This is a genomic window from Streptomyces microflavus, from assembly GCF_014650075.1.
Lineage (GTDB): Bacteria > Actinomycetota > Actinomycetes > Streptomycetales > Streptomycetaceae > Streptomyces > Streptomyces microflavus.
This window is the reverse complement of record NZ_BMUG01000012.1, coordinates 1-57,051: the sequence shown is the minus strand read 5'-3', so window position 1 is coordinate 57,051 and position 57,051 is coordinate 1. Positions and strand designations below refer to the sequence as shown.

Below are 57,051 nucleotides of genomic sequence, written 5' to 3'. Positions count from 1 at the left end.
GCCGTGGAGGCGGACGTCCATCTCGTCGGCACCCTGCTCTCCCTCAACAAGGCCATGCCCGAGACGACGAAGGAGACCGCGCGGGCCGTCGTCCGCAAGGTCGTCGACGACCTGGAGAAGCGTCTGGAGAGCCGCACCCGGGGCACGCTCACCGGGGCCCTGGACCGTTCGGCGCGGATCAGCCGGCCGCGCCACCGGGACATCGACTGGGACCGCACCATCCGGGCCAACCTGAAGAACTACCTGACCATCCCCGGAGCGGACGGCGAGGAGGCCACGGGCACGGTCGTGCCGGAGCGCCTCATCGGCTACGGCCGCGCGTCGCAGTCGGTGAAGAAGGACGTCATCCTCTGCATCGACCAGTCGGGCTCGATGGCCGCCTCCGTCGTCTACGCCTCGGTCTTCGGCGCGGTGCTCGCCTCCATGCGCACCCTCGCGACCCGTCTCGTCGTCTTCGACACGGCGGTCGTCGACCTCACCGACCAGCTCGACGACCCGGTCGACGTCCTCTTCGGCACCCAGCTCGGCGGCGGCACCGACATCAACCGGGCGCTCGCCTACTGCCAGTCGAAGATCACCCGTCCTGCGGACACGGTCGTCGTCCTCATCAGCGATCTCTACGAGGGCGGCATCCGCGACGAGATGCTCAAGCGGGTCGCGGCGATGAAGGCGTCCGGTGTGCAGTTCGTGACCCTGCTCGCCCTCTCCGACGAGGGGGCACCCGCGTACGACCACGAGCACGCGGCGGCGCTCGGCGCGCTGGGCGCACCCGCGTTCGCCTGTACGCCGGACCTCTTCCCGGACATCATGGCCGCCGCGATCGAGAAGCGGCCCCTGCCCATACCGGACAAGGAGGCCCAGCCCTGACACCGGAGACCCGGTCGCGGACGCGCCGCGGCACGGGCCGCACAGGCCCCCGTCCGGCACCCTCTGTGACCGTTATCACCGCTCAGGTGTGATCTGCGATTTAGGGTCACACGGAGTGCGGGGATAACCTGCCGGATGGACATGCCGCGTACTCGGACACCGTGTACGCCTCCCTTGTGACAGCGCAGTCACGTTGCCCATCGCGGCACGCCCACGCAGAAGAACGAACCGCGATACCACTTAAAAGGGACGGACGCGCGTGGACCTGTTCGAGTACCAGGCGAGGGACCTCTTCGCCAAGCACGGTGTACCGGTGCTGGCCGGTGAAGTCATCGACACGCCTGAGGCAGCCCGCGAGGCGACCGAGAAGCTGGGCGGCAAGTCTGTCGTCAAGGCACAGGTGAAGGTCGGCGGCCGCGGCAAGGCCGGCGGCGTCAAGCTGGCGGCCGACCCCGACGAGGCGGTCGCCCGGGCGACCGACATTCTCGGCATGGACATCAAGGGCCACACGGTCCACAAGGTGATGATCGCCGAGCTGTCCCCGGAGATCGAGGCGGAGTACTACGTCTCGTACCTCCTCGACCGCACCAACCGCACCTTCCTGGCCATGGCCTCGGTGCAGGGCGGCATGGACATCGAGGAGGTCGCGGAGAAGACCCCCGAGGCCCTCGCGAAGGTCCCGGTCAACGCCGTGGACGGCGTCGACATCGTCAAGGCCCGCGAGATCGTGGCCCAGGCGAAGTTCCCGGCCGACGTGGCCGAGGGTGTCGCCGAGGCCCTGGTGACCCTGTGGGACACCTTCGTCGCCGAGGACGCCCTCCTCGTCGAGGTCAACCCGCTGGTCAAGACCAAGGACGGCCGGATCCTGGCCCTGGACGGCAAGGTCTCGCTCGACGAGAACGCCGACTTCCGCCAGCCGGGCCACGAGGCTCTTGAGGACAAGGCCGCAGCCAACCCGCTCGAGGCTGCCGCCAAGGCCAAGAACCTCAACTACGTCAAGCTCGACGGCGAGGTCGGCATCATCGGTAACGGTGCCGGTCTGGTCATGTCGACCCTGGACGTCGTCGCGTACGCCGGTGAGAACCACGGCAACGTGAAGCCCGCCAACTTCCTCGACATCGGTGGCGGCGCCTCCGCAGAGGTCATGGCGAACGGCCTGGAGATCATCCTCGGCGACCCGGACGTCAAGTCCGTCTTCGTCAACGTCTTCGGTGGCATCACCGCCTGTGACGAGGTCGCCAACGGCATCGTGCAGGCGCTGGCGCTCCTGGAGTCCAAGGGCGAGAAGGTCGAGAAGCCGCTGGTCGTGCGTCTCGACGGCAACAACGCGGAGCTGGGTCGCAAGATCCTCTCCGACGCCAACCACCCGCTCGTGCAGCGCGTGGACACCATGGACGGCGCGGCCGACAAGGCCGCCGAGCTCGCCGCGGCTGCGAAGTAAGGAAGAGGGACTCAGACCACCATGGCTATCTTCCTCACCAAGGACAGCAAGGTCATCGTCCAGGGGATGACCGGCGCGACGGGCATGAAGCACACCAAGCTCATGCTCGCCGACGGCACCAACATCGTCGGCGGCGTGAACCCGCGCAAGGCCGGCACGTCCGTCGACTTCGACGGCACCGAGGTACCGGTCTTCGGCTCCGTCGCCGAGGCGATCGAGAAGACCGGCGCGAACGTGTCCGTCCTCTTCGTGCCGCCGGCCTTCTCGAAGGCCGCCGTCGTCGAGGCGATCGACGCCGAGATCCCGCTCGCCGTCGTGATCACCGAGGGCATCGCCGTTCACGACTCGGCCGCCTTCTGGGCGTACGCCGGCGCGAAGGGCAACAAGACCCGGATCATCGGCCCGAACTGCCCGGGTCTCATCACCCCCGGCCAGTCCAACGCCGGCATCATCCCGGGCGACATCACCAAGCCCGGCCGCATCGGTCTCGTGTCCAAGTCCGGCACGCTGACCTACCAGATGATGTACGAGCTCCGTGACATCGGCTTCTCCTCCGCCGTCGGCATCGGTGGCGACCCGGTCATCGGTACGACGCACATCGACGCCCTCGCGGCGTTCGAGGCGGACCCCGACACCGACCTCATCGTGATGATCGGCGAGATCGGCGGCGACGCCGAGGAGCGTGCCGCCGACTTCATCGCGAAGAACGTCACGAAGCCGGTCGTCGGTTACGTCGCGGGCTTCACCGCCCCCGAGGGCAAGACCATGGGCCACGCGGGCGCCATCGTCTCCGGCTCCTCCGGCACCGCCCAGGCGAAGAAGGAGGCCCTCGAGGCCGCCGGCGTGAAGGTCGGCAAGACGCCGACCGAGACCGCCAAGCTGGCGCGCGAGATCCTCGGCGCCTGACTCGGTCAGCCCGAGCACGCTTGAACGGCGCGGGCCCGCACCCCTGAACAGGGGGTGCGGGCCCGCGCCGTTTCCTGTTCCCGGCCGACCGGCGAGCTGACCAGCGGGCCGACCGGGCCGACCGGGCTCAGGGGATGCGTGGCACCAGCCGTTCCGGGCCGTGCGCCAACTGCTCCTTCAGGACCTTCTGGAGCTTCAGGTCCTGCGGGGTCAGCTTCTGCGGCCCACCGCGCGGCGGTACGCCCCCCACCCGTTCGGGGGGCGAGACCGGCTGCTCGTAGTGGGTGGGCGCCGTGTGCAGGGTGAGGGCGGTCGCGCCGATGAGCAGGGCGACGAAGGCGATGGCGGCCCGGGTCCAGAGCCTCGCCTTGTCCTCGCTGCCGGTGCGCACGGTGCGGGCGGGTGACGGGGCCGGAACGTGCTCGGCGCGGGCGAGGCCGCCGAGCCGGTCCTGCAGCAGCTCCGACTGCTCGGCGGGCGAGGCGGCGGCCGCCAGCTCGGGCAGCCGCTCGGCGACGGCGGCCCGGGCCACCTCCAGCCGTCCCGCCGCCGCCGGAGTGGACGCCTCCGTCTCGGCCGCGGTCTCCGGCAGGTCCAGGCCGACCCCGTCGTAGAGGAGCAGGGTGCGCCGGTAGGCCGGGGGCAGATCGAGCAGCGCCTCGAACAGGGCCCGCCGGGCCGGTTCGGAGGGCGGGGCGTCGGGATGCCGGTGGACGCGGCGCAGCCGGTGCCAGGGGGACATCGCGTACTCGTACGCCGCCGCGCGCACCCAGCCGACCGGGTCACGGTCCACGGCCACCTCGGGCCAGCGGTGCCAGGCCAGTTGGAACGCCCGCTCGACGGACTCCCGGGCCAGACTGCGACGGCCGGTCAGCAGATACGTCTGCCGTACGAGGCCGGGGGCGGAGTGGGCGTACAGCGCGTCGAACGCCTCGTCGGGGGAGAGCCGGGGGACAGCGGGTTCCGCCTCGGGGGGCGGGGGAGCGCTTGCCGGTACGGGGGGCGCCGACGCGCTCGCGGGCACGGGCGAGCGCGTCGGTGCGGGCTCGGGCGTGGGCGAACCCGTCGGCACGGGCTCGCGCGCGGACGTGGGCGCCACCGCCGCCGGTGCCACTGCCGTCGGTGCCGGTGCCGGTGCCGGTGCTGGTGCTGGTGCCACTGACACTGGTTCCGCCGCCGGTGCCGGCCGCTCCGGGCGCTCCTTCCGCCGTACGGCCTTGGGCCTGGTGGCGGGGACCGGCTCCGGATCGGGCGCGATGAGCTTGGCGTACAGCGCGCGCTTGCGTCCGCGCGGGCTCGTGCGCCCCGTCTCCCAGGAGCGCACGGTGGCGCGCGTGACGCCCACGGCCTCCGCGACCTGCTCCTCGCTCAGCGACTTCGCCTCGCGCAGTCTGCGGCGCTCCTTGGGGGAGGGCAGCGGCGGCGCAGCGGCCTCATCGGTGGTGCTCCGGGTCATGGGTGACCCCCGGCAGCGCTGCGCTGGGAGAAAAAGTACATAAACGTATATTGAGCGACACAGCGGCTGTTCGCGCGTTACGCGAAATAAGCGCGTGTCGTTGGGAGCATGGGCGGCGTGACCCAAATGACCGAACGCAGCCCGATGTTGCCGGCCGAGCGGGCCAGGACCCTCGCCCTGGCCTCCGCCTTCCTGCGGGGTGGAGTCGCCGCCGGTCTGGGTCTCGGCTCGCTGGCCGTGCTGGTGACCGTGCTCTGGATCAGCTCCCCGTACCCCGACAGCGGACCCGGCGGTGCGCTGCGCACGGCGGCCGCGGTCTGGCTGCTCGCGCACGGCGCCGAACTCGTGCGGCCCGACACCCTCAGCGGCGTGCCGGCCCCGGTCGGCGTGGTTCCGCTGCTCCTGGTGGCGGGTCCCGTCTGGCTGGTCCACCGGGCGGCGCGTGATGCGGCGGAGCCGGAGGAGGGGCGGCCGAGGCCCTCGCAGGCCGGCGCCTTCTGTGCGGTGACCGCGGGATACCTGCTGGTCGCGGCGGGGGCGGCCGCCTACGCCCGGGACGGGTCGCTGCGCGTGGTCCCGGACACGCTGGCGTTTCCGGTGGCGCTGGTGGTGGCCGGTGCGGCGGCGGCCGGGGTGTGGACGGCGGCCGGCCGGCCGCTCGGGCCGCTGCCGTCCTGGTCGCCCCTGGTGCTCCAGGAGGCCCTCGCGCGGACCCTCTTCCGCAACCGGGCCGAGGCCGCGTGCCGGGCGGCGGCGGTGGGGGCGGCGGTGCTGTCCGGCGGGGGCGCGCTCCTGGTGGCGGTGGCCCTGGGGCGGAACGCGGCGGCGGCGCAGGAGTCCTTCCTGATGCTCTCCGGTGACTGGTCGGGGCGGTTCGCGGTGCTCCTGCTCGGTGCGGCGCTGGTGCCGAACGCCGCGCTGTGGGGTGCCGCGTACGGGCTCGGCCCCGGTTTCGCGCTCGGTACGGGGGCCACGGCCACCCCGCTCGGCCTCACCGGGACCCCGGCCGTGCCGGACTTCCCGCTGCTGGCGGCGGTACCGGCCGAGGGCCCGGCCGCCCCGCTGAACTGGGCGGCCCTCGCGGTGCCGGTCGTGGCCGCGCTGGCGGTCGCCTGGTGCACCGTACGCAGGGCGGCCCCCGCCGACGCCCCGCGCGCGCAGGCCTGGAGCCCGCGCGAGACGGTGCTGGTGACGGGGCTCGCCGCACTGGGGTGTGGAGCCGGTACGGCGCTGCTCACGGCGGTGGCGGGCGGCCCGCTGGGGTCGGGGGCGCTCAGCGCGTTCGGGCCCGTGTGGTGGCTGACGGGGCCGGCGGCTCTGGTGTGGACGGCGGCCGTCGGCGTACCGGCGGCCCTGCTCCTGCGCGTGTGGCGGCTGCGCGAACCGGGCTGGGCCTGGCGCAGGGACCTGCCGGCGGAGGAGGCCGGGGAGAAGGCGGCGGAGCCCGCCGGACGGAAGCACGTCCCCGCGCCCGAGAAGACGGCGAACGCGGCAGAGGAAGAGGCGGAGGAAGAGACCACCGATCGGCCGCCGCGTCGCTGGTGGGCGCCGTGGCGCAAGGGCGGGCCCGGTGAGGGCGCCGCTCAGGCGGGCCCGGCCCCGGCGGCTTCGGCCGAGGAGGCGGCCCCGGCGGGCGGTGCGGCCACGGACGACGCGGGCTTCGAGCCGTACGACTTCCTGCCGACCGACCCCTGGCACGAGAAAGAGGTGAGGGAGGCCCGGTGGGCCTCCCTCAAGCAGAGCTCGGGCGGACTGATGGCCGACTTCCCCGCCCGTGTCCCGGCCGCCCCGCGCGCCGAGGAACCGCCCGCTGAGGCCGCCGACCGGAAGGGCCGGGAGGACGGGGGTCCTACTCCTTGACGCCGAAGAGCGGTTCCAGCGGCTTCGGCAGCTGGTCGTTGCAGGCCACCGCGCCGGTCTTGGTCAGGGCGTCGTTCACGCAGGTGTAGTAGTCGCGGTAGACGAGCTGCACCGTGTACGTCGTGATCACGATGATCAGGGCCAGCAGGGCGGTCACCAGACCGCTGATCGCCGCCGTGGTCTGGGGGCGGCGGTCGGTGGACTGGGGCGTGGTGGCCACGGGCGGTCCGCCCCCGTCACCCGGGGGCGGAGCTTCGGCGCCGGTGACGGCGCCGACGGTCGTACGGTCCGTCGCGGCCGGGCTCTTGGGCTGGGCGCGCAGCGAGCTGACGGCCCAGTACACGGAGAGCGCGCCCAGCAGCAGGGCGATCTCCGTGAAGTCGAAGAGCGCGAAGAAGACGGACCAGATTCCGCCGAGCAGCGCATAACGGGCGCGCCGCTGGACGGGGTCGGTCGGGTCCCAGCGCATCCCGCCGGGGCCGCCGTCGGGTCCGCCCTTGCCGCCCGGGCCGTTCTGGCCGGAGCGGCCGCCGAAGCCGCCGCCACCCCGGCCGGGCTGCTTGTTGCTCCACTGGCTGCCCCAGGACGGGCGGCCACCGGAACCCTCGTCCCCGTCCCCGTCCCCACCGGATCCGGAACCGGAGGCGGACGAGCCCGAGGGGTGGCGCGGCTGCCACGGCTGGTCGGGCCGGTCGGCCGGCGGCGGGGCGAACGGATTGTCGTCGGCCGGCTTCGCGGGAGCCTCCGGCGACGAGGGGGAACCGGTGGCACCCGAAGAACCGGAGGAACCGGAGGGGCCGGTGGCGGGCGAGGAACCCGAGGAGGAGTCCGGCGAAGAGGACTGGCGTTCCCGCGTCAGCAGAGCGGCCCGCGCGGGCAACGGGAGGCGGAAGGCGGTGCGACGGCGTCGGTCCGGCATGTGGTGAACGTCTTCCCCATCTCGTCATGTCCGTCCGAAGGACGGTTCGTCCGCCCGGTGGACGGTTCGCTGTCCCCTGACGCTACCTCCCGGTCCCGCCCCCGTCCCGTGGGGGCCGCCGGGTGTGCCGGTATCGTTGCTGACGGTCGGCCCGTTCGTAGGGTTCCCCGTATCGGGCGAAGCGATTCTTTCGTACGACCCTACAAAGAGCTTCCCCGCACCTGTGTCACCACGCGAGAAAGGGCCCAGACGTGGCCTCCCCGCCCCCCTCCGCCCCTCCCGCCCGGCTGGTCGTGCTGGTCTCCGGATCCGGTACGAACCTCCAGGCCCTGCTCGACGCCATCGGCGACGACCCGGCGGCCTACGGGGCGCAGATCGTCGCCGTCGGCGCGGATCGCGAAGGCACCGGCGGGGCGGAGCGCGCCGAGCGGGCCTCGATCCCCACGTTCGTGTGCAGGCTCAAGGACCACGCGACGCGTGCGGAGTGGGACGCGGCGCTCACCGCGGCCGTGGCCGAGCACCGCCCCGACCTCGTCGTCTCCGCCGGTTTCATGAAGATCGTGGGCCCCGCGTTCCTCGCCGCCTTCGGTGGCCGGACCGTCAACACCCATCCCGCCCTGCTGCCCAGCTTCCCCGGCGCCCACGGAGTGCGTGACGCACTCGCGTACGGCGTCAAGGTCACGGGCTGCACCGTCCACTTCGTCGACGACGGTGTCGACACCGGTCCGATCATCGCGCAGGGCGTGGTCGAGGTGACCGAGGAGGACACCCCGGAGGGCGAAGCCGCCCTTCATGAACGCATCAAGGAAGTCGAGCGCACACTGCTCGTCGAGGCCGTGGGGCGGATCGCCCGTGACGGTCATCGCATTGAGGGACGAAAGGTTCATCTCGGTCATGTCGGTGAATAAGCCCATCCGCCGCGCCCTGGTCAGTGTCTACGACAAGACGGGGCTCGAAGACCTCGCCCGCGGTCTGCACGAGGCGGGCGTCGAGCTCGTCTCCACCGGCTCCACCGCCGGGAGGATCGCCGCCGCCGGAGTACCGGTCACCAAGGTCGAGGAGCTCACCGGCTTCCCCGAGTGCCTGGACGGCCGCGTCAAGACGCTGCACCCCCGCGTCCACGCCGGCATCCTCGCCGACCTCCGCCTGGACGCCCACCGCGAGCAGCTCGCCGAGCTCGGGGTCGAGCCCTTCGACCTGGTGGTCGTGAACCTCTACCCGTTCAAGGAGACCGTCGCATCCGGCGCCTCCGACGACGAGTGCGTCGAGCAGATCGACATCGGCGGCCCCTCCATGGTCCGCGCCGCCGCCAAGAACCACCCCTCGGTCGCCGTGGTGACCAGCCCAGAGCGGTACGGGGACGTCCTCGCGGCAGTGAAGGCGGGCGGCTTCGACCTCACCGCCCGCAAGCGGCTGGCCGCCGAGGCGTTCCAGCACACCGCCGCCTACGACGTGGCCGTGGCCTCCTGGTTCGTGGACGGCTACGCGCCCGCCGACGACTCGGGCCTCCCGGAGTTCGTGGGCGACGCCCTCACCCGTAAGAACGTCCTGCGCTACGGCGAGAACCCGCACCAGCCCGCCGCCCTCTACACCTCGGGCACCGGCGGTCTGGCCGAGGCGGAGCAGCTGCACGGCAAGGAGATGTCGTACAACAACTACACGGACACCGACGCCGCGCGCCGGGCCGCGTACGACCACGCCGAGCCGTGCGTCGCGATCATCAAGCACGCCAACCCGTGCGGCATCGCGATCGCCGACGATGTCGCCGAGGCGCACCGCAAGGCCCACGCCTGCGACCCGCTCTCGGCGTTCGGCGGGGTCATCGCCGTCAACCGCCCGGTGACGGTCGAGCTGGCCGAGCAGGTCGCGGAGATCTTCACCGAGGTCATCGTCGCCCCGGCCTACGAGGACGGCGCGGTCGAGGTGCTCGCCCGCAAGAAGAACATCCGCGTGCTGCGCGCCCCCGGCGCCCCGGCCACCACGGTCGAGGTCAAGGCCATCGACGGCGGGGCGCTGCTCCAGGTCACCGACCGCCTCCAGGCCGAGGGCGACGACCCGGCCAACTGGACGCTCGCCACCGGCGACGCGCTCTCCGAGGCGGAGCTGAAGGAGCTGGCCTTCGCCTGGAAGGCGTCCCGCGCGGTCAAGTCCAACGCGATCCTGCTCGCCAAGGACGGCGCATCGGTCGGCGTCGGCATGGGCCAGGTCAACCGGGTCGACTCCGCGAAGCTCGCCGTCGAGCGGGCGGGCGAGGAGCGTGCGGCCGGTTCGTACGCCGCGTCCGACGCCTTCTTCCCGTTCCCCGACGGCCTGGAGATCCTCACCGCCGCCGGCATCAAGGCGGTCGCCCAGCCCGGCGGCTCGGTCCGCGACGAGCTGGTCATCGAGGCCGCGAAGAAGGCGGGCGTCACCATGTACTTCACCGGGACGCGCCACTTCTTCCACTGACCGGCACCCGTACGACCCGTGGCCGCACCCGGTGAAGGGGTGCGGCCACGGCCGTGTCCGTCGTACGGAATCTCCTCGCCGCTCTGTTCTAATGAACGGCCGTATCCGATGAGCGGCCGTATCCGAAGAACAGCAGGAATCCCTAGCGGGGGCAGTCACCGTGCTTGAGCTGAACAAGAGTGGAACGGACCGGCCGGGACCGGGGCGGCTGCCCGCCCAGGGCGCCGGGCCCGACGCCCGCCCGGCGGACGGTTCCCCGGCCCCGGACGCCGCCACCGCCGCCGAACGCGTGCCCCTGCGCCCGTACGTGATCGTCGCCGCGATCCTCTGCGGGCTCTACTTCCTCTACTCCTACCTCCAGTACAGCCGGTTCGGCTCGCCCTCCTGGGACCTCGGGATCTTCGAGCAGGAGGTACGGGCGTACGCGGACCTCAGGGCCCCGGTCGTCGACATCAAGGGCCCCGGCTATCTGATCCTCGGCGACCACTTCTCCCCGATCGTCGCGCTGCTGGCCCCGCTGTACTGGCTCTGGCCCTCGGCCGAGGCCCTGCTCTTCGCCCAGGCCGCGCTCTTCGCGCTGGGCGCGGTCGTCGTCGGCCGGACCACCCAGCAGCTCCTCGGCGGCCGCTCAGGGCTCTGCGTCACCGTCGCGTACGGGCTCTCCTGGGGCATCCAGGAGGCGGTGAAGGCCGACTTCCACGAGATCGCCTTCGCCGTCCCGCTGCTCGCCCTCGTCTGCCGGGCGCTGCTCCTGAAGCGGTGGACGGCCGCGCTCCTCTGGTCGCTGCCGCTGGTCCTGGTCAAGGAGGACCTCGGCGCCACCGTCGCGGTCGTCGGCTTCCTGCTTTTTGTCTACGGGCGCCGCCTCCAGGGCGCGCTGCTCGCCGCGTTCGGAGTGGCCGCCTTCGTGGTCACCCTCATGGTCCTCATCCCGGCGGCCAGCAGCGCGGGCACGTACGACTACTGGCAGAAGATCGACAAGAAGGGCGAGCAGGACGTCTCGATGGTGGACTCCCTCCTCGGCGTCCTGAACTCCTCCGTCAAGATCGAGATGCTGGTCTTCCTGGTCGGCATCACCGCGTTCATGGCGCTGCGTTCGCCGCTGACGCTGCTGATCGTCCCCACGCTCGGCTGGCGGCTGCTCTCGCAGGACAGCAACCACTGGGGCATGGTCTGGCACTACAGCGCGATCCTGATGCCCGTGCTCTTCCTGGCGATGGCCGACGGCGTCCGCCGCAGCCGCGGATCGCACCGACCCTGGCTCGCCTCGTACGCGAAGGTCGCCGTCCCCGTCTCCGTCGCGATCGCCGTGGCGATGACCCAGCACCTGCCGCTGCGCGACCTGCTGCGCCCGGACACGTACAGCACCGACGCGCGCACCGACATGGCCCGCGCGGCGCTGAAGGCGATCCCGGCCGGGGCGCGGGTCGAGACGGACATCACCCTCATGGCCCACCTCACCTCCGACCGGACCGTCTACTGGATCGGGGGCGCGCCGGGCACCGCCCCGGACATCGTCGCCATCAACCTGGACTTCGGCTGGTCACGCCCGATCCAGGACCCGGTGGCGTACGCCGAGCAGCTCCACCCCGAGGCGCGCTACCAGCTCAAGCACCGGGGCGGCAGCTTCGTGGTGATGGAGCGTACGACGCCGGAGCCGGCCGGGATCCCGGGCGTACGGGGGGAGTGAGCCCGGCCCCGGGCCCGTACGCGCGAAGGCCGCACCCGGTGGACGGGTGCGGCCTTCGAAGCGAGCGCCGAGCGGCTCGGGTCACTTGGAGCGGATGACCACCGACGAGCAGACCTTGTCCGCGAACGTCTGCTTCTTCTCGTCCCACAGCGGCCACAGCCACCCGATGTAGCAGGCGATGCTGTCCAGGAAGTGGGCCAGGCGGCGCACGAAGGCCATGCCGAAGCCCAGCGGGCGGCCGTCGGCCTCGCGCAGCACGCGGATGCCCACGGCCTTCTTGCCGATCGTCTGGCCGGTGGTGCCCTCCTGGTACAGCTGCCAGAGGGAGAGGCCGATCAACAGGAGAAGGCCGATCAGGACGATGAAGCCACCCGCCGCGTCCCCCATGGCGCCGCCGATACCGGCGAAGAGGAGGTACGGGGCGCCGATGATCAGGCCGTCGATGATCAGCCCGCCCGCCCGAAGGCCCCAGTGCGCCAGCTCCGGCATACCTCCGCCGTAACCGGGCTGCCCCTGCGGGTAGCCGCCGCCGTAGGGCTGGCCGGGCTGCTGCGGATAGCCCGGAGTCTGCTGCGGGTACCCCGGCTGCTGCTGCGGATAGCCGTACCCCTGCTGCGGGACGCCCTGCGGAGCCTGCTGCGGATACCCGTAACCGGGCTGTCCCTGCGGCGGTCCCTGGGGAGGCTGGCCGGGCTGCTGCCCGTACGGGTTGTTGGGGTCGCCGAAGCTCATATGGGGTGTTCCTTCAACTGGCGTGTGGGGACGGATGGCCACACGGAGGAAGGACGACGTTCAGCGGCCCGCCCCCCGTACAACCGCGGCCTTCATCGTTATAAGCGCGACCCGCGTTTGTCCAGTCCGGGGCGGAGGACGTTGTGCAAGTGCAATCTCGGCCACAGGCCAGGCACAGGCAATTGGTATGCGGGCGGGGTCATCCGCGAGGATGGGTCCATGACTGCCCAGATTCTCGATGGCAAGGCCACCGCTGCCGCGATCAAATCCGATCTGACCGTCCGTGTGGCGGCCCTCAAGGCGCAGGGGATCACTCCCGGCCTCGGAACCCTGCTCGTCGGGGACGACCCGGGCAGCCGCTGGTACGTGAACGGCAAGCACCGCGACTGTGCCGAGGTCGGCATCGGCTCCATCCAGCGCGAACTCCCCGACACCGCCACCCAGGAGGAGATCGAGGAGGTTGTACGGGAGCTCAACGCCGACCCGGAGTGCACGGGGTACATCGTGCAGCTGCCGCTGCCCAAGGGCATCGACACCAACCGGGTCCTGGAGCTGATGGACCCGGAGAAGGACGCCGACGGGCTGCACCCGATGAGCCTCGGCCGCCTCGTCCTCAACGAGACCGGCCCGCTGCCCTGCACCCCGCAGGGCGTCGTCCAGCTGCTCCGCGCGCACGGTGTGGAGATCGACGGGGCGCACGTCGTGGTCGTCGGACGCGGTGTCACCATCGGCCGGTCGATCCCGCTGCTGCTGACCCGCAAGTCGGAGAACGCCACGGTGACCCAGTGCCACACCGGCACCCGGGACCTCTCTTCGCACCTGCGCCAGGCCGACATCATCGTCGCCGCCGCCGGGGTGCAGCACCTGATCAAGCCCGAGGACGTCAAGCCGGGCGCGGCCGTGCTCGACGTCGGCGTCAGCCGGGACGAGAACGGCAAGATCGTCGGCGATGTGCACCCGGGGGTCCGCGAGGTGGCGGCCTGGGTCGCCCCGAACCCCGGCGGCGTCGGCCCGATGACCCGCGCCCAGCTGCTGGTCAACGTGGTCGAGGCGGCCGAGCGGACCGCGGCCGAGGCCGCCGACGCGGCTGCCGCGGGCTGACGGCCGGATCCGGAGGGAACGCCATGGGTGCTGGTACGAGTCCGGCCGACCCCGCCTCGGCGGGCCGGGAAGCCGACGGGCCGGATTCCGCCGCGGAGGGCGGCTCCACGGCGACCGGGAACACGGAGGCGGACGGCGGGGCCGAGGCCGGACGGCCGGTGAGCGGGTCCGAGGCCGGAGAGCCGGCCAGCGGTGCCACCTCCGCCGAGCCGGGCGGTGAGGCGGCGGCGCCCCGCAGGTCCCGGCGGTTCCCGCTCTTCACGCGGGACACCGCCCGCCCCGAGGGCGGCGGCCGGGCCGCCCCGGGCGACGCGCCCGCCCCGGCCCGGCAGTGGCCCCTGCTCACCGTGCTCTGCACGGCGGGCGCCGGCCTGCTGATCGTGGCCCTGGACCCGTTCGCCGAGGCGTTCCGCATCGGCACCATCCTGATCGGCGCGGCGCTGATCGCCGGAGCGGTGCTGCGCTGGGTGGTGCCGTCGGTGGGCATGCTCGCGGTGCGGTCCCGCTTCACCGACCTGGTGACGTACGGGCTGATGGGCACCCTCATCGTGCTGCTCGCGCTGGTCGCGCAGCCGAAGCCGTGGCTGGACGTCCCGATCCTGGAGGACGCGGTCCGCTTCACGATCCGTTAGAGCGGCCCAGGCCCTGCCGGTCCGTGAGAGCGGTCAGGTTCGGCCGGTCCGTGGGAACGGCAGGCCCCGGGGCCCGGGCGGGCACTCGTCAGGAGGTGCCCGCCCGGGGCGCCCGTCCCCACCCCCGAGGAGGGACGGACGGCACGGTTCGGGGCCTGCGGGGTGCCAGCCCCGAGATGCGGCGGAGTGAGCGGCCTTGCCCCGTCCCGGCTCAAGCGTCATGGACACGGAAGGCCGCTACAAGGTTCCCCCGGGGCCTGTGGCACGGAAGTGACCATTCCGGCACGGTGTGATCGCCGCGCAACGATGGCAGACTGGCACGGCGCAACGGACGAACAGCTGACCGGTCCGGGGGACGCACCGGCCGGCGGGACCGGCCGCAGCGGGGGCACAGGAAGCACGTCCGGGGATGCACCGGGGGATGACAAGGGGGGAACGACGCCATGCCTCGTTGGAAGGCACTGCCCGAAGAACTCGACCCGCAGATCAGGGAGTTCGCGAGCCAGCTGCGCAGGCTCGTGGACCGCAGCGGGCTGAACATCAACGCGGTGGCCGACCGCACGGGGTTCAGCAAGACGTCCTGGGAGCGGTATCTCAACGGCCGGCTGCTCCCCCCGCGCCGCGCCGTCGTGGCCCTCGCCGATGTGACGAGCACCCCGCAGCACCACCTCACGACCATGTGGGAGCTGGCCGAGCGGGCCTGGAGCCGGGCCGAGATGCGCCACGACATGACGATCGAGGCCATCCGCATCACCCAGGCGCGCGAGGCGCTCGGCGCGAGCGACCCGGCGGCGGGCGGCAGGAGCGGCGGCCCCGGCCGGGCCGCCGGCGGCCGGCACAGCGCGGCCGGTTCCGCCCCGCGCGGCTCCACCGCGACCGGACCGGACGGCTACGGACCCGACGGCCACGGGCTGGACGGTTACGGCTCCGACGGCTACGGGGCCGACCGGCAGGGACCGGACGGCGAACGCCGCGGCGGCCAAGGGGCCGACGCCCACGACGCGTACGGCACCGATGCCCACCGCACCGACGGACGCGCCCCCTTCGTCCCCGCACAGCGCGGCACCGTCCCCCCGGTCCCGCAGCAGCGGCAGGGCGGGCGGCGGGCCGACGCGAAGCGGAGCGGCGGCGCCGAGGGGCGGCCATCCGGCGGCCGCAGCAAGGCGATCATGCTCGCCGTCGGCGCGGCCGGAGCCCTGGTCGTCATCGTCGGCGCCGTGATGCTCGCGCCCAGCGGCGACGAGCCCGCCAAGGCCACCCCGCCCCCGGCGGCCACCCCCACACCCGCCCCCTCGACCGAGGCGCCCGCCCCCGAACTGCCCGTCGGCGTCGAGTGCCAGGGCGCCGACTGCGCCGGCCAGAACCCCGACGAGATGGGATGCGGCGGCGACTACGCCCGTACGGTCTCCACCGCCCAGGTCGGCGGTGCCCGGGTCGAGGTCCGGTACAGCGAGGTCTGCTCCGCCGCCTGGGCCCGGCTCACCGAGGCGGGGGTCGGCGACACCGTGACGATCACCGGCGGCGCGGCGGCGGACGACCAGAACGGCGCGGTCGCGGTCACGGAGGCGTACACGCCGATGGTCGCGGTGAAGAAGGCTGCCGACGCCAAGGCCTGCGCGACGCTCACCTCGGGCACGGAGGGGTGCACCGCATAAGGGCTCTCCCGCGCGGCACCAGGTAGGGCTGTCCCGTGTGACCCGCAGGTAGCGGGCGCCCCGCGTGCGGTGTGTGACCGGCTGTGTGCGGTGCCACAGGGGGCCGGGCGGCCCGCCCCCTCCGGGTCCGATAGCCTGGCCGCCGGATATCTCTTCACGTCAAGATTGCTCGGGCGCGAAGGGATCTCCCGCACCAGGGTCCGGCACCAGGGGCCGGGACCCCCACCGCCAGCTGTCTACGGAGACCGCCATGACCCGCACTCCCGTGAATGTCACCGTGACCGGCGCTGCCGGCCAGATCGGCTACGCGCTGCTCTTCCGCATCGCCTCCGGCCACCTGCTCGGCCCGGACGTGCCGGTCAACCTGCGCCTCCTGGAGATCCCGCAGGGCCTCAAGGCCGCCGAGGGCACCGCGATGGAGCTCGACGACTGCGCCTTCCCGCTGCTGCGGGGCATCGAGATCACCGACGACCCGAACGTCGGCTTCGCCGGAGCGAACGTGGCCCTGCTCGTCGGCGCCCGCCCGCGTACCAAGGGCATGGAGCGCGGCGACCTGCTCGCCGCCAACGGCGGCATCTTCAAGCCGCAGGGCAAGGCCATCAACGACAACGCCGCGGACGACATCAAGGTCCTCGTCGTCGGCAACCCGGCCAACACCAACGCGCTCATCGCGCAGGCAGCCGCCCCGGACGTACCGGCCGAGCGCTTCACCGCGATGACCCGTCTGGACCACAACCGCGCGATCTCGCAGCTGGCCGCCAAGACCGGTGCCGCCGTCTCCGACATCAAGAAGCTGACGATCTGGGGCAACCACTCGGCCACCCAGTACCCGGACATCTTCCACGCGGAGATCGCCGGCAAGAACGCCGCCGAGGTCGTCAACGACGAGGTATGGCTGGGCGACACCTTCATCCCGACCGTCGCCAAGCGCGGCGCCGCGATCATCGAGGCCCGTGGCGCGTCCTCGGCCGCCTCGGCCGCCAACGCCGCCATCGACCACGTGTACACCTGGGTCAACGGCACCGCCGAGGGCGACTGGACCTCGATGGGTATCCCGTCGGACGGCTCCTACGGCGTTCCCGAGGGCATCATCTCCTCCTTCCCGGTCACCACGAAGGACGGGAAGTACGAGATCGTCCAGGGCCTGGACATCAACGAGTTCTCCCGTACGCGCATCGACGCGTCGGTCAAGGAGCTCACCGAGGAGCGCGACGCGGTCCGCGAGCTCGGCCTCATCTGATCCGCACCCGCGGCAGACGAAGCGCCCCCACCGGCCACGCCGACGGGGGCGCTTCGGCGTTTTTCCGCCCGGTTTCCGCCAGGCCTCCCGCCCGGATCGAGATGGCCGACAATCGACTCCCGGGGCAGCCCCCGCCTCGCTTACATTGGCCCCTTTCGATCTTCGGCCCCGCAGGACCGTGGCCGGCGCGACGCATCAGGGGAAAGAGGAGCCGGTGACCGGGAGTGCCGTGCCGCGGCCGTCGCAGGGCCAGGACGATCTGCTCGGGAAACCGCCCGTGCACCCCTCCGTCAGCGAGGCGAGCAGGCTGCTGTGCGCCGGGGTCCATCTGCACGACGGCTACCGGGACGCGGTCATCGACCAGCTGTACGTCCAGGAGCAGTGCGTCGTCGCCCCGTCGACGGGCTTCGACGCCGCCCGGGTCCTCGCCCACGCCCTGCGCGCCCGCCGCACCGAACTGGCGTGGGCGGCGGGCATCCTGGCGGCCTGGCTGCTCGGCGCCGTCCTGACCGGGGGCGTCATCGGGGCGCTGTTCTTCCCGTGCGTCCTGCTCGCCCTCGCGCCCTGGATCCGGGGCTCCGCGCCCAACCCCCCGGTGTACCGGCGGGCCGCCGCGTTCCTCATGCGCTGGTACGGGCGGCTCTTCCTGCTCCTCGTCGGGCTCTGGGTGCTGGCCTCGGCCTTCGGCCTGTTCGGCGGTGAATCCGACCCGGACGAGTTCTCCGGCTCGTACGGCCCGGGGGCCTCCGGGTCCGACGGCTTCTCCGACACCCTGCCGGACGCCTCCGACCTGGGCTTCGCCCTGATCACCGGCAGTCTCTCCGGAGGGTCCGCCACGGGGGCCGCCTGGGCGGTCCTCTTCTTCCTCGCCGTCATCGCGGGCCTGGTCGGCCTCCAGCGCGGCCAGTTCGCCCGGGTGATGACCGACGAGCTGTCCCGGAAGAACTTCCCCGACCTCGCGGCCGACCAGGCCGAGCACGCGGCGGGCGACCGCTTCCGGCGGCTCCAGCAGCGCATCCGGCTGGAGCAGCACGCCCCCGTCATCCTGTACGGCGAGCGGAACCCGTTCTGCGGAATGGGCACGCCCTACGGCACGTGGAACCTCACCGTCGAGCTCCGGCCCAGCAAGGAGGGCCCCGCCGAGCCACTCGACAACGCCCGGATCCTGCGCCGGATCGTGCCGCTGCTGGAGGGCCTGCGGGTGCCCTCCTCGCACGGTTCCGCCGAGGGCGCGGCCGCCGTCCGGGACCGGCTGCGCGAACTGGTGGTCGACGAGTGCGTCTTCCTGCCGGTGGCCGGCCTGCCCCGGCGCGAGAGCGCCCCGTACGGTCCCGGGGCGTTCGAGGAACACCGCGGCCGCGCCGTCGAGGAGGGCGGCGAGGGTCGGCGGCACTTCCTGCGCATCCGGGTCGGCGGCTGGAACGAGGAGGTCGTCGTCACGGTCTTCGTCCGGGTCCACACCCAGGGCGGGATGCTGATGCTGGAGGTGGCCCCGCACGTCCTGATGCCGGTGCACCCGCTGTTCCGCGACGCCGACCGGGCCGCCCACCGGCACCGCAACAACAACTGGTTCGGCAAGGCGGTCTGGGCGCTGACCCGCACCCCGGCCTCGCTGGCGCGCTCCGTCGTCACCCTGGGCCGAGGCGTGGCGAGCGGCTGGAAGCTGCTCACCGCCGGGAACAGCGGTGCGCTGGCCGAGGGGCCCGCGTTCTCCGTCCGGGAGCTGGGCGCCGACGAAGAGGCCTCGCTCTTCCAGGACATGGACATCAACCGGTATCTGAAGAGCATCGAGGACCGGGTGAACGCCGGAGTCCGGCTCGCCCTGCGCGAAGCCGGCTACGAGACCGACGAGTTCGAGCAGAAGATCGTCAACATCGGTGCGGGCGGTGTGTTCATCGAGTCCGCGAAGGACAGCGCGATCGGCATCGGCGACCACAACGACATCAGGCGCTCCGGCCCGACGGCCCCGGCCGGCCCGGCCGCCCCCGGCGCGAAGAAGGGCCCGGCCGGCGGGAAGGCCCCCGGCGCCACGAAGAGCCCCGGCCCCGGGAGCGGCCCCGCCGCGGCCCCGGGCCCCCAGCGGAAAGCAGGAGAGAAATGACCTCCGGACCGACCTCCGGACCGACCTCCGGCCCGACCCCCGACGGCCGGCAGCCGCAGCGCACCGTGCACATCGGTTCGGTGACCGGCAGCGCCTTCGCCGTCGGCGACCACAACACCGTCACCCAGCACCAGCACGCCGGACCCGCCGACGAGTCCCAGGCCGAACTGCTGCGGGCTGTGCAGGAACTCCGCGCCGACCTCGCCCGGTTCGTCGCCTCCGACACCACGGAGGTGCTGGACGCCGAACTGGTCTCGGTGGCGGACGAGATCGAGACGGCGGGCGGAGCCGCGCCGGGCCGCCTGGCCCGCCTCCAGGAGGCCCTGACCGCCGCCGGGGCGCTCACCGGAACCCTGGCGTCCGGTGTCGCGGTGGCCGAGGCGCTGCGCGCCCTGCTGGGAGGCTGACCGATGACCGGGGGCGGCGGGGTGCGCTGGAACGACGAGACCCAGAGCTGGGAGACCGGGCCGCGGCGCGCCTACACCCCGCCGCCGCCCCCGCCGCCCTCCGCCGCCCCGGTGGTGCCGCCCATGCCGCAGGGGTCCCCGGCCGCGTCGCCGGAGGACACCGCCGCGTCGCCGGTGGTCCCCACGGTCCCCGACCCGTACGTGGAGACCGGGCCCTATGTCGTGCAGGGGCCGCCGGGCCCGTACAACAACATCACCGGGACCCACGGGCCGGCGACCGCTTCCCGGACGGTGCGGGAGCGGATCACCCCGCTGACCGCCGGGCTCGCCGTGGCCGTGCTCGCGGCCGGTGCGGCGGCGCTCTGGTTCACGGTCGGCGGAGGTGGTGATGACGGCGGCCGGGACGACGCCCGGGGCCGTACGGCGAGCGCCCCGGCCGAGGAGGCCACCGACCCGGCCGCCCCGGACGGCGACCCGGACACCGGCTTTCCCGACGGCACCGGGGACGACGCGTCCGAACCCTCCGGCGCCACCGGCACCGGGTCCCCGGACGCCGGGGATCCGCCGCCCGGCTTCGTCACCCAGGACGACGAGGAGGGTTTCCGGATCGCGGTGCCCGAGGAGTGGGGCGTCCGCACGCGGGACACCGGCGGGGTGTTCTACAAGCCCTTCGGCTCCAGCGAACTGCTCCAGGTCTTCCGGGTGTCCGAGCCCGGCATCACCGCCCTGGAGGCGGTGCGCGCGGCCTCGGAGGACCGCAGTGTGAGCCCCGGCTTCGAGGAGGTCCGCATCGGCGCCGTCGACAACCCGCTCGGTGGCGAGGCCGCCGAGCTGGTGTACGCGTACGACAGCGAGGACTCCGGCGGCCGCCGCCAGGTCGCCGAGCGGGTCTTCACCGCGTCGGACGGCCGCCTCTACGCGGTGCTGGTGGCCGCCCCCGACGAGCAGTGGCCGCGCCACGAGGAGATCCTCTCCACCGCCGTGACGCACTTCGACCCGTACGACAGCCCCTTCTGACCGAGCGGCCGGAGCCCTTCCGGCCGGAGCCCTTCCGGCCGGAGCGGTCGGTGCTCCGGAGCGGTCAGTGCTTGAGGTCGCCGGGAGTGTAGTGGCCGGGGACCTGGCGGGTGGCGACCCCGAAGCGGTTCCAGGCGTTGATCACCGTGATCGCGGCGATCAGCTGGGCCAGTTCGGCGCCCTCGAAGTGTTCGGCGGCCCGCGCGTACACCTCGTCCGGGACGAACCCGTCGGTCAGGACGGTGATGGCCTCGGTCAGCTCGATCGCCGCGATCTCCTTCTCCGTGTAGAAGTGCCGCGACTCGTCCCAGGCGCTCAGCTGGATGATCCGCTCGACGCTCTCGCCCGCGGCGATGGCGTCCTTGGAGTGCATGTCCAGGCAGAGCGCGCACCGGTTGAGCTGCGAGGCCCGGACCTTCACCAGCTCCAGCAGCAGCGGGTCGAGCCCCTTCCGGGAGGCGGCGTCGAGCCGGACCATCGCCTTGTAGACCTCGGGGGCCAGCTGCGCCCAGGGCATCCGGGCGGGGTGCTCGGGGGCGTACGGGGCATCGGTGCCGGTGGCTGCGTGGGTGTGGGTGTGTGCGGGTGTCGTCGTCATGCCATCGACGTTACGGGCCCGGTGGCACCCCGGTATGGTCCATTCCCATGACGGATTCCTGGGCCACTTTCGGCGCCGACCTGCATCTGGAGCCGGTCGGTACGGGGCTGCGCAGCGGGCTGATGGAGGCCCTGCGGGAGGCGGTGCGCAGCGGGCGGCTGACCCCCGGCACCCGGCTGCCGTCCTCCCGGGCGCTCGCCGCCGACCTGGGCATCGCCCGCAACACGGTGGCCGACGCCTACGCCGAACTGGTCGCCGAGGGCTGGCTCACCGCCCGCCAGGGTTCGGGGACCCGGGTCGCGCAGCGGTCGGCGCCGCGCCGGGCGGACCCGGTGGCGGCCCGCACCCGGCCGGCCCGCCCGCGCACCGGCCACAGCCTGAAGCCGGGCTCCCCGGACGTGTCGTCCTTCCCGCGCACCGCCTGGCTCCGGGCCGCCCGCAAGGCGCTCACCGCGGCGCCCGACGAGGCGCTCGACTACGGCGACCCGCGCGGGCGCGTCGAGCTGCGCACGGTGCTGGCCGAGTACCTGGCCCGCTCGCGCGGGGTCCACGCCGACCCGGAACGCATCGTGATCTGTTCCGGCTTCGTCCACGGGCTGATGCTGCTGGGCACGGTCCTGCGCCGCCGCCGGGTGCGGGACCTCGCCGTCGAGTCGTACGGTCTCGACCTGCACCGCGACCTCCTCACCGGCACCGGTCTGAACACCCCCCGCCTGGCGCTGGACCACCTCGGCTCGCGGACCGGGGAGCTGGCCGCGATGCGCGGTACGGGGGCGGTCCTGCTGACCCCGGCGCACCAGTTCCCCACCGGCGTACCCCTCCACCCGGACCGGCGGGCCGCCGCCGTCGACTGGGCCCGCTCCACCGGCGGGCTGATCCTGGAGGACGACTACGACGGGGAGTTCCGGTACGACCGCCAGCCCGTGGGCGCCCTCCAAGGCCTGGACCCCGAACGGGTGGTCTACCTCGGCACCGCCTCCAAGTCGCTCGCCCCCGGCCTGCGCCTCGGCTGGATGGTGCTGCCCCGGGGGCTGGTGGGGGAGGTCGTGGCGGCGAAGGGCGCGTCCGACTGGATGTCCGGCGCCTTCGACCAGCTGACGCTCGCGGAGTTCATCGCCTCGGGGGCGTACGACCGGCATGTGCGCTCCATGCGGCTGCGCTACCGGCGCCGCCGCGACCAGCTCGTGGCGGCGCTCGCCGAACGCGCGCCGGGCATCGAGGTCAGCGGTATCGCGGCCGGGCTGCACGCGGTCCTCGAACTCCCGGCGGGCACCGAGCGTTCGGTGGTCCAGGCGGCGGCCTTCCAGGGCCTGCGGCTGGACGGCCTCGCCACCTACCGGCACCCCGATGCCCCGGCCGGGCGCGACGCGCTGGTCATCGGCTACGGCTCCCCGTCGGAGAGCGCCTGGGCGGGGGCGCTGGACGCGTTGTGCCGGGTGCTGCCGTAACAGGGCGCAAGGGTGATCCGGGGGCAGGGCCCGCAGGGCATCCGGACAGGGCCTAAGGGCGATCCGCCTGCGGCTCCGGCTCCGCCTCCGCCTCCGGCGCCTCGCCGAAACGGGCCAGAGCCAGCGACCCCGCCACCGCCACCGCGAAACCGGTCACCGCCAGCCACCCCAGCCCCGCCCGGGTCCCGTCGCCCAGCCACACCACCCCCACCAGCGCCGGGCCCACCGTCTCGCCGAGCACCATCCCCGCCGTCGCCGTGGTCACCGACCCCTTCTGCAGCGCCGACGTCAGCAGCAGGAACGCCGCCGCCCCGCCCAGCAGCAGCCCGTACACCGCCGGGTTCCGCACCAGCGCCCCCGGCGACACGTCGTCGACCAGCCGCACCGCCACCTCCACCACCCCGAAGCCGAACCCGGCCCCCAGGCCCAGCGCCAGCGCCCGCCCCCGCATCGGCAGCCGCCCGCCCACCGCGCCGAGCACCAGCACCCCCAGCGCGGCGGCGATCGTCGCCCACGGCAGCCACGCCGGGCCCGGCAGGTCGCCCTCCGCGCCCGATGCCAGTCCCAGCATCCCGAGCCCGGCGCAGACCACCGCCACCGCCGCCCACTCAGTGGAGCTCAGCCGGACCGCCAGCAGCCGGGCCGCGACCACCGCCGTGACCGCGAGGGACGCGGCGAGCGCCGCACCCACGGCGTAGATCGGCAGCGAGCGCAGCGCCACGATCTGGAGCACGAAACCCAGGCCGTCCAGGGCGAGTCCGGCCACGTAACGCCACTGCCGCACCGCCCGCAGCAGCAGCGCGGGATCCACACCCGCACCGGAATCCGGCCGGGCGGCGGCCCGCGCGGCGATCGCCTGGAGGACGGAGGCCGTCCCGTAGCAGAGGGCGGCACCGAGCGCACAGATCATCCCGAGAAGCACAAAAGGAATGTACCGGGCGGCGGTTCGCCTCGTGGGTTCCGATCCGGCCGACCGTCGAACTAGTCTGACAAGAGGTCCGGTGATGAACGGGGTGCCGGGCCGGATCAGGTACCACGGGGGAGAACCGGACATGGCCAAGCGGAGGTTGAGGTCGAGCACGGTCGTGCTCGGCGGGATGGGGCTGCTCGCCCTGACGATCACGTCCTGCGGATCGGAACCCGACCGGCGGTGCGCCGACCGGACGACCCAGAGGACCCTGCCGAGCTCCGAGTGCCGCAGCGGCGGCAGCGGTTCGTACTACTACGGCGGCGGCAAGAGCGGCGACGGCAAGGTCCAGGGCGGCAGCTTCGACAAGTCGGCGGTCGACCGGGGCGGCTTCGGCTGCACCAAGTCCGGCGGAGGCTGAGCCCGGTGGAGCGCCGCACCATCGCGCCGCGCCCCGGCTGGCAGGAGACCGTCGAGTCCCAGGGGCTCGTCTACCCGCTCACCCGCTACCCGGACGGGTCGCTGCGCCCCTACTGGGACGAGAGCGCCTACTACGTCTTCTCGCTGCCCGAGGTGGAGGCGCTGGAGGAGACCGTGGAGGAGCTGCACACGATGTGCCTGGCCGCCGCCGCGCACATCGTCGAGCACGACCGCTTCGCCGACCTCTCCATCACCGATCCGCGCCTGGTCTCCCTGGTCGCCGAGTCCTGGCGTCGCCGCGACGAACTGCCCTCCCTGTACGGGCGGTTCGACCTGCGGTACGACGGGAGCGGCCCGGCGAAGATGCTGGAGTACAACGCCGACACCCCGACCTCTCTGGTGGAGGCCGCCAGTCCGCAGTGGTTCTGGATGGAGGAGCGGTTCCCCGGCGCCGACCAGTGGAACTCCCTGCACGAGCGGCTGGTCGACGCCTGGAAGCGCCAGGCACCCCTGCTGCCGCCCGGCCCGCTGCACTTCGTCCACTCGGAGGGCGACGAGGCCGGCGAGGACCTGATGACGGTCGCGTACCTGCGCGAGACCGCCGCCCAGGCCGGACTGGAGACCGAGGCGCTCTCGGTGGAGGAGATCGGCTGGGACCGGCTGAGCGGCCGGTTCGTCGACGACCGGCTCCGCTTCATCCGCAGCTGCTTCAAGCTCTACCCGTGGGAGTGGCTGACCACGGACCGCTTCGGGCCGCAGGTGCTGGACACCCTCGACAACGGCGGCGGCTCCGGCACCACCTGCTGGATCGAGCCCGCCTGGAAGATGCTGCTCTCCAACAAGGCGCTCCTGGCGGTCCTGTGGGAGCTCTACCCGGGCCACCCCAACCTGCTCCCCGCCTACCTCGACGGCCCCCGGGAGCTGGCCGGACCCGGCGGGGCGGGGTACGTCTCCAAGCCGCTGCTCGGCCGCGAGGGCGCCGGGGTCGACCTGCACGGCCCCGGCTCCCCGGCGGTCCCGCGCGACGAGCCGTGCTGCTACCAGGAGCTGGCGCCGCTGCCCGACTTCGACGGCAACCGGGTGGTGCTCGGGGCCTGGGTCGTGGAGGACGAGGCGGCCGGGCTCGGCATCCGGGAATCGGCGGGGCCGGTCACGGACGAGTACGCCCGCTTCCTGCCCCACGTCATCCTCTGACCCCCTTTCCCTGAAGGGCTCAGGCGCTGAGCACCGCCCGCAGCCGGTCAAGACCCCAGTCCAGGTCCTCCTTGGAAATCACCAGCGGCGGCGCGATCCGGATCGTGGAGCCATGGGTGTCCTTCACCAGCACCCGCTCCTCCATCAGCCGCTCGGAGATCTCCCGGCCGGTGCCCAGGGCGGGCGCGATGTCGACACCCGCCCACAGCCCCCGGCCGCGTACCGCCTCCACCGCGCCGCCCCCGGCCAGCAGCCCCAGCTCCCGGTGCAGATGGTCGCCCAGCTCGGCGGCGCGCTCCTGGTACTCGCCGGTCCGCAGCATCGCGATCACCTCCAGCGCCACCGCGCACGCCAGCGGGTTCCCGCCGAAGGTGGAGCCGTGCTCGCCCGGCTTGAACACGCCGAGGATGTCCGCCGACGACACGACGGCCGACACGGGCACCACCCCGCCGCCGAGCGCCTTGCCCAGCACGTACATGTCCGGCACCACGCCCTCGTGCTCGCACGCGAACGTCTTCCCGGTACGCCCGAGACCCGACTGGATCTCGTCCGCGATGAAGAGCACGTTCCGCTCCCGGGTCAGCTCCCGCACCCCGGGCAGATAGCCGGCCGGCGGCACCAGCACCCCGGCCTCGCCCTGGATCGGCTCGATCAGCACCGCCACGGTGTTCTCCGTCATCGCCTCCCGGAGCGCGGTGAGGTCCCCGTACGGCACGATCTCGAACCCCGGGGTGTACGGGCCGTAGTCGGCCCGCGCCTCCGGGTCCGTGGAGAAGCTGATGATCGTCGTCGTGCGGCCGTGGAAGTTGTCCGAGGCCACGATGATCTTCGCCATCCCGTCCGGGACGCCCTTGACCCGGTAGCCCCACTTACGGGCGGTCTTCACCGCCGTCTCCACGGCCTCCGCCCCGGTGTTCATGGGCAGCACCATCTCCATGGAGCAGAGCTCGGCGAGCCGCGTACAGAAATCGGCGAACCGATCGTGGTGGAAGGCCCGGGAGGTCAGCGTCACCCGCTCCAGCTGGGCCTTGGCCGCGTCGATCAGCCGGCGGTTGCCGTGGCCGAAGTTGAGCGCCGAGTACCCGGCGAGCAGATCGAGGTAGCGGCGCCCCTCGACATCGGTCATCCAGGCACCCTCCGCCGAGGCCACGACGACCGGCAACGGGTGGTAGTTGTGCGCGCTGTGCGCCTCGGCGGAGGCGATGGCGGTTTCCGTGGCGGACACGGGATCTCCGTTCGTCGTACGGCGTGGGCGGGGGTGGTGCCCACTTTGTATCGTCGGTCGCATCCGGCGCAGGGAAACCTTCACTCTCCGGCGCGCCCGCCCGCGTGCGCTTCCCCGTGCCGATCCCGCGCCCGCCCGCGCGCTCCGGCGGCCGGAATGTGGTCTTCGTCTCAGGCGCGCGCTCCCGGGGCGTCCCCGGACCCCGCACCCGAGCGGGTGCGCCCCCGCTGCGCCCCGCACCGGCTGCCGGAGATCGCCCCCGCACCTGAGACAATGGGCCCATGGCCTCTGATCGCCCCGCGCTCTCCACCGACCAGCCGCAGACGGGCCGCACCGGCGTGCCCGCCCGTCCGCGTGTGCTCTCCGGGATCCAGCCCACCGCCGGCTCGTTCCACCTCGGCAACTACCTGGGCGCGGTGCGCCAGTGGGTGGCGCTGCAGGAGACCCACGACGCCTTCTACATGGTCGTGGACCTGCACGCGATCACGGTGCCGCAGGACCCCGCCGAGCTGCGGGCCAACACCCGGCTCGCCGTGGCGCAGCTGCTCGCGGCCGGCCTGGACCCGGAGCGGTGCACGCTCTTCGTCCAGAGCCATGTGCCCGAGCATGCCCAGCTCGGCTGGGTGATGAACTGCCTCACCGGCTTCGGCGAGGCCTCCCGGATGACGCAGTTCAAGGACAAGTCCGCCAAGCAGGGCGCCGACCGCGCCACCGTCGGCCTCTTCACCTACCCGGTCCTCCAGGTCGCCGACATCCTGCTCTACCAGGCCAACCGGGTCCCGGTGGGCGAGGACCAGCGCCAGCACATCGAGCTGACCCGCGACCTCGCGGAGCGGTTCAACGGCCGGTTCGGGCAGACGTTCACCATCCCGGCGCCGTACATCCTCAAGGAGACGGCGAAGATCTACGACCTCCAGGACCCGGCGGTCAAGATGAGCAAGTCGGCCTCCACGCCGAAGGGGCTCATCAACCTCCTCGACGACCCGAAGGCCACGGCGAAGAAGGTGAAGAGCGCGGTCACCGACACCGACACGGTGGTCCGCTTCGACGAGGAGAAGAAGCCGGGCGTCAGCAACCTGCTCACGATCCTCTCCACCCTCTCCGGCAGCACGATCGAGGATCTGGAACGGAAGTACGAGGGCAAGGGCTACGGTGCGCTGAAGACCGACCTGGCCGAGGCCATGGTGGAATTCGTCACCCCCTTCCAGCTCCGCACCCAGGAATATCTGGACGACCCGGAGACGCTGGACTCCATCCTGGCCAAGGGAGCGGAGAAGGCCAGGGCCGTCGCCGCCGAGACCCTGGCGCAGACGTACGACCGGATGGGCTTCCTGCCCGCGAAGCACTGAGTCCAAGGACTCTGGCGAGATCACGGCCGAAGGGGCCACACTTGCGGCGGCAGGTCGCGGCGCAAGGCCGGAAACCGACCATCGACGATTGAGGAGAACGACGTGGGGACCGTAACGCTCGGCGTTTCGATCGCGGTCCCGGAGCCCTACGGCAGCCTGCTCCAGGAGCGGCGCGCGAGCTTCGGGGATCCCGCCGCGTACGGCATTCCCACCCACGTCACCCTCATGCCGCCGACCGAGGCGGAGGCGGCCGACCTGCCGGCGATCGAGGCGCACCTCGACAGGATCGCCACGGCCGGCCGCCCCTTCCCGATGCGGCTCTCCGGGACCGGCACGTTCCGGCCGCTCTCCCCGGTGGTCTTCGTCCAGGTCGTCGAGGGGGCCTCGGCCTGCTCCTGGCTGCAGAAGCGGGTCAGGGACGCCTCCGGGCCGCTGGTGCGCGAGCTCCAGTTCCCGTACCACCCGCACGTCACCGTGGCGCACGGCATCTCCGAAGAGGCGATGGACCGGGCGTACGCGGAGCTCGCCGACTACGAGGCGGCCTGGACCTGCGGCTCCTTCGCCCTGTACGAACAGGGCGCGGACGCCGTCTGGCGCAAGATCAGGGACTTCCCGTTCGGGGCCGGGGGCTCCACGCCCGCCGTCCCGGCCCAGGGCGGCTACTCGATCGACGCGCCTTCGCTGCGGCCCTGAAGACCCCGCCGCGCCCTCAGACCGGCAGCCGCCGGTACAGCGGGCGCGGCACGTGCCGCAGCGCCGACATCACCACCCGCAGCGAACCGGGCACCCACACCGTCTCCGAGCGCCGCCGCAGCCCCGTCACGATCGCCCCGGCCACCTCCTCCGGGGTGGTGGTGAGCGGCTGCTCCGGCTGCCCGGCCGCACCCCGGGTCCGTACGGCGCCGGGGCGCACGACCATCACCTGTACGCCGGTGCCCTGGAGGGCGTCCCCGAGCCCCTGGGCGAAGGCGTCGAGCCCGGCCTTGCTGGAGCCGTAGATGAAGTCCGCCCGCCGGGCGCGCTCCCCGGCCACCGAGGACAGCACCACCAGCGAACCGTGCCCCTGCGCCTGGAGTGCTCCGGCGCACACCAGCCCCGCGGAGACCGCCCCCGTGTAGTTGGTCTGGGCGACCCGGACCGCCGCCGCCGGCTCCTCCTCGTCGCGCGCCTGGTCCCCGGCGATCCCGAACGCCATCAGCACCACATCGATGTCGCCCTCGGCGAAGACCTTGCCCAGCACCTCCTCGTGCGCGGCGGAATCCAGCGCGTCGAAGGCGACCGTCCGCACATCGGCGCCCCGGTCGCGCAGCTCGACGGCGGCCGCCTCCAGGGCCGGGGAGGGGCGGCCCGCCAGCCAGACCCGGCGGGTGCGCAGGGCGATCAGGCGGCGCGCGGTGGCGAGGGCGATCTCGGAGGTGCCGCCGAGGACGAGCAGGGACTGCGGGGCACCGAAGGCGTCCTTCACGGAACACTCCTTTTCAGGGGGCGGAACGGCAGTACAAAGGCGTACGTCGATGGGGACCGTTCACAGGCCGAGCCGGCGGGCCAGGTCCGAGCGGAACGCGTCCGTCGGGTCCAGCTCCGCCCGCAGCTCCCGGAACTCGCCGAGCCGGGGGTACATCGCGGCCGCCGTCTCCGGGCGCGTCCGGGAGTCCTGCGCCAGGCAGACCCGGCCCCCGGCCGCCGCCACCTCCGCGTCGAGCCCGTCCAGGAAGCGGGCCAGGCCGGGCAGGGCGGCGGGCAGGTCGAGGGCGAGCGTCCAGCCGGGTGCGGGGAACGACAGCCACCCCGGCGAAGGGGCGCCGAACCGCTGGAGCGTGGCCCCGGACGCGGGACACCGCCGCGCCGAGATCCGCCGCACCACGCGGTGCAGGGCCTCCTCCTGCCCGTACCCGACCGTGAACCGGTAGCGCACGAGCCCGGCGCGGCCGTGCAGCCGGTTCGCGTCGGGCAGGGCGTCCAGGGGGTGGAAGAAGGCGGCGGCGGTCCGCAGCTCACCGGTCCGGGAGCGGGGCGCGCCGCGGTAGCGGATCTCGTTGAGGAGGGCGGCGGAGGTCCGGCCCAGCAGGCCGCCGGGGAGGGCCGGCAGGGCGGGCCACGGGTCCCTCCGGCCGTACTCCGCCGTGCGCGGGGCGCGCATTGTGCGCCGGGCGTGCGCCGGTAGCACGGAGAGGGGCGCGTGCTCCCCCTGGGTGAGGACCCCGCGCCCGGTCGCCCGGCCCCGCGCCAGCAGGTCGATCCAGGCGGAGGCGTACGACTGGGGGCCGCCGGGCCGGTCGCCGACGGCCGTGAAGCGGGCCAGCAGGTCGTCCAGGTCCGTGGCCCGCTCGGTGGAGACGGAGATCAACGGGGTGGCCACGCGCTTCAGGCGGAGGGTGGCGGCGAGGATCACCCCGGTCAGCCCCAGGCCGCCGGTGGTCGCGTCGAAGAGAGCGGTGCCGGGCGTCACCGTACGCACCTCGCCGTCGGCGGTGAGGAGCTCCAGCGCGTCGACGTGCCGGGCGAGGGAACCGGCGCCCGGGTGGTCGCGGCCGTGCACGTCGGAGGCGATCGCACCGCCCACGGTGATCCTGCCGGTCCCGGGCGCGACCGGCAGGAACCAGCCGCGCGGCAGCAGGATCCGCAGCAGCCGCTCCAGGCTCACCCCGGCGTCGCAGCGGACCGTTCCCGCCCCCTCGTCCAGGGCGCGGACGCGGTCCAGGCCCGTCATGTCGAGCACCGAGCCGCCCGCGTTCTGCGCCGCGTCACCGGGCGCGCGCCCGAGCCCCCGGGCGATGGCGCCCCGGGGCCCGCGGCCCCGGACCACGGCAGCCGCTTCCTCGTACGTACGGGGGCGAAACCGTACGGCGGTGGTCGGGGCGGTGCGGCCCCAGCCGGTCAAGGACACCGTGTCGACGGACATGCCCGTGACCGTAGCCCCGGGCGTATCGTCCGGGAAAACCTATTCGTCCCCTTTGTTACACCGCTCACCGGAATGGGTGACGGAGTGTGGGGCACCGGGGCGCCGCGTACTCCGTCCGGACGCGGCCGGAAGAGTCCTCGGTGCGGTCCGCCGGTTTTCCGGGCCCGGGAGGGTACGCGTAGGTCCATGGACTGGCTCAAGAAACTCCCCGTCGTCGGGCCGCTCGTCTCCCGGCTGATGGCGACGCACGCCTGGCGCTCCTACGAGCGGCTGGACCGGGTCCACTGGGCCAGGCTCGCCGCCGCGATCACCTTCATCAGCTTCCTGGCGCTCTTCCCGCTGATCGCGGTCGGCGCGGCGGTCGCGGCCGCGCTACTGAGCGACAAGCAGCTCGACACCATCAAGGACAAGATCGCCGATCAGGTGCCGGGCATCTCCGACCAGCTCGGCATCGACGGTCTGGTGGCCAACGCGGGCACGGTCGGTCTGGTGGCCGGTGCGCTGCTGCTGTTCACCGGCATCGGCTGGGTCGGCTCGATGCGGGAGTGCCTGCGCGCGGTCTGGGAGCTGGACGACGTCCAGGAGGCCAACCCGGTCGTCGCCAAGCTCAAGGACGCCGTGCTGCTGGTCGGCCTCGGGGGAGCGGCGCTCGCCACCCTGGCGGTCTCCACGGCCGGTTCGACCGCCGTCGGCTGGACCGCCGACCTCATCGGCATCCCCGAGGGCGGCGCGGGCGGTGTCCTGCTCCGGGTGGCCGCGCTGGCGGTGGCGGTCCTCGCCGACTTCCTGCTGCTGCTCTATCTGCTGTCGTTGCTGCCCGGGGTCGAGCCGCCCCGGCGCCGACTGGTGGTCGCAGCCCTGATCGGCGCGGTCGGCTTCGAACTGCTCAAGCTGCTGCTCGGCAGCTATATGAGGGACGTCGCGGGCAAGAGCATGTACGGCGCGTTCGGTGTGCCGATCGCGCTGCTGCTGTGGATCAACTTCACCGCGAAGCTGCTGCTGTTCTGCGCCGCCTGGACCGCGACCGGCAGCAAGGCGGAGGAAGGCGTGGGCCGGGCGGAGGACGCGCCGGAGACGGGGGCGGGGGATGGAGCCGGAGCCGTGGCGCCCGGCGGCTCCACCCGCGCCTAGGACTTCTCGGTCGGGGCGGTCGGGCCGGCTGAGGCCGAGGCGGCCGGGCCTGCCGATTCGGTCGACTCGGCAGTTTCGGTCGCACCGACCGAAGCCTTCGGCTCGGCCTTCTCGGCCGGGTCGGCGGGCTTGACGGGCTCGGTCGCATCGGCCGTGGCCGGGGTGCGGCGGGTCAGGCCCGGCACCGGCCAGCGCCGGTTCACCAGGAACACCCCGGCCGCCAGGACCACCAGCATGCCGCCGACGACCGCCAGCGCGATCCCGACCCCGCCGGAGCCCTGCCCGGCCGTCGCCGCGTGCGCGGCCTTCGCCTGGCCCCCGGAGCCCTGGTCCGCCCCGGCGGCCGGCTGGGCGCCCTTCCCGCCGTTCGCGCTCCCGGTGTCCACGGACTTCGGGGGCACCAGCTGACCGACCGGGGTCACCTTGCCGCTCGCGGCGAAGCCCCAGTCCAGGAGGTGGGCGGCCTCCTTGTAGACGGCGTGGCTCTCCTCCGCCGACGGGTTCATGACGGTGACCAGCAGCACCCGGCCGTCGCGCTCGGCGACGCCGGTGAAGGTGTTGCCTGCATGGGTGGTGTAGCCGTTCTTGACGCCCGCGATGCCCTTGTACGGGTCGACGCCGTTGTCCCCGGTGATCAGCCGGTTGGTGTTCTGGATCTCGAAGCTCTCGCGCTTCTTCCCCTTCTTCTCCTCACCGGGGAAGTCGGCGGACGCGGTCGCCGCGTACTCGCGGAAGTCCTTCTTCTGCATGCCGCTGCGGGCGATCAGCGTCAGGTCGTAGGCGCTGGAGACCTGCCCCGGGGCGTCGTAGCCGTCCGGCGAAACCACCGTCGTGTCCAGCGCCTGGAGCTCCTCGGCGTGCTTCTGCATCGCCGTCACCGTCTTGGGGACGCCCCCGTACATCTCCGAGAGCACGTGTACCGCGTCGTTGCCCGACCGCAGGAAGACGCCGAGCCACAGATCGTGGACCGTGTACGTGTGGTCCTCCTTGATGCCCACCAGGCTGCTGCCCTCGCCGACCCCCGCCAGGTCGCTGTCCTTCACCGTGTGGGTCAGGGTGGTGGGCTGGAGCGCGGGCAGGACCGTGTCCGCGAACAGCATCTTCAGGGTGGAGGCGGGGGGCAGCCGCCAGTGCGCGTTGTGCGCGGCCAGGATGTCGCCGCTCTCCGCGTCCGCGACGACCCATGAGCGGCCGGACAGCTTCTTGGGCAGCACGGGTGCTCCCGGTCCCAGGTTGACCTGGGGGCCCGTCTTGGCGAGCTGCTCCCCGCCGAGGCTCGACATCGTGCTCGGTGGCTTGGGCTGCTTGTCGTCCTGCTTGTCCTTGTCGGCCGCGAATGCGGGGGTGAGGGCAAGACCGGACAGCAGGGCGGCGGAGATGACCGTCGAAGCGATCTTTTTCAGAGCAGGCACGGTCGAAAAAGTACAGGGCAAAGATGTGGATGCGGACCCCGACCGGCTGACCCGCCGGAGGGATGGCCGGGACTGCCCCTTTCGGACGCCACCCCGGGCGAAGGGCCCGGAGGGTGGCGGCGATACTGGATCCATGAAGCTCAGCCGCCCCGTCTCCTGGTTCCTGCTCGTCTTCGGGGTGTGGAGCTGGTTCATCTGGATCACTTTCGTCAAGAACCTGTGGCAGGACGGCAGCGGGCTCGCGTTCGACGACGCGGGAGAGCCGACCGGGTACTTCTGGGTACACCTGCTGCTCGCCATCACGTCCTTTCTTCTGGGGACGGTGGTCGGCGCGATCGGGTTGCGTGGCGTCAGAGCTTTGCGCGACGAGCGCGCATGACGACAGGAACGTGGGTAAGCGCGGATGGCAGCAGTGGTCTTCGTCCTGGTGGCGCTCGTGGTATTGGCGCTGCTCGCGAGTGTGCACCGCTATGTGTGGCGCCGGTTCGTCGGTGACACGACGGCACCGGGCAGCACACTGCGCAGGGTGGGCACCGTCGCCGCCTTCGTACTGCCCCTGCTGAGCCTGGGAGCCATGACCTCCGGCCGGATCGGCGCGCCCTTCTGGCTCCAGCAGGTGCTCGCCTGGCCGGGTTTCCTGTGGCTGGCCGCCCTGCTGTACCTGACGCTGGCCCTGCTGGTGGGCGAGGCCGTCCGCCCGCTCCTGGGCCGGGTGCTCGCCCGGCGCGATGCGGCCGCCGCCGCCCGGACCACGGCCGGAACCGGAACCTCCGTCCCGGCGGCGGAAGGAACCGTGGCCGCGACGGCGAACGGAACCCGTCCCCGTACGGAAGAACTCGTCCCGGCGGGCCCGCCCCGCCCCGCCACCCCGGTCGACCGGACCCCGGCGACCGCACCGCCCGCCGAACCGGAAGCGGAAGCGGAAGCGGAAGCGGTGCGGGATGCGGAAGCAGCCGCGCGGGCGGAAACGGAAGCGAAAACGGCGGCCGCCGCCCCGGGAATCGCGCACCCCTCCCGGCGGCTCTTCGTCTCCCGGGTCGTCGGCGGCGCCGCAGCCGCCGCCGGGCTCGCCACCGTCGGGTACGGCACCCACAACGTGCTGAGCGGGCCGAGCGTCAAGCGCATCACCGTGCCCCTCGCCAAACTGCCCCGCGCCGCCCACGGCTTCCGGATCGCCGTGGTCAGCGACATCCACATCGGCCCGATCCTCGGCCGCGCCCACACCCGGCGCATCGTCGACACGATCAACTCCACCTCGCCCGACCTGGTCGCCGTCGTCGGTGACCTGGTCGACGGGTCCGTGGCCGACCTCGGCTCCGCCGCCGAACCGCTGGCCGGGCTGCGGTCACGGCACGGCAGCTTCTTCGTCACCGGCAACCACGAGTACTTCTCCGGCGCGGAGCAGTGGGTGAACCACGTCCGCGAACTGGGGCTGATCCCGCTGGAGAACGCCCGGGTGGAACTGGGCGGGTTCGACCTCGCCGGGGTCAACGACATCGCGGGTGAGACCGAGGGCCAGGGCCCCGACTTCGTCCGCGCGCTCGGCGACCGGGACCGCTCCCGGGCCGCCGTCCTCCTCGCGCACCAGCCGGTCGTCATCCACGACGCCGTCGAGCACGGCGTCGACCTCCAGCTCTCCGGCCACACCCACGGCGGACAGCTCTGGCCGGGGAACTACCTCGCCGAGCTGGCCAACCCGACCGTCGCCGGCCTCGAACGGTACGGCGACACGCAGCTGTTCGTCTCCCGCGGAGCGGGCGCCTGGGGGCCGCCGGTACGGGTCGGCGCCCCGGCCGACATCACCGTCGTCGAACTCGCCTCGCGCCAGGCCTAGAAACCGCCCTCCCGCCTCCGGATGCGTTGCGGTTGCGATCATGCGATCTTCAACAAAACTGCACCGTAAGGTCACGCTCCGCTACGGAAAACCGCAGGTCGGAGGCGGGAAACGGCCTTTTCGGACACGCTGCGTCGAACGTGTCCAACAAAAGGCTGTGAGCGCCCCATTTACTCTTCCAGATGTGAAAATCGTGTGATTGGGTAAGCGCGAACGTGCGGCGGTATGCGTGTCTGAGCGCAACTGCCGTAGTGGGGCTGGTAAGGGAGAGCACGGCAATGCGGTCGGTCCGGGTACGGATTCTCGCGATTTTCGCGGTTTTGGTCATCGCAGGCGTCGGCGCCTGGCAACTGCTCCCGACGGGGGAGGCGAAGACCGACGCGATCACTGTCGGGACATCGGACATCGTCACCTCCCTGGACCCGGCCGGTGCGTACGACGCGGGCTCCTGGGCGATCTACAGCAACATCTACCAGTCGCTGATGACCTTCAAGCCCGGGGCGATCGTGCCGGAGCCGGACGCCGCGGAGAGCTGCGCGTTCGTCGGGCAGAAGCTCCAGACGTACCAGTGCAAGCTCCGTGACGACCTGACCTTCTCCAACGGCCGGAAGATCACCGCCAAGGACGTCAAGTACTCCTTCGACCGGATCTTCGCGATCAAGTCGGACGTCGGCCCCGCGGGTCTCTTCCCCACGCTCGACACGGTCTCCACCGAGGGCCGCACGATCACGTTCAACCTCTCCGGCAAGGACGCGACCTTCCCGCAGAAGCTCGCCACCGGCGCCGCGGCGATCGTCGACTCGACCAAGTACCCCAAGGACGAGCTCCGCAAGGGCAACCAGGTCGACGGCTCCGGCCCGTACGTCCTCAAGTCCTACGAGCCGGACGCCCGCGCCGAGCTGGTGCCGAACCTCAAGTACAAGGGCGCGCTCAAGAAGATCGGTGAAGCGGTCGACATCCGCTACTTCAAGGCGTCCGAGGACCTGCTGACCGCCTGGAACAGCGGCGAGGTCGACATCGCCCACCGCCAGCTGCCCGCCTCCAAGCTCGCCGAGCTGGACGAGGGCGACCCGGAGCTGCGGGTGACCGAGGCGGCCAGCGCCGAGATCCGCAACATCATCTTCAACACCCGCGAGAACTCGCCGTTCGGCAAGAAGAAGGTCCGCCAGGCCGTCGCCGCGCTCCTGGACCGGGGCCCGCTGGTCAGCAAGGTCTACCAGGGCACGGTCGAGCCGCTGTACTCGCTGATCCCCACCGGTTACATCGGGCACAGCACCTCCTTCTTCGACGCCTACCCCACGTCCGACCCCAAGCGCGCCAAGCAGCTGCTCCAGCAGGCCGGCGTGGAGACTCCGGTCGCCGTCAACTTCGCCTACCGCGAGGGCGACATGTACACCAAGGAGACCGCCGAGCTGCGGCGCCAGCTGGAGAAGGACGGGCTGTTCAAGGTCTCGGTCAAGGCCGTGGAGTGGACGCGGTACCAGAAGGGCTACGCGGCCGGTGAGTACGACATGTACACCGTCGGCTGGTTCCCCGACTTCCCGGACCCCGACACCTTCAGCCAGCCGCTCGTCGGCACCGGCAACGTCCTGCACAGCGGCTACTCCAGCAAGAAGATGGACCAGCTGATCGCCGCCACGCAGCAGTTCAGCGACCGCGGCCGGACCTCCAACGACTTCAAGGAGATGCAGAAGCTGGTCGGCGAGGACGTACCGCTGCTGCCGCTCTGGCAGAAGAAGGACTACGTCGTCGCCAAGACGGACGTCGCCGGGTCCCAGTACCTCTCCGACGGCACCGGCTTCTGGCGCCTGTGGGAACTCAGCTGGATCTGACGGGCCGACGTCCCGGCCTCCCGGGCCGGGACACGGCCGGTCAGCCGGCCGCCCGGGGCCCGCTCCCGGCCGCCGGGCCCGGCATGAACTCCACCAGCAGCGCGTGAACCTGCCGTACGAGCGGGCGCAGCACCCGGAACCGGGAGAGCGCGATCGCCCGTGCGGCGATCGGCGCGGTGCGCTCGACGAGCCGCCGGCTGCGCTCCGCGCCCGGTGAGCGGTCGTACACCCAGAACAGCACCAGACCCATCTGCATCAGCCAGAGCAACTCGGGCAGCAGCGGTGCCAGTTCGGGATCGCTCTTGGTGTCCGAACCGGCGAGGGTCTCCCGGTGGATGGAGATCGCCGCCTCGCGGGCCGCCACCGACTCGTCGGAGAACGGGGAGAGCGGACTCTCCGGGTCGGCCGCGTTCTTGAAGAACTGGGCGGCGAACCGGTGGTACGGCTCCGCCACGTCCAGCCAGATCAGCAGCACCCCCCGGATCCGGTCGGCCAGCTCCGGCCGGTCCGCCAGGACGGGCCGTACCGCCGCCGCGTGCTCGCCGGCGATACGGTCGTAGAACCCCTGGACCAGGTGTTCCTTGGAGGAGAAGTAGTAGTAGGCGTTCCCGACGGAGACGCCCGCCTCCTGCGCGATCGCCCGCATCGTCGTCCGGTCGTACCCCCGCTCGGCGAAGAGCCGGAGCGCCGTTTCGAGAATCAGCGTGCGGGTCTGCTCGCTCTTCGCTGCCTTGCCGGCCTTGGCGGGCTTCGCAGCCCCGTTCTCCTGCACGTTCTTCTCTTCCTTCACCACGGCCCCAGGTTAGCGGGGAGCCCACTGTCCTCCCGGCGGCACGGTGCACGCCTGCCCCGGCCCGCACCGCGCCGCCGTCACCGAGCGGTACTTCGCCGCCGCGAGCACGGTCCCCCGGGCGAAGGGCGCCCCCGCCGGAGTGGTCAGCCAGTGGGCCTTCGAGCGGTACTTCGCCAGCGCCCACAGGCAGACGATCCACGCGGACGTCCCCCGGTAGACCTGCCCCAGGTCGCCGACCACGGTGATCTCCTCGTACGTGGAGGCGGGGTCCAGCTCCGGGAACCGCCGCCGCGCCTCCGCCGATCCGGCCGGTACGAGGTCCAGCGGGACGAGCTGGCGCTGCCGCTGGAGCCAGTGCCTCAGGTGGGTGCAGAGCGGGCACTGCGCGTCGTAGAGCACGGTGAGCCGGCGGACGGGGGCGTTCGCGGTCACCGGACTCACTGCCCGGGCGCGGGCGCGGGGGCCGACCACGGGCCCTGGGTCCCCGGCGGCGTCCAGCCCTGCGGCGGTACGGGCGGGGTCTGCTCGCGCTCCAGTGCGCTGCGGCGGCGGATGCGGCTGAGCACATAGACGTTGACCAGGTGCATGACGCCGAGCACCAGCAGGACCACGCCCACCTTCACCGAGAGCGCCTCGAAGAGCTCCCGGGCGTTGGCCACCCCGTCGGAGTTCTTGAGGTAGAGCGTGACGAACCCGAGGTTGACCAGGTAGAAGCCCACCACCAGCAGGTGGTTGACGGCTTCGGCGAGCTTCTCGTTCCCGTGCAGTACGTCGGCGAGGAAGACCCGCCCGTTACGGCTGAGCGTGCGGGCGACCCAGACGGTGAGCGCCACGCTGATCAGCAGGTAGACGACGTACGCGACAACAGTGAGGTCCATGCCCCACCCTCCTTTGAACGCGTTCAAAACTGCTCTTGGGCATGACTGTAGACCCCTTCTTGAACATGTTCAAGAAGGGGTCTACAGGTAGGTGATCAGGGAGCGGTCAGCTCGTCCGCGATCTGTGCGCGCAGCGCCTCACCGTGCAGCGACGGCAGCTCCGCCAGCATCTCGGCCCACTCCTCGGCCGCGCTGTCCACGCCCTCCCGGAACCCTCGCTCGACGGGCTTCCGGACGAAGACCAGCGCCAACGCCGCGACCGGCCGCAGCAGCCACCGCCCGCGCACGCTCAGCACGACGGAGACCTGCCAGGAGCCGTCATCGGCCGGGCGCGGAGTCACCGTGAGACGGGCCTTGGCCAGCCGGTGCACCGCCCTGCCGACGACGGGGGCCCGGGCGGCCGGTGGCGCCGAGGAGGGCCGGTCCAGCGCCGCCCACCAGGCGTGCAGGTCGGCTCTGGCGCGGCCCGAGAAGCGGTACAGCGAACCGCCCTTCGGGTTGTGCCCGTCGAGGGACACCTCCAGCGCCCTGGGGGTCCGGGGCTCGCGCAGCCGCACCCCCACCCGTACGGACAGGGACTCCTCCGCCATGAGGCTCTCCACCTCGACGGTGCGGGAGGGCCGCCACTCCCGCAGGACGGTGGCCTCCTGCACCACCGGGGCGCCCGTCGGGCCGGACGCCACCGGGGCGCCCGGAGCCCCGGGCTTCCCGTTCTCCTCGGGGGCATCCCCGTACTGCGCCCCCGGCTGCAGGTGACGCCCCTTCAGCAGCCGGAGGCCGTGTATCGGGCGCCCGTCGGGCAGCAGGATCGCGCCGCCCTGCTCCCGGGATCCCTCGAAGAGGTCCACCACGGCCCCGGCGGCCTCCTCGAACCAGTGACGGTCCAGGGCGGCGACGGTGACCGTGTGCTCGAAACGTGCCATGGCCGCGGCCCGGAGCTCAGGCGCTCATCGAGCGGGCCTGGTTGAGCTGGCCCATGACGCCGGGGAAGGTGTGCGGGCCCATCGCCGGGATCATGGTGGCATGGTGCCGGCCGCCGCTGGTGACCGTGACCTGGACGAACCCGACGGTCCGCTTCTCCTTCATCAGCAGGAACAGCAGGCCGATCAGGCAGAACAGCGCGAAGATGATCGCCAGCACGATCGCGTGCGCCGGGATCTTCTCCTCGGTGCGCGACATGTCCGTCGCCGTCCAGACCGCGCCCCGCAGCGGCATCGTCCCGGACGGGGTGACGATCGCGTCGCTCATGACGGTGATGTCACCGATCGACAGCACCGGGACCCCGCCCTGACCGGGCACGCCCTGCGGTACGGGGAGGTACTGGCCGGGCATCGTCGGCTGCGCCGGGTTCGGGTAGCCGTAACCGGGGCCGGGCTGCGTCGCCGACTCGGGCAGCGGCTGCGGATAGCCGTACGCGGGCGTGGCACCCGGCGCCGGGTACCCGTAAGCCTGTCCGTAGCCCTGCCCGTCGGCCATCGTCGGCGGGTGGCCGGGCTGCTGGGGAGGACCCCACTTGTAGGCGTCGCCCGGTGACGGATTCGGCTCGCTCATGGGGATCCCCGTTCTCTGTGCGTCTTCAGCTCCGCACGACCGTACCGCCCGCACCGGCCGGGCGCAGCAACAGGCCCCGCCCGCCCCGGTCGTGATGACCGGGGCGGGCGGGGCCTGCGAAGGTGCCGGGCGGACCCGGGAGGGGTCAGAAGCGACGCGTGATGAGCGCGCGCTTCACCTCCTGGATCGCCTTGGTGACCTCGATGCCACGGGGGCAGGCGTCCGTGCAGTTGAACGTGGTGCGGCAACGCCACACGCCGTCACGGTCGTTGAGGATCTCAAGGCGCTGCTCGCCGCCCTCGTCGCGCGAGTCGAAGATGAAGCGGTGCGCGTTGACGATCGCCGCCGGGCCGAAGTACTGGCCGTCGTTCCAGAACACCGGGCACGAGGACGTGCACGCGGCGCACAGGATGCACTTGGTGGTGTCGTCGAACCGCTCGCGCTCCTCGGCGGACTGCAGACGCTCGCGGGTCGGCTCGTTCCCCTTGGTGATGAGGAAGGGCATGACGTCGTGGTACGCCTGGAAGAACGGGTCCATGTCGACCACGAGGTCCTTGAGGACCGTGAGGCCCTTGATGGCCTCGACCATGATCGGCTTGTCCGGGTTGATGTCCTTGATCAGCGTCTTGCAGGCGAGCCTGTTCTTGCCGTTGATCCGCATCGCGTCGGAGCCGCAGATGCCGTGCGCGCAGGAACGGCGGAACGTCAGCGTTCCGTCGATCTCCCACTTGATCTTGTGAAGGGCGTCGAGGACACGCTCCTTCGGGTCGATCTCGATCTGGAAGTCCTGCCACTGAACCTCGTCGGAGACCTCCGGGTTGAAGCGGCGGATCCGGAACGTGGCCGTGATGAACGGAGAGTCGGCGAAGCCGGCCTCGGCCTTGTCGGTCTTGTCCAGGGTCGGGGTAGCCATCAGTACTTACGCTCCATCGGCTGGTAGCGGGTCGTCACGACCGGCTTGTAGTCGAGCCGGATCGACTCGGCGCCGTCGGCGGCCACCTCGCGGTACGCCATGGTGTGGCGCATGAAGTTGACGTCGTCGCGGTTGGGGTAGTCCTCACGGTAGTGACCGCCGCGGGACTCCTTGCGGGCGAGCGCGGAGACCGCCATGACCTCGGCCAGGTCGAGCAGGTTGCCCAGCTCGATGGCCTCCAGCAGGTCGGTGTTGAACCGCTTGCCCTTGTCCTGGATGGACACGTTCAGGTAGCGCTCGCGCAGCTCGGCGATCTTGGCGACCGCCGTCTTGATCGTCTGCTCGGTGCGGAACACCATCACATTGGCGTCCATGCACTCCTGGAGCTCCGTGCGCAGGGTGGCGACGCGCTCGGTGCCGGTGGAGTTGCGCAGCCGCTCCACCTGGTCGGCGACGAGCTGCGCCGGGTTCTCGGGAAGCTCGACGAAGTCGTTCTTCACCGCGTACTCGGCGGCGGCGATGCCGGAGCGCTTGCCGAAGACGTTGATGTCGAGCAGCGAGTTGGTGCCCAGGCGGTTGGCGCCGTGCACGGAGACACAGGCGACCTCGCCGGCGGCGTACAGGCCCGGGACGACGGTGGTGTTGTCGGCCAGCACCTCGCCCTCGACGTTGGTCGGGATGCCGCCCATGGCGTAGTGCGCGGTCGGCTGGATCGGGATCGGGTCCGTGTAGGGCTCGATGCCGAGGTACGTCCGCGCGAACTCGGTGATGTCCGGGAGCTTGGCGTCCAGCTGCTCCGGCGGCAGGTGGGTGAGGTCCAGGTAGACGTGGTCACCGGCGGGACCGCAGCCGCGGCCCTCACGGATCTCCGTGTAGATGGAGCGGGAGACGACGTCACGGGACGCGAGGTCCTTCATGACGGGCGCGTACTTCTCCATGAAGCGCTCGCCGTCCTTGTTGCGGAGGATGCCGCCCTCACCGCGGGCGCCCTCCGTCAGCAGGATGCCCATGCGCCAGATGCCCGTCGGGTGGAACTGGAAGAACTCCATGTCCTCCAGCGGCAGGCCGCGCCGGTAGCAGGCGGCCTGGCCGTCACCGGTCAGGGTGTGCGCGTTGGACGTCACCTTGAAGAACTTGCCGGTGCCGCCGGAGGCGTAGATGACCGACTTCGCCTGGAAGACGTGGATCTCGCCGGTCGCCAGCTCGAACGCGACGACGCCGGCGGACTTCTTGACCCCGTCGACCTCGGTGATCAGCTGGTCCAGGACGTAGAACTCGTTGAAGAACTCCACGCCCTCCTTGACGCAGTTCTGGTACAGCGTCTGGAGGATCATGTGGCCGGTGCGGTCGCCCGAGTAGCAGGCGCGACGGACCGGGGCCTCACCATGGCTACGGGTGTGACCGCCGAAGCGGCGCTGGTCGATCTTGCCCTCGGGAGTGCGGCCGAACGGCAGGCCCATCTTCTCCAGGTCGAGGACGGCGTCGATGGCCTCCTTCGCGAGGATCTCGGCGGCGTCCTGGTCGACCAGGTAGTCGCCGCCCTTGATCGTGTCGAAGGTGTGCCACTCCCAGTTGTCCTCCTCCACGTTGGCCAGCGCGGCGGCCATGCCGCCCTGCGCGGCGCCCGTGTGGGAGCGGGTGGGGTAGAGCTTCGTCAGCACGGCGGTACGGCTGCGCTTGGTCGACTCGATGGCCGCGCGCATGCCGGCGCCGCCGGCGCCGACGATGACGGTGTCGTACTTGTGGATCTGCATGGTTTCCTCTGGTCCCTCTGTCCCGGCGCCTAGCGGATGTTCGGGTCGAAGGTGAAGATCACCAGCGTGCCCAGCAGGACGGTGAACACCGTGGCGGTGTACAGGAGCATCTTCAGCCAGAAGCGGGTGTTGTCCCGCTCGGCGTAGTCGTTGATGACCGTACGCAGGCCGTTGCCGCCGTGGAGCATGGCGAGCCACAGCATGATGAGGTCCCAGGCCTGCCAGAACGGCGAGGCCCAGCGGCCCGCAACGAAGGCGAAGCCGATCTTGGAGACGCCGCCGTCGAGCACCAGCTGGATCAGCAGGTGGCCGATGACGAGGACGACCAGGACGACGCCCGAGAGGCGCATGAAGAGCCACGCGTACATCTCGAAGTTGCCGCGCGAAGCCTTGGGCGTCTTGCTGGTCCGCTTGCGCGGGGGCTCGATCACCGGGGCCGGGTGGTCGACGTCGTAGAGGCTCACGCCTTCGACATCGCCGATCGCGGCTGCGGAAGAGGTCTCGCTGGACATGGGCCTCAGCTCCCGAAGATGTCGCGTACGGCGTGACCGAGGACGGGGTACAGGGCCCCGACCATCAGCACGATCCAGATGCCCACGACGGTCCAGAGCATCTGCTTCTGCAGTCGCGGGCCCTTGGCCCAGAAGTCCACGGCGATGATCCGCAGACCGTTGAGCGCGTGGAAGAGAATCGCGGCCACGAGGCCGTATTCGAGGAACGCGACGGGCCACGTCTTGTAGGTGGCCACGACTTCGTCGTAGGCCTCCGGGGAGACGCGGACGAGAGCGGTGTCCAGGACATGTACGAACAGGAAGAAGAAAATGAGGACACCGGTGACTCGATGAGCCACCCAGGACCACATGCCTTCCCGGCCGCGGTACAGCGTTCCAGCCGGCACGGAAGAACCCTCCGGGAGCGGGGATTGGGGTCGGCCGGCTTGACTGTCGGTCTGACCCGGCCGGGTACGGTCCACCGGCCCCGGCCATCGTAGCGACGCTTTGTCGGTTCGTTCGCGCCGGGGCCTCTGGTGTGATCAAAGTGGCAATCAAACAGGCACGTACGGGCTAGAGCGGCCCTTTCCCGGCCGCCGCCCCCCGGGGCCGGGCCGACCGGCCCGCCGCCCGGGTCACCAGCCCCCGGTCACCAGTCCTCGGTCACCAGCTCGACCAGCCGGCTCCGGGCGAGTCGCCGCAGCTCGTCGGCGGTCACGGCCCGCTCCTCGTCCACCTCGTGCGCCAGCCGGACCCGGATCCCGGCCAGGACCTGGTCCACGTGCTGCGAGGGCGGGAGGGCGTCCAGGCAGATCACGAAGGAATGGCCGAATCTGCTCTCGTACGCCGCGTGCGCGGCCTGCAGCGCCAGGTGGGCGGCGCGGGGCGCGTCGTGGTGCAGACAGGGAGCCGGCTCGGCGGCGAGCGCCTCCGCGATGTCCCGGGGGGCCAGGTCGTACCCCGCCTCGTCGGAGGCGGCCAGCAGGGACGCCAGATCCGGGAAGGGGCGGTGCGCGGCCATCCGGTGGGCCCAGCGGAGGCTGCCGCAGCACTCCAGGAGCGCGGCCTCGGCGGTGGCGAAGGGGGCCTCGTTGAACCGGGCGAGACCGGCCGCCACATCAGCCGGCGGTACGCCGGGGGCGCCGCCCACCTGCGGTGGACGGCGGTGCTGCACGGGTATGGCGGAGCGCCCGGCCGGGGGCGTGGACTGCTTCGGCAGGCCGGCGGGGGACTCGCTGGACCTGGACAGCGTGGACTCCTCGAATCAACGACATCTGTGACCCTGAAGAGGGGCAGGAGGGCAACAAGGTTGCCCGACGGGGGCGTACGCGGGGTGAAAGCGGGGCGCACGCAGGGTGGAAGGAGAAGGAGAGCACGGGGTGGAAGGGGAGCGGGAGACGAATGTGCCGCAACGCTAGCGAGATCGGTCGGCGGCCGTCCGGGGGATCGGCCGAAAATCACCCGAACGGGAGAGTTACGGAACGTTTGACGACCGCCTGACCTGCGGTGTCCGGCCTTTCGCTCGCCCGTCACGGGTTTTCGGTGGGCAGATCGTCAGCAAAAATGTCAACCTTTCAGCCTATTCACCCATCCCTGCCCCCTACCTGTCCCCTGGCCCCTATCCCGGAGGAATCTGACCGATGTCGCCCACGCGTGGTGCCCTCGTCACCGGCGCGGCTGTCACGGCCGCAGCCGCCGTCGTCCTCACCGTCGTCGTCTGGCCGGAAGGCTCCGGCAGCCACCCCTCCCGCGACGCGGCGTCACCGTCCGGGACCTCCGCCACGGCGGCCGCCCCGTCGCCCTCCCGCAGCTACCCGCTGTCCAGCGCCCCGAGCACGATCCCCGCGGTCCGCGAGCACACCGCGGCACGCGGGCCCGGCTGGCAGCCGGGCAAGGACAGCACGGTCGTCATAGCCGGGGGCAGCCAGGTGCTCGCCGACGAGGCCCAGCTGCTCGCCAAGGAGCTGAAGATCCGCTACCGGGGCGCCGAGGCACCCCGCGCGGGCGACGTCGAGCTGGCCCTCGGCGCCAAGGACAAGGGACCCGCCGAGTCGTACACGCTCACCGTCCGCGACCGGAAGGTGCGGATCACCGGCCCCGACGAGTCGGGCGTCTTCTACGGCACCCGCACGCTCAAGCAGTCGCTCAAGGCGGACGGCACCGTGCCGGAGGGCGTCGTCAACGACCGGCCCGACCGGCCGCAGCGCGGGCTCAACCTCGACATCGCGCGCAAGCACTACAGCGCGGAGTGGATAGAGGACCGCATACGCGAGATGGGCGACCTCAAGCTCAACCAGCTCGGCCTGCACTTCTCCGACGACCAGGCCTTCCGGATCGAGTCGAAGACCCACCCCGAGGTGGTCTCGGACGAGGCCCTCACCCAGGCCGAGGTCCGCCGTATCGTCGGGCTCGCCAACAGCCTGCACATCGAGGTCGTCCCCGAGATCGACTCGCCCGGACACCTCGGCGCCGTGCTCCGCGCCCACCCCGACCTCCAGCTCCGCAACACCCAGGGCCGGGAGTCGCGCGGGTCCATCGACATCTCCAAGCCGGGCGCCGCGAAGCTGATCGACGAGCTGCTCGACGAGTACACCGACCTGTTCCCCGGGAAGTACTGGCACCTGGGCGCCGACGAGTACCAGGCGCTGATGGTCAGCAACCCGGCCGCCTCCTACCCGCAGCTCCAGCGGGCCGCCGAGCAGAAGCACGGCTCCGGCGCCACCATCGAGGACCTCGCCACCGGCTGGCTCAACGACCGGGCGGAGGTGGTCGAGCCCAAGGGCCGCACCGCCAAGGCCTGGAACGACGGCCTCTTCCGCGACTCGAAGGTCAAGGCGGCCAAGAACATCGAGATCGAGTACTGGACCGGCAAGGAGATCGGCGCCCGGCCCCCGCAGGAGTACCTCGCCGCGGGCTACAAGATGCTCAACCTCAACGACGAGTTCCTGTACTACGTGCTCGGCGAGCCGAACGACTTCGTCTACCCGACCGGCAAGCGGATCTACGAGCAGTGGACCCCGATGGTGCTGCGCGGCACCGAGCCGGTGGCGGAGCGCTACTCGCCGCAGATCCTCGGTGGCCGGTTCGCCGTCTGGGGCGACCTGCCGAACGCCCAGACCACCCAGCAGGTCGCCGACGGCATCAGGATGCCGCTCGTCGCGACCTCGCAGAAGCTCTGGGACCCGCGGAAGCCTGCCCTGACCTGGGCACAGTTCCAGGAGCTGGCGGCCCGGACGGGCAGCGCGGGCTGACGGCACCCCGGAGGTCCGGCGGGCCGCAAGCCTTTGGACAGCGGGACCGTCCACGGGCTACGGTCCGCCGACCGCGCGCTTCCTGGGGAGGGACGTGAGAGGTCACCGACCACGACCACGCCCTGGGGGGAACGCCTCATGCTCTGCACCCGCTGCCGCATCAGAACGGCCGTCACCGACGACGGCCTCTGCACCTTCTGCTCGGGAACCCGGCCCCCGTTGCCGGACCATCTCGCTCCGGCCGAGGTCGGCCCAGGCGGCTGGGGTGTCGGGGACTGGCCCCGCTCGCCCATCGGCCTCTCCTGGGCGGTCACCGCCCTGCTGGGCGCCGTCATCGCGACCGACCTGGCCGCCATCGGTACCGGACTGCACCTGCGGAACATGTGGCAGGGGGTCGCCGACGCCGCGGACACTGCCGCCCAGGGCAGCCGGCTCCGGTGGGCCGACCGGCTCCACGACGTCACCACCGACGTCCAGGCGAGCGTCTTCCTGGTCACCGGGGTCCTCTTCATCCTCTGGTTCCACCGGACCCGCCGGAACGCCGAGGTCTTCGACCCGAGCGTGCAGAGGATGGGCCCCGGGTGGGCGGTGGGCGGCTGGTTCGTCCCCGTGGCCAACTTCTGGTTCCCCTACCGGGTGGCCGACGGGATCTGGACGGGCAGCGCCCCCGTGAGCCCGGAGGGCGGCCGGGTCGCGGTGTCCCGGGCCCTGCTCAACTTCTGGTGGGGCCTGTGGGTGGCGTCGGTCCTCGCCGACCAGATCACCGATCGGAGGACCGGCAGCCTGGCGGGTCCGGACGGTCTCGGGCTGGTGGCGGCCGCCGACGCGCTGGAGATCGTCGCCGCGGTGGTGGCCCTCCTCTTCGTCCGCGCCCTGACCCGGATGCAGGTGGAGCGCGCGGCGCAGCCCCCCGTTCCCGCCCCGGATGTCCCGGGCGCTCACCGGTGACAGCCGCTCAGAAGTGACGCTTTTCGGCCATTCGGCGCAGTACGCGATAGACCGAGGGAGACGTCGATGAGTCTGCTGGAACTGATCGAACGCGCCGACGAGCGAGCGCTCGCCGCCAGCGCCGTGGCCTGCCTGGACCGTTGCCTGCCGTTGCTGGCGGGGCCGGAGGGGGCCGAGCCGCTGCGACCGCTGTGGGCGAGTTGTGAGGACGGGCGGGAATGGGCCATCCGCCTCACGGCCGTGCGTACGGCGATGGACCACGAGTCCGTCACCGACGGGCAGGCCGCACGGGTGCGCGCGATGCTGGGGGCCGCCCCGTCCGACTTCGCCCCCGCGCCGCTGCGGGAGTGGGCGGACGCCTGCTCGCTGGTCGCGCTGGAGATCCACGGGCGGTTCGACGCCCCGGACGGGGACGCCCCGCACGACGCCGACCTGCTGAAGGCGGCGCGCGGCGGGGCGGCGGCCGAGGTCGGGCCGCTGGTGGCGGGGGAGCTGGAGCGGCAGGTCCGGATCCTGGAGATCCTCGCGGAGACCGCCGGCACGGCGGGCAGCGGGGCCGGGGTGCGCAAGGCCCTGGACCTGTCCACGGAGGGGCGCCGGGTGCTGCGCGCGGTGATGTCACGCCGGGCCCGCATCCGGGGCTGACGGCGAGGGCCTCCTCCCGTACGCCACCGAGGGCCCCTCCCGTACGCAAGTGGCGTGAGGGAGCCGTCGCTGTGGCTGCTCCCCTCCCGGCGCCCATGCGACGGGAGGGGAGCGGTGACGGCGGCGGCCGTCAGTGTGCCAGGGTCACGGCCTGGTCGGCGGCGCGCAGGCCGGACTCGATCGCGCCCTCGACGAACGCCCCGTACCAGCCGCTCGCTATGTCGGAGCCGGCGAAGACGAGCTGTCCGTGCGGCTCCTGGATGGCGGGCAGCTGGCGCAGCAGCTGGCCCGGGCGGCGCAGCCCCCAGCCGCCGCGCGCGTACGTGTCCTTGCTCCACTCCATCGCCCGGTGGCCGACGAGCGTGGCCTTGGGGATGAATCGGCGTACGGCCGCCTGGACCGCCGCCCGGTCGGACACGTCGAGCGAGGGGCCGGTGAAGCCGACGTACAGCCGTCCGCCGGGGAGTTCCTGCTGCGGAAGCAGCAGCTGGATCGGGCCGGTCTCGTCGGACTGCGCGTAGACCGCCTCCGAGCTGCCGCGCACATGCAGCCACACCTTGGTGGCGTGCGGTACGCCGACGCCCTCGCGGACCGCGTCGGTGTGCACCTTCGGCAGGCCCGGGGTGAAGGCGATGGTGTTCCAGGTGTTGACGGGGGTGGCGACGACCACCACCCGCGAGCGGTACGCCTGCCCGCCGCTGAGGCGCACCTGCGTCCAGGCGCCGGCCCTGCTGACGGACGTGACCCGCGAGTTGAGCCGTACCACTGCGGTGGACTCGGCGAACATCGCCGACAGCACCGAGGTCATGCCCCCGTCGGGCCGCAGGCTCATGGTCGAGTGGAACCCGTCGTACGTCCCGCCGGCCAGCTGGTACCACTGCGCCAGGCCGGTCAGCCCGCCCCAGTCGTTGCTGCCCGCGAAGGGCGCGGTGGAGCCCGCCACCCACTGGTGGTCCACGGGGGACAGGTCGAGCTGCCCGATGCGGTCCGCCAGCGACAGGCGGTCCACGCTCTGCAGCAGGTCCTTGCGGTGGAGCGGCTCCAGGGGGCGTGAGAAGTACTCGGCGGAGCCCGCGTAGAACTCGTCGAACAGGGTTCCGAGTCTGCCGAAGGTCTCCTCGGGCGGTGCGCTCCGGTAGCCGTTCCCGTCCGGCATGACGGCGACGGTCGGGGCGACGTCCAGGGTGGTGCCGATGGAGTAGCGCTCGAGCTCGCGCTCGACGAGCTGCTGGCCGGGGCCGAACCAGCCGCCGCCCAGCTCGACGCGCTCCCCGGCGAACGTGCTGGTCCACACGCGGCCGCCGATCCGGTCGCGGGCCTCCAGGACCAGGGTGGACAGACCGCGTGCCGTCAGCTCACGGGCCACGGTGCCGCCCGCGTACCCGGCACCGATGACGATCACGTCCCAGGGGGCGTCCTCGGACGCGTGGGCCGCCCCCGAACCGGCCGCGGCGACCGCCGAGGCGATGGCCGTGGCCCCGGCCGCCTTGAGCAGGGACCTGCGGCCGACTCCGGGGGAGGTGCCGTTCGCGGGGGTATCGACGTGCGGACGCATGGAACTCCTTCTGGACGGGGCTGATCGGGGCTGATCGGGCTTCGAGGTGGCCGGGCGGGGCGTGCGGAAGGGGGCCCAGGCATGAGGAAGGGGCCGGGCGTGCGGAAGGGGCCGGTGCGGCTGTCGACGCCTCCGGCCCCTTCCGGGACGGACCTGGCGGCCGGGTGGCCGCTCAGCTCACTCCGACGGCTTGCGGAACGCCTTCAGCACGGCCGCGTAGCTGTTCTTGGCGTGACCCTGGCTGATGACGCGCTCCATCAACGCCTCCGAGTACTTGGGCAGTTCGGCGTCGATGCCCAGCGCCTCGCTCTCGTGCACCAGGTGCTTGAGCGCCGCCAGGTGCGTCTCCAGCGTGGCGTCGTTGGCGGGGAACTTGCCGTCACCGGCGTCGATCTGGGCCGCGTAGTCGGCGGTGAACATCTTGATCGCCTCCAGCCACATGTGCGCCCACGGCAGGAACTGCTGGGCGCCGACGCCCGCGGTCTCCACCACGGCGACACCGTGCAGGAAGCTGTTGAGCGTGCCCCACATGAGGCCGAGCAGCGACACGTCGTACAGCGCGGGCATGCCGTGGTCGGTACCGAGGTACGTGGTGCCGCCGCCGAGCAGCTTGAGCGCGGGCTCGTACTTCTCGAACACGCTCTGCGTACCGGCGTAGAAGAGGACGGCGGTCTCGGTGCCGATGCCGGGCGGCGTGATCATGATCGCGCCGTCGAGGTACTCCACGCCCTGCTTCTCGGCCCAAGCGGCCGTCTCGCGGCCCTGGTCCGACGAGCCGGACGTCAGGTTCACGATGACCTTGCCCCGGAGGGACTCTCCGAGCGAACCGATCACGTCGTGCATGTTGTCGTACGTCGACAGGCAGACCACGACCAGCTCACTGGCGGCCACCGCGTCGGCGGGCGTGGCGGCCTGCACCGCGCCCTGCGAGACGAGCTGCTCGGCCTTGCCCGCCGAACGGTTCCACACGGTCGTGGTGTGGCCGGCCTCGAGGAACGCGGCGGCGAGCGCCTGTCCCATGAGGCCGAGGCCGATGACCGTCACCGGGGTGCGGTTGTCGCCCATGAATGATCCTCCAGTGCAATTGTTCTACGGGGGAAATGCGGGATGAGGGATGAGAGGTGAGAAATGAGGGTTGGGTAAAGCCGCACAGTGTGTTGCGAAATAGCGCTGCGGGTGTCCGGCCCGGAGAAGGCCGTGGGGGTGAGGCTCAGAGGAAGACGGTGCCCGGTTCCAGACCGAGGAGCACCCTGCCCTGGAGCTCCAGATTCACATCGGCCTGCGCCAGCGCGTGCAGGGAGAATCCCTGGATGTCGCGGTGGAAGCGCTGGAGATGAACGCTGCGCTGGATCACCGAACCACCGCTGGCGTTGAAAAGGATCTCGACGGCTTCCTTCGCCAGCTGCGCCGCGAAACCGGTCTGGCCACGCACAATGGCCTTCTCGGCGTCCGTCGGCTGCACACCGGCGTCGGCGCGCTCCTGGAGCAGCGACAGCCAGCGCTCGGAGAGCGCCTCGGCCGCGTCGATCTTGTTGGCCGCGGTCGCCACCTGGATCTGGGTGAGCGGGTGCAGCTTCTGGTCGGTCCAGTCCGTGTAGGTGATGCCACGGCCCGGCACCCGCTCCAGGAACAGTTCGTACGCGCCCCGGGCGATGCCTATGAAGACGGCCGCGCACTCGGCCATCACAAAGCTGAGCAGACCGTAATTTCGGCCCGTCGCGCCGGTGTTGGAGCGGTTGCCCGTGGCGCTGACCATCACCTCTTCGAAGCGGGTGACGTGGTGCGCCGGGACGAAGACGTCCTTGGCGGTGGAGGTGGCGCTGCCGGTGGCCGAGCCCGCCGAGACGTGCCAGTCGTCGGCCACGGTCAGCTGGTCCATCGGGACGATGGCCATGACCTCTTCGTGGCTGCCGTCCGGGCGCTCCAGCATCGCCGCGGTGAAGTTCCAGTGGGCCCCGGGGGAACCGGTGTTGAAGCGCCAGCTGCCGTTGAGGATGTAGCCGCCCTCGGTCTCCACCACCGTGCCGGTCGGCGCGAAGGCGCTGGAGATCCGGACCGAACCGGGGGCGAAGATCTCCTTCTGCGCCTGGTCCGGGTAGAGGGTGGCGGTCCAGGTGCTGCTCACCCAGACCATCGTGACCCAGGCGGTGGCGGGACAGCCGCGCCCGATCTCGGCGATGACCTTGGCCTGGTCGGCGAGCGGCAGGTCCATGCCGCCGAACCGGGCCGGCACGGCCATGCGGAACACACCGGCCTTCTCCAGCAGGTCCAGGTTCTCCTCCGGGAGCCACCGCTGGTCCTCGCCCGCGAGCCCGTTCTCGCGGAGCGTGGGAATGCTGCTTCGCACTGCTTCCAGTACGGACGCCAGGTCGTCGTTCGTAGCCAATGCGGCTCCTCGGTCTTGTGGTTGGTTCTGCCGAACAAGAGGTGCACGCGGCCGACACTCTCAGGCACGGGGAACACTACTGAAAGCGGGCGGGAAAGGAGTAAGCGTTTGCCCATTGCGCGGTCATGGGCAAACCAGGGCCCGGCCGGACCCAATTACCCGTTAATTACCGGACAATGACCGGGGAGCGAGCCCGATTTCCTTGTGGCACCATCCATTCCATGACTCTTTCCTGGCCCGACCTCGTACGCACCGCCGCCGACGAAAGCACCGCAGTTCTGGAGAAGGGCGCCGACAAGAACTGGTCCCGCAGGGCGGGGGATCTCGACTGGAGCGGTCGCGAGACCCTGTCGCACATCGCCCTCGGCGTCGTGGGGTACGCCGGGCTGCTCATCGCCCGGCCGACCGACCGCTACATCACGCTCTTCTCGTCGATCGACTCCCACGCCCCGGCGCCCGCCGCCCTGGAGGGCATCCGGATCGCGGGCACCCTGCTCGCCTCCACGGTCCGCGACACCGAGCCCGAGGCGCGCGCCTGGCACCCGTACGGGCACTCCGACGCGGCCGGCTTCGCCGCCATGGGCGTGCTCGAACTCGTCGTGCACGGGCGGGACATCGCGCGGGGACTCGACATCGACTGGACGCCCCCGGCGGAGCTCTGCGCCCCCGTCGTGGAGCGGCTGTTCCCGGACGCGCCCACCGGCCACGACCCGGTCGACACGCTGCTGTGGTGCACCGGCCGCGCCGAACTGCCCGGCCTGCCCCGGCAGTCGGGCTGGCGCTGGGACGGCAACGTCCGCTGACCGTGAGGAAACGCGAGGAGGGGCTGTCGGCCGACAGCCCCTCCTCGCGTTCCCGGTGCCTACGCGGCCTCCACCGGTGCCGGCGGGAAGTGCCCGACCTGGACGAAGAACTCGACGTACCTGTCGAAGAGCTCACCGGTCAGCGGCGGGCAGCTGATGCCCGTGCCCCGCAGCGCGAGCTCCGTGTCGGAGGTGTCGATCGGCGGGTAGAAGCCGTCCGTGTCCGACGTCATCATCTCGAAGGCGTGCAGCAGCGGCAGCAGTGCGTTGGACCGGTCGGAACGCACCGCCCCGGCCCACGAGTCGTGGTCGAGATCCCGCAGCCCGTAGCCGAGGTCACGCAGCCGCCGCACGCAGTCCGCCAGGCTCAGCGAGCTCTGGTTGAACAGGTGGAACGTTCCGCCGTCCGACGCGGGCAGAGCCGACAGTGCGGTGATCGCCCCGCTGACGTAGTCGACCGGCAGCAGATGGAACCGGCCACCGGAACCGGACGGCACCGCCCCGGACTGCACCAGCCCCTTCAGCGTCAGCCATACGAAGTCCCTTGTCTGGCATGCCCCGTTGACCTGATCGCCGGAGATGACGTCGACCCGGTACACCGACACCGGCAGGCCCCGCTCCCGGGCCAGTCCGAGCACCTGCTCGGCCACCCACTTGCTCTGGAGGTACCCGCTGGGCAGCGCCTCGGCGGGCCCGGTCGCATCCGTCGTCCGCAGGGGCACCCCCGGCGTCACCGGGCCGTCGAACACCCCGACGGTCGACACGTAGTGGACCGGCACCGTGCGGTGGCGCGCCGCGAGCCGCAGGATCTCCTCGGTGCCCCGGACGTTGGCGTCCCGGAGCGCCGCGTACGGGTGCAGCCAGTGGACCGTGGCGCCCGCGTGGTGCACGACGTCCACCGTACGGGCCAGGCCGTCGAAGACCTCCTCGGTCAGGCCGAGCCGCGGTTCGGCCAGATCACCGGAGACCACCGACAGCCGGTCCGGGTCGATGTCGTCCCAGACCCGGTACCACTCCAGGCCCGTCCGCAGCCGCTCGTACGCCGCAGCGTCGTCCGCACCGCGCACCAGGCAGTGGATCCGCGCCCGGGTACCGCGCATCAGATCGCGCAGCAGGAACGCCCCGAGGAAGCCGCTGGCCCCCGTGAGCAGCACCTCGCGCGGGTCCTCGACGGTCCGCACCACCACGTCGGCGGGCCGGATCTCGTCGTCCAGCCGGATGTCCGCCGCGTAGTCGACCTCGGCCGCCGCCCCGGGGCCCTCGCCGCCGGGGCGCAGCTCCGTCAGCAGGTGCGCGGCCAGCGCGTCGGGTGTCGGGTGGTCGAAGACCAGGGTCGCGGGCAGCCGAAGCCCGGTGCGCACCGCGAGCCGGTTGCGCAGCTCCACCGAGGTCAGGGAGTCGAGGCCCAACTGCGGGAAGGCCAGCGCACCGCTGATGCCCCGGCCGTCGGAGTGGCCGAGCGCCCCGGCGATCTCTTCGAGCACCGCGTCCCGCACCGCGTCGAGCCGCTGCCCCTCGTCCAGGCCGGCGAGCAGCTCACCGAGCGAGACGCCCCCCGCCTCCTCACCGCGCGCGGCCGGCCGCACCGTACGACGGACGAGCGAGGCGAACACCGGTGACACCCGGGCCTGTTCGCGCAGCGCGCCGAAGTCCAGCGGGGTGGCCACGGCGTCCGGGCGCCCTGTGCGCAGCGCCAGGTCCAGCAGCGCCGGTCCCTGGGCCGTGGCGACCGGGAGCAGCCCGCTGCGGGCGATGCGCCGGAGATCGGCGTCGCTGAGCCCGCCGGTGAGCCCGGTCGCCTCGGCCCACAGGCCCCAGGCGATCGAGGTGGCCGGGAGGCCCTCGGCGGCGCGGTGCTGGGCCAGGGCGTCCAGGGCCGCGTTGGCGGCCGCGTAGTTGGACTGGCCGGGGCCGCCGACGAGTGCGGCGACCGAGGAGAACAGCACGAACGCGGTCACACCGAGGTGCCGGGTGAGCTCGTGCAGATGCCAGGCCGCGTCCGCCTTCGGGGCCAGCACCGACGCCAGCCGCTCGGGCGTCATCGCCGGTACGAGCCCGTCGTCGAGGATGCCCGCCGTGTGGACGACCCCGGTGAGCGGGTGCGCCTCCGGGATCCCGCCGATGAGGCCGGCCAGCGCGGACCGGTCGGACACATCACACGCCCGTACGGTGACACTCGCCCCGAGACCGGTGAGCTCGGCCGTCAACTCCGCAGCCCCAGGGGCCTGTTCGCCCCGACGGCTGACCAGGAGCAGATGCCGTACGCCGTGCCGGACGATCAGGTGCCGGGCGAAGAGCGCACCCAGCGAGCCCGTACCACCGGTGATCAGGACCGTGCCCCCGGCGGTGAACGACGGGGCGGCGGCCGCGTCGGTCGTCACCGGTTCCGGGCGCCGGGCACGGGCCAGGCGCGGCACGAGGACCGTGCCGCCACGGATCGCTGCCTGGGGCTCGCCGGAGGCCACCGCGGCGGCCAGCGTCGCGGGGTCGGTGTCCCGGGGGGCGTCGATCAGGACGATCCGGCCGGGCGCCTCGGACTGGGCCGAGCGCAGCAGCCCCCAGGCGGCGGCCGCGCCCGGGTCGCTGACCCGGGCACCCTTCTCGGTCACCACGGCACCCGAGGTGACCACGACCAGCCGGGCGTCGGGATTCTCCTCGTCGGCCAGCCACCGCTGGGCGAGGCCGAGGGCCCGCCCGGTCGTCTCGCGCACGGAGGCGACGGGGTCGGCCGGGGCCGTGGACTCCAGGCGCTCGATCACCGTGCCGGGGGCCGGCTCGGCGGAGGCGGAAGCGGAGGCGGCGACGGGCCGGGGTGTCCAGTCGAGGTGGAACAGCGCCTCGTGGTCACGGGCCGCGCCCGCCGCGATACGCGCCGGGTCGACGGGGCGGACGGTCGCGGCGGCGATGTCCGCGACCGGGTGACCGGACAGGTCGGTCACCCGCACGGCAACGGCACGCTCGCCGTCACCTCCGCTCTCGTGGCTCCCGTGGCTTTTGTTCAGAGGGGTGAGGTGGACCCGTATCCCGTCGGCCCCCGAGGCGTGCAGCCGCACTCCCCGCCATGCGGTGGCGGCGACGGGCCCTCCCAGGGCGGCCAGCGGGTGCAGGGCCGCGTCGAGCAGCACCGGGTGCAGCCCGAACAGGTCGGCCCCGGAAGCGAGTTCATCGCTCAGCCGCAGCTCGGCGAAGAGCTCGTCGCCGCTGCTCCAGAGCCCGGTGAGCGCCCGGAGCACGGGCGCGTACGCCACCCCGGCCGCCGCGCACCGGTCGTACACCGCGTCGTGGGCCACCTCGGTCGCCCCGGCGGGCGGCCACTGCTGGGAAGCACCGGCGGACGGGCCGGCGTCGGCGGCGGCCGGCCCCGGCAGGGCGCTCAGCGTGCCGTGCGCGTGGCGGGTCCAGGGCAGCTCGGCACCCTCGGGCCGCCCGTGCACGGTGAGCGCGCGCCGCCCCTCGGCGTCGGGGGCGCCGAGCCTCACCTGAAGCTGGAGACCGCTGTCGGCGGGCAGCACGAGGGCCTCGCCGACGACCAGTTCGTCGAGCACTCCGCAGCCCGCCTCGTCCCCGGCCCGTACCGCGAGCTCCACCAGCACAGCCTCGGGCAGCACCGTCGTGTCGCCGACGGAGCGCCCGCCGAGCCAGGCGGCGGTGTGCCGGGACAGCCGCCCGGTGAACACCGTCTCCTCGCTGCCGCCGAGGTCGAGGGCGGCGCCGAGCAGCGGATGCCCGGCGGCGGCGAGACCGAGGCCGGCCGCGTCGGCGGGGGCGCCGGACGCCTCCAGCCAGTACCGCTCGTGCTGGAAGGCGTACGTCGGCAGCTCCACCCGGCGGGCCCCGGTGCCCGCGAAGTACGCGTCCCAGTCGATCCGTACGCCCGCCCCGTGCAGGGCACCGAGGGCGGTGGCCAGGGTGTCCGGCTCGGACCTGTCGCGGCGCAGTAGGGAGACCGTGGTCGCCCCGGCATCGAGTGATTCCCGGGCGAGTGCGCTGAGTACGGTGTCGGGGCCTATTTCCACGTAGGTGGTGACGCCTTCTGTTTCCAGGGTTCTGATGGCATCGGCGAATCGGACGGTGTGGCGGACTTGGTCGGCCCAGTAGTGGGGGTTTTGGAGTTCTTGGTGGGTGGTGGGTTTTCCGGTGAGGGTGGAGATGAGGGGGGTGGTGTGGGGGTGGTGGGTGATGTTTTTGGTGGTGGTGGTGAATTGGTTGAGCATGCCGTCCATGTGGGGGCTGTGGAAGGCGTGGGAGGTGTTGAGGGTGTGGGTTTTGTGGCCGGTGTTGCGGAGTGTGGTGGCGATGTTTTGGGCGGTGTGGGTGGTGCCGGATATGACGGTGGAGTTGGGGGTGTTGATGGCGGCG

The 57,051-nt window shown here is 72.2% G+C and carries 50 protein-coding genes (1 of these 50 only partly in view); 27 read left to right on the top strand and 23 right to left on the bottom strand.

Annotated elements, in window-relative coordinates:
- The 3 genes from IE264_RS30745 to sucD all read left to right on the top strand — a co-directional run.
- Window positions 1-867, top strand: partial view of a VWA domain-containing protein gene (locus IE264_RS30745; protein ID WP_032756323.1) — the 3' portion only. It extends 405 nt beyond the left edge of the window; only the last 867 of its 1,272 coding nucleotides appear in the window; its start codon lies off the left edge, out of view; its stop codon occupies window positions 865-867.
- 259 nt (window positions 868-1,126) lie between these two features.
- The gene (sucC, locus tag IE264_RS30740; protein ID WP_007450903.1) at window positions 1,127-2,308 is read left to right on the top strand and encodes an ADP-forming succinate--CoA ligase subunit beta; all 1,182 of its coding nucleotides are present in this window, start codon (window positions 1,127-1,129) and stop codon (window positions 2,306-2,308) included.
- Window positions 2,309-2,329: 21 nt separating this feature from the next.
- The gene (gene sucD / locus IE264_RS30735) at window positions 2,330-3,214 is read left to right on the top strand and encodes a succinate--CoA ligase subunit alpha (RefSeq protein WP_015610830.1); all 885 of its coding nucleotides are present in this window, start codon (window positions 2,330-2,332) and stop codon (window positions 3,212-3,214) included.
- Between the two features lie 127 nt (window positions 3,215-3,341).
- On the opposite strand, the gene IE264_RS30730 is transcribed toward sucD, so the two are convergent.
- On the bottom strand, window positions 3,342-4,670 hold the full coding sequence (locus IE264_RS30730) for a helix-turn-helix domain-containing protein (protein WP_032756320.1): 1,329 nt from the start codon (window positions 4,668-4,670) through the stop codon (window positions 3,342-3,344).
- A 126-nt stretch (window positions 4,671-4,796) separates the two neighbouring features.
- Between IE264_RS30730 and IE264_RS30725 the strand changes: the two genes are divergently transcribed.
- Window positions 4,797-6,530 carry a cell division protein PerM gene (locus tag IE264_RS30725; protein ID WP_051821788.1) on the top strand — a complete coding sequence of 578 codons (1,734 nt, stop codon included), beginning with the start codon at window positions 4,797-4,799 and terminating at the stop codon, window positions 6,528-6,530.
- Here IE264_RS30725 and IE264_RS30720 read toward each other — a convergent pair.
- Window positions 6,520-7,449, bottom strand: coding sequence for a hypothetical protein (locus IE264_RS30720; protein WP_032756316.1), 930 nt, complete (start codon window positions 7,447-7,449; stop codon window positions 6,520-6,522). The genes IE264_RS30725 and IE264_RS30720 overlap by 11 nt on opposite strands.
- A gap of 251 nt (window positions 7,450-7,700) precedes the next feature.
- Here IE264_RS30720 and purN point away from each other — a divergent pair, with 251 nt between their 5' ends.
- From purN to IE264_RS30705, 3 genes are all read left to right on the top strand, one after another.
- Window positions 7,701-8,357: a phosphoribosylglycinamide formyltransferase gene (purN, locus tag IE264_RS30715; protein WP_015610834.1), complete on the top strand. Its 657-nt coding sequence runs from the start codon at window positions 7,701-7,703 to the stop codon at window positions 8,355-8,357.
- On the top strand, window positions 8,344-9,897 hold the full coding sequence (gene purH / locus IE264_RS30710) for a bifunctional phosphoribosylaminoimidazolecarboxamide formyltransferase/IMP cyclohydrolase (protein ID WP_032756313.1): 1,554 nt from the start codon (window positions 8,344-8,346) through the stop codon (window positions 9,895-9,897). Before purN ends, purH begins: the two co-directional genes overlap by 14 nt.
- Before the next feature lie 160 nt (window positions 9,898-10,057).
- The gene (locus tag IE264_RS30705; protein ID WP_032756309.1) at window positions 10,058-11,587 is read left to right on the top strand and encodes a DUF2079 domain-containing protein; all 1,530 of its coding nucleotides are present in this window, start codon (window positions 10,058-10,060) and stop codon (window positions 11,585-11,587) included.
- 81 nt (window positions 11,588-11,668) lie between these two features.
- Here the strand turns inward: IE264_RS30705 and IE264_RS30700 are convergent, their stop codons facing one another.
- On the bottom strand, window positions 11,669-12,319 hold the full coding sequence (locus IE264_RS30700) for an RDD family protein (protein WP_032756307.1): 651 nt from the start codon (window positions 12,317-12,319) through the stop codon (window positions 11,669-11,671).
- A gap of 219 nt (window positions 12,320-12,538) precedes the next feature.
- Here IE264_RS30700 and IE264_RS30695 point away from each other — a divergent pair, with 219 nt between their 5' ends.
- The 7 genes from IE264_RS30695 to IE264_RS30665 all read left to right on the top strand — a co-directional run bounded on the left by IE264_RS30695 (window position 12,539) and on the right by IE264_RS30665 (window position 20,472).
- Window positions 12,539-13,420, top strand: a complete 882-nt coding sequence (locus IE264_RS30695) for a bifunctional methylenetetrahydrofolate dehydrogenase/methenyltetrahydrofolate cyclohydrolase (RefSeq protein WP_032756305.1) — start codon at window positions 12,539-12,541, stop codon at window positions 13,418-13,420.
- Between the two features lie 23 nt (window positions 13,421-13,443).
- On the top strand, window positions 13,444-14,052 hold the full coding sequence (locus IE264_RS30690) for a DUF3017 domain-containing protein (RefSeq protein WP_032756302.1): 609 nt from the start codon (window positions 13,444-13,446) through the stop codon (window positions 14,050-14,052).
- A gap of 443 nt (window positions 14,053-14,495) precedes the next feature.
- The gene (locus IE264_RS30685) at window positions 14,496-15,707 is read left to right on the top strand and encodes an XRE family transcriptional regulator (RefSeq protein WP_190167735.1); all 1,212 of its coding nucleotides are present in this window, start codon (window positions 14,496-14,498) and stop codon (window positions 15,705-15,707) included.
- Between the two features lie 250 nt (window positions 15,708-15,957).
- Window positions 15,958-16,947, top strand: coding sequence for a malate dehydrogenase (locus tag IE264_RS30680; RefSeq protein WP_015610841.1), 990 nt, complete (start codon window positions 15,958-15,960; stop codon window positions 16,945-16,947).
- A gap of 214 nt (window positions 16,948-17,161) precedes the next feature.
- Window positions 17,162-19,048 (top strand): AbeC-like domain-containing protein, encoded by a 1,887-nt coding sequence (locus IE264_RS30675; RefSeq protein ID WP_032756300.1) that lies wholly within the window; start codon window positions 17,162-17,164, stop codon window positions 19,046-19,048.
- Window positions 19,045-19,455: a hypothetical protein gene (locus tag IE264_RS30670; RefSeq protein ID WP_032756298.1), complete on the top strand. Its 411-nt coding sequence runs from the start codon at window positions 19,045-19,047 to the stop codon at window positions 19,453-19,455. Before IE264_RS30675 ends, IE264_RS30670 begins: the two co-directional genes overlap by 4 nt.
- Window positions 19,456-19,458: 3 nt before the next feature.
- A complete protein-coding gene (locus tag IE264_RS30665; RefSeq protein WP_032756295.1) occupies window positions 19,459-20,472 on the top strand; it encodes a serine/threonine kinase C-terminal domain-containing protein in 1,014 nt (337 codons plus the stop codon).
- A 64-nt stretch (window positions 20,473-20,536) separates the two neighbouring features.
- On the opposite strand, the gene IE264_RS30660 is transcribed toward IE264_RS30665, so the two are convergent.
- On the bottom strand, window positions 20,537-21,070 hold the full coding sequence (locus IE264_RS30660) for a carboxymuconolactone decarboxylase family protein (protein ID WP_031127363.1): 534 nt from the start codon (window positions 21,068-21,070) through the stop codon (window positions 20,537-20,539).
- Between the two features lie 47 nt (window positions 21,071-21,117).
- On the opposite strand from IE264_RS30660, the gene pdxR reads away from it, so the two are divergent.
- Entirely contained in the window at window positions 21,118-22,518 is a 1,401-nt protein-coding gene (gene pdxR / locus IE264_RS30655) for a MocR-like pyridoxine biosynthesis transcription factor PdxR (protein WP_032756291.1), read from the top strand.
- Between the two features lie 52 nt (window positions 22,519-22,570).
- Here pdxR and IE264_RS30650 read toward each other — a convergent pair whose 3' ends face one another.
- Window positions 22,571-23,428, bottom strand: a complete 858-nt coding sequence (locus IE264_RS30650) for a DMT family protein (protein ID WP_032756530.1) — start codon at window positions 23,426-23,428, stop codon at window positions 22,571-22,573.
- A 142-nt stretch (window positions 23,429-23,570) separates the two neighbouring features.
- On the opposite strand from IE264_RS30650, the gene IE264_RS30645 reads away from it, so the two are divergent.
- Together IE264_RS30645 and IE264_RS30640 are read left to right on the top strand one after the other, a co-directional pair.
- On the top strand, window positions 23,571-23,846 hold the full coding sequence (locus IE264_RS30645) for a hypothetical protein (RefSeq protein ID WP_032756527.1): 276 nt from the start codon (window positions 23,571-23,573) through the stop codon (window positions 23,844-23,846).
- Window positions 23,847-23,851: 5 nt separating this feature from the next.
- Window positions 23,852-25,039, top strand: a complete 1,188-nt coding sequence (locus IE264_RS30640; RefSeq protein WP_032756289.1) for a glutathionylspermidine synthase family protein — start codon at window positions 23,852-23,854, stop codon at window positions 25,037-25,039.
- Between the two features lie 19 nt (window positions 25,040-25,058).
- Here IE264_RS30640 and rocD read toward each other — a convergent pair whose 3' ends face one another.
- Window positions 25,059-26,264, bottom strand: coding sequence for an ornithine--oxo-acid transaminase (gene rocD, locus IE264_RS30635; protein WP_015610850.1), 1,206 nt, complete (start codon window positions 26,262-26,264; stop codon window positions 25,059-25,061).
- A gap of 356 nt (window positions 26,265-26,620) precedes the next feature.
- On the opposite strand from rocD, the gene trpS reads away from it, so the two are divergent.
- Both trpS and IE264_RS30625 read left to right on the top strand, forming a co-directional pair.
- Window positions 26,621-27,613: a tryptophan--tRNA ligase gene (gene trpS, locus IE264_RS30630; RefSeq protein WP_032756525.1), complete on the top strand. Its 993-nt coding sequence runs from the start codon at window positions 26,621-26,623 to the stop codon at window positions 27,611-27,613.
- Window positions 27,614-27,715: 102 nt separating this feature from the next.
- Entirely contained in the window at window positions 27,716-28,306 is a 591-nt protein-coding gene (locus tag IE264_RS30625) for a 2'-5' RNA ligase family protein (RefSeq protein ID WP_015610852.1), read from the top strand.
- A 16-nt stretch (window positions 28,307-28,322) separates the two neighbouring features.
- Here the strand turns inward: IE264_RS30625 and dprE2 are convergent, their stop codons facing one another.
- The gene (gene dprE2 / locus IE264_RS30620; RefSeq protein ID WP_032756286.1) at window positions 28,323-29,078 is read right to left on the bottom strand and encodes a decaprenylphospho-beta-D-erythro-pentofuranosid-2-ulose 2-reductase; all 756 of its coding nucleotides are present in this window, start codon (window positions 29,076-29,078) and stop codon (window positions 28,323-28,325) included.
- Between the two features lie 60 nt (window positions 29,079-29,138).
- Complete coding sequence (gene dprE1, locus IE264_RS30615) at window positions 29,139-30,515, bottom strand: FAD-binding oxidoreductase (protein WP_032756283.1); 1,377 nt, start codon at window positions 30,513-30,515, stop codon at window positions 29,139-29,141.
- A 186-nt stretch (window positions 30,516-30,701) separates the two neighbouring features.
- Here dprE1 and IE264_RS30610 point away from each other — a divergent pair, with 186 nt between their 5' ends.
- Window positions 30,702-31,646 (top strand): YihY/virulence factor BrkB family protein, encoded by a 945-nt coding sequence (locus IE264_RS30610; protein ID WP_032756276.1) that lies wholly within the window; start codon window positions 30,702-30,704, stop codon window positions 31,644-31,646.
- On the opposite strand, the gene IE264_RS30605 is transcribed toward IE264_RS30610, so the two are convergent.
- On the bottom strand, window positions 31,643-33,058 hold the full coding sequence (locus IE264_RS30605; RefSeq protein WP_032756273.1) for a D-alanyl-D-alanine carboxypeptidase family protein: 1,416 nt from the start codon (window positions 33,056-33,058) through the stop codon (window positions 31,643-31,645). The two genes, IE264_RS30610 and IE264_RS30605, sit on opposite strands and share 4 nt — an antisense overlap.
- A 133-nt stretch (window positions 33,059-33,191) precedes the next feature.
- On the opposite strand from IE264_RS30605, the gene IE264_RS38175 reads away from it, so the two are divergent.
- The 3 genes from IE264_RS38175 to IE264_RS30595 all read left to right on the top strand — a co-directional run bounded on the left by IE264_RS38175 (window position 33,192) and on the right by IE264_RS30595 (window position 36,724).
- Window positions 33,192-33,437 carry an SCO4848 family membrane protein gene (locus tag IE264_RS38175; RefSeq protein ID WP_015610857.1) on the top strand — a complete coding sequence of 82 codons (246 nt, stop codon included), beginning with the start codon at window positions 33,192-33,194 and terminating at the stop codon, window positions 33,435-33,437.
- Between the two features lie 33 nt (window positions 33,438-33,470).
- Window positions 33,471-34,892: a metallophosphoesterase gene (locus IE264_RS30600; protein WP_032756272.1), complete on the top strand. Its 1,422-nt coding sequence runs from the start codon at window positions 33,471-33,473 to the stop codon at window positions 34,890-34,892.
- 278 nt (window positions 34,893-35,170) lie between these two features.
- Window positions 35,171-36,724, top strand: coding sequence for an ABC transporter substrate-binding protein (locus tag IE264_RS30595; protein ID WP_032756271.1), 1,554 nt, complete (start codon window positions 35,171-35,173; stop codon window positions 36,722-36,724).
- 40 nt (window positions 36,725-36,764) lie between these two features.
- Here the strand turns inward: IE264_RS30595 and IE264_RS30590 are convergent, their stop codons facing one another.
- The 10 genes from IE264_RS30590 to IE264_RS30545 form a co-directional block, all read right to left on the bottom strand.
- Window positions 36,765-37,517, bottom strand: a complete 753-nt coding sequence (locus IE264_RS30590) for a TetR/AcrR family transcriptional regulator (protein ID WP_015610860.1) — start codon at window positions 37,515-37,517, stop codon at window positions 36,765-36,767.
- 9 nt (window positions 37,518-37,526) lie between these two features.
- Window positions 37,527-37,958: a thiol-disulfide oxidoreductase DCC family protein gene (locus IE264_RS30585; RefSeq protein WP_032756523.1), complete on the bottom strand. Its 432-nt coding sequence runs from the start codon at window positions 37,956-37,958 to the stop codon at window positions 37,527-37,529.
- Entirely contained in the window at window positions 37,955-38,395 is a 441-nt protein-coding gene (locus tag IE264_RS30580; RefSeq protein ID WP_015610862.1) for a hypothetical protein, read from the bottom strand. The genes IE264_RS30585 and IE264_RS30580 overlap by 4 nt, the downstream gene beginning before the upstream one ends.
- A gap of 95 nt (window positions 38,396-38,490) precedes the next feature.
- Window positions 38,491-39,318 carry a hypothetical protein gene (locus IE264_RS30575; protein ID WP_032756269.1) on the bottom strand — a complete coding sequence of 276 codons (828 nt, stop codon included), beginning with the start codon at window positions 39,316-39,318 and terminating at the stop codon, window positions 38,491-38,493.
- A gap of 16 nt (window positions 39,319-39,334) precedes the next feature.
- A complete protein-coding gene (locus tag IE264_RS30570) occupies window positions 39,335-39,946 on the bottom strand; it encodes a hypothetical protein (RefSeq protein ID WP_015610864.1) in 612 nt (203 codons plus the stop codon).
- 145 nt (window positions 39,947-40,091) lie between these two features.
- Window positions 40,092-40,859 (bottom strand): succinate dehydrogenase iron-sulfur subunit, encoded by a 768-nt coding sequence (locus IE264_RS30565; protein ID WP_015610865.1) that lies wholly within the window; start codon window positions 40,857-40,859, stop codon window positions 40,092-40,094.
- Complete coding sequence (gene sdhA / locus IE264_RS30560; protein ID WP_015610866.1) at window positions 40,859-42,613, bottom strand: succinate dehydrogenase flavoprotein subunit; 1,755 nt, start codon at window positions 42,611-42,613, stop codon at window positions 40,859-40,861. The genes IE264_RS30565 and sdhA overlap by 1 nt, the downstream gene beginning before the upstream one ends.
- Window positions 42,614-42,642: 29 nt before the next feature.
- Complete coding sequence (locus IE264_RS30555) at window positions 42,643-43,125, bottom strand: succinate dehydrogenase hydrophobic membrane anchor subunit (RefSeq protein WP_015610867.1); 483 nt, start codon at window positions 43,123-43,125, stop codon at window positions 42,643-42,645.
- 5 nt (window positions 43,126-43,130) lie between these two features.
- Window positions 43,131-43,511, bottom strand: coding sequence for a succinate dehydrogenase, cytochrome b556 subunit (gene sdhC, locus IE264_RS30550; RefSeq protein WP_015610868.1), 381 nt, complete (start codon window positions 43,509-43,511; stop codon window positions 43,131-43,133).
- Window positions 43,512-43,753: 242 nt separating this feature from the next.
- Window positions 43,754-44,284, bottom strand: coding sequence for a 2-oxo-4-hydroxy-4-carboxy-5-ureidoimidazoline decarboxylase (locus tag IE264_RS30545; RefSeq protein WP_032756267.1), 531 nt, complete (start codon window positions 44,282-44,284; stop codon window positions 43,754-43,756).
- A 460-nt stretch (window positions 44,285-44,744) separates the two neighbouring features.
- Here IE264_RS30545 and IE264_RS30540 point away from each other — a divergent pair, with 460 nt between their 5' ends.
- From IE264_RS30540 to IE264_RS30530, 3 genes are all read left to right on the top strand, one after another.
- Window positions 44,745-46,355: a beta-N-acetylhexosaminidase gene (locus IE264_RS30540; protein ID WP_015610870.1), complete on the top strand. Its 1,611-nt coding sequence runs from the start codon at window positions 44,745-44,747 to the stop codon at window positions 46,353-46,355.
- A 138-nt stretch (window positions 46,356-46,493) separates the two neighbouring features.
- The gene (locus IE264_RS30535; RefSeq protein ID WP_032756266.1) at window positions 46,494-47,303 is read left to right on the top strand and encodes a DUF4328 domain-containing protein; all 810 of its coding nucleotides are present in this window, start codon (window positions 46,494-46,496) and stop codon (window positions 47,301-47,303) included.
- A gap of 66 nt (window positions 47,304-47,369) precedes the next feature.
- Window positions 47,370-47,948, top strand: coding sequence for a hypothetical protein (locus tag IE264_RS30530; protein ID WP_032756265.1), 579 nt, complete (start codon window positions 47,370-47,372; stop codon window positions 47,946-47,948).
- 130 nt (window positions 47,949-48,078) lie between these two features.
- On the opposite strand, the gene IE264_RS30525 is transcribed toward IE264_RS30530, so the two are convergent.
- From IE264_RS30525 to IE264_RS30515, 3 genes are all read right to left on the bottom strand, one after another.
- On the bottom strand, window positions 48,079-49,503 hold the full coding sequence (locus IE264_RS30525; protein ID WP_032756259.1) for a flavin monoamine oxidase family protein: 1,425 nt from the start codon (window positions 49,501-49,503) through the stop codon (window positions 48,079-48,081).
- Window positions 49,504-49,680: 177 nt separating this feature from the next.
- Window positions 49,681-50,568, bottom strand: a complete 888-nt coding sequence (locus IE264_RS30520) for an NAD(P)-dependent oxidoreductase (protein ID WP_015610874.1) — start codon at window positions 50,566-50,568, stop codon at window positions 49,681-49,683.
- Between the two features lie 145 nt (window positions 50,569-50,713).
- Window positions 50,714-51,889 (bottom strand): acyl-CoA dehydrogenase family protein, encoded by a 1,176-nt coding sequence (locus IE264_RS30515; RefSeq protein WP_015610875.1) that lies wholly within the window; start codon window positions 51,887-51,889, stop codon window positions 50,714-50,716.
- Between the two features lie 221 nt (window positions 51,890-52,110).
- Between IE264_RS30515 and IE264_RS30510 the strand changes: the two genes are divergently transcribed.
- Window positions 52,111-52,692, top strand: coding sequence for a maleylpyruvate isomerase N-terminal domain-containing protein (locus IE264_RS30510; protein WP_015610876.1), 582 nt, complete (start codon window positions 52,111-52,113; stop codon window positions 52,690-52,692).
- Window positions 52,693-52,751: 59 nt separating this feature from the next.
- Here IE264_RS30510 and IE264_RS30505 read toward each other — a convergent pair.
- Window positions 52,752-57,051: thioester reductase domain-containing protein (locus IE264_RS30505; protein WP_190167734.1), on the bottom strand; the 4,300-nt coding region annotated here is incomplete at its 5' end.

Excerpts from the sequence above, each read along its gene's own strand:
- IE264_RS30660 (WP_031127363.1), bottom strand. The coding sequence starts at position 21,070 with ATGACGACGACACCCGCACACACCCACACCCACGCAGCCACCGGCACC.
- IE264_RS30530 (WP_032756265.1), top strand. The coding sequence starts at position 47,370 with ATGAGTCTGCTGGAACTGATCGAACGCGCCGACGAGCGAGCGCTCGCC.
- purH (WP_032756313.1), top strand. The coding sequence starts at position 8,344 with ATGTCGGTGAATAAGCCCATCCGCCGCGCCCTGGTCAGTGTCTACGAC.
- IE264_RS30685 (WP_190167735.1), top strand. The coding sequence starts at position 14,496 with ATGCCTCGTTGGAAGGCACTGCCCGAAGAACTCGACCCGCAGATCAGG.
- IE264_RS30695 (WP_032756305.1), top strand. The coding sequence starts at position 12,539 with ATGACTGCCCAGATTCTCGATGGCAAGGCCACCGCTGCCGCGATCAAA.
- IE264_RS30680 (WP_015610841.1), top strand. The coding sequence starts at position 15,958 with ATGACCCGCACTCCCGTGAATGTCACCGTGACCGGCGCTGCCGGCCAG.
- pdxR (WP_032756291.1), top strand. The coding sequence starts at position 21,118 with ATGACGGATTCCTGGGCCACTTTCGGCGCCGACCTGCATCTGGAGCCG.
- IE264_RS30725 (WP_051821788.1), top strand. The coding sequence starts at position 4,797 with ATGACCGAACGCAGCCCGATGTTGCCGGCCGAGCGGGCCAGGACCCTC.
- IE264_RS30690 (WP_032756302.1), top strand. The coding sequence starts at position 13,444 with ATGGGTGCTGGTACGAGTCCGGCCGACCCCGCCTCGGCGGGCCGGGAA.
- IE264_RS30525 (WP_032756259.1), bottom strand. The coding sequence starts at position 49,503 with ATGCGTCCGCACGTCGATACCCCCGCGAACGGCACCTCCCCCGGAGTC.
- IE264_RS30570 (WP_015610864.1), bottom strand. The coding sequence starts at position 39,946 with ATGAGCGAGCCGAATCCGTCACCGGGCGACGCCTACAAGTGGGGTCCT.
- IE264_RS30540 (WP_015610870.1), top strand. The coding sequence starts at position 44,745 with ATGTCGCCCACGCGTGGTGCCCTCGTCACCGGCGCGGCTGTCACGGCC.
- IE264_RS30565 (WP_015610865.1), bottom strand. The coding sequence starts at position 40,859 with ATGGCTACCCCGACCCTGGACAAGACCGACAAGGCCGAGGCCGGCTTC.
- sdhA (WP_015610866.1), bottom strand. The coding sequence starts at position 42,613 with ATGCAGATCCACAAGTACGACACCGTCATCGTCGGCGCCGGCGGCGCC.
- IE264_RS30700 (WP_032756307.1), bottom strand. The coding sequence starts at position 12,319 with ATGAGCTTCGGCGACCCCAACAACCCGTACGGGCAGCAGCCCGGCCAG.
- IE264_RS30650 (WP_032756530.1), bottom strand. The coding sequence starts at position 23,428 with ATGATCTGTGCGCTCGGTGCCGCCCTCTGCTACGGGACGGCCTCCGTC.
- IE264_RS30580 (WP_015610862.1), bottom strand. The coding sequence starts at position 38,395 with ATGGACCTCACTGTTGTCGCGTACGTCGTCTACCTGCTGATCAGCGTG.
- IE264_RS30595 (WP_032756271.1), top strand. The coding sequence starts at position 35,171 with ATGCGGTCGGTCCGGGTACGGATTCTCGCGATTTTCGCGGTTTTGGTC.
- sucD (WP_015610830.1), top strand. The coding sequence starts at position 2,330 with ATGGCTATCTTCCTCACCAAGGACAGCAAGGTCATCGTCCAGGGGATG.
- IE264_RS30670 (WP_032756298.1), top strand. The coding sequence starts at position 19,045 with ATGACCTCCGGACCGACCTCCGGACCGACCTCCGGCCCGACCCCCGAC.
- IE264_RS38175 (WP_015610857.1), top strand. The coding sequence starts at position 33,192 with ATGAAGCTCAGCCGCCCCGTCTCCTGGTTCCTGCTCGTCTTCGGGGTG.
- IE264_RS30555 (WP_015610867.1), bottom strand. The coding sequence starts at position 43,125 with ATGTCCAGCGAGACCTCTTCCGCAGCCGCGATCGGCGATGTCGAAGGC.
- IE264_RS30610 (WP_032756276.1), top strand. The coding sequence starts at position 30,702 with ATGGACTGGCTCAAGAAACTCCCCGTCGTCGGGCCGCTCGTCTCCCGG.
- IE264_RS30665 (WP_032756295.1), top strand. The coding sequence starts at position 19,459 with ATGACCGGGGGCGGCGGGGTGCGCTGGAACGACGAGACCCAGAGCTGG.
- IE264_RS30645 (WP_032756527.1), top strand. The coding sequence starts at position 23,571 with ATGGCCAAGCGGAGGTTGAGGTCGAGCACGGTCGTGCTCGGCGGGATG.
- IE264_RS30535 (WP_032756266.1), top strand. The coding sequence starts at position 46,494 with ATGCTCTGCACCCGCTGCCGCATCAGAACGGCCGTCACCGACGACGGC.
- IE264_RS30510 (WP_015610876.1), top strand. The coding sequence starts at position 52,111 with ATGACTCTTTCCTGGCCCGACCTCGTACGCACCGCCGCCGACGAAAGC.
- IE264_RS30720 (WP_032756316.1), bottom strand. The coding sequence starts at position 7,449 with ATGCCGGACCGACGCCGTCGCACCGCCTTCCGCCTCCCGTTGCCCGCG.
- dprE1 (WP_032756283.1), bottom strand. The coding sequence starts at position 30,515 with ATGTCCGTCGACACGGTGTCCTTGACCGGCTGGGGCCGCACCGCCCCG.
- IE264_RS30520 (WP_015610874.1), bottom strand. The coding sequence starts at position 50,568 with ATGGGCGACAACCGCACCCCGGTGACGGTCATCGGCCTCGGCCTCATG.
- IE264_RS30575 (WP_032756269.1), bottom strand. The coding sequence starts at position 39,318 with ATGGCACGTTTCGAGCACACGGTCACCGTCGCCGCCCTGGACCGTCAC.
- IE264_RS30730 (WP_032756320.1), bottom strand. The coding sequence starts at position 4,670 with ATGACCCGGAGCACCACCGATGAGGCCGCTGCGCCGCCGCTGCCCTCC.